At 49.9% G+C, this 57,671-nt stretch carries 55 protein-coding genes and 1 pseudogene (2 of these 56 running past the window's edge); 46 read left to right on the forward strand and 10 right to left on the reverse strand.

Going from position 1 to position 57,671, the window contains the following annotated elements; all coding sequences use genetic code 11:
• From CGZ75_RS22070 to CGZ75_RS22180, 23 genes are all read left to right on the forward strand, one after another.
• A protein-coding gene (locus CGZ75_RS22070) for a lasso peptide biosynthesis B2 protein (protein WP_245851041.1) crosses the window boundary here: on the forward strand, positions 1-175 show its final stretch. Its footprint begins 308 nt before the window's first position; 175 of the gene's 483 nt are visible here — the last part of the coding sequence; the start codon falls outside the window, past its left edge; it ends in the stop codon at positions 173-175.
• Entirely contained in the window at positions 168-1,328 is a 1,161-nt protein-coding gene (locus CGZ75_RS22075; protein WP_176444969.1) for a nucleotidyltransferase domain-containing protein, read from the forward strand. The genes CGZ75_RS22070 and CGZ75_RS22075 overlap by 8 nt, the downstream gene beginning before the upstream one ends.
• Before the next feature lie 12 nt (positions 1,329-1,340).
• Entirely contained in the window at positions 1,341-3,149 is a 1,809-nt protein-coding gene (locus CGZ75_RS22080) for an ABC transporter ATP-binding protein (RefSeq protein WP_089526414.1), read from the forward strand.
• A 150-nt stretch (positions 3,150-3,299) separates the two neighbouring features.
• A complete protein-coding gene (locus CGZ75_RS22085; RefSeq protein WP_245851073.1) occupies positions 3,300-4,049 on the forward strand; it encodes a YveK family protein in 750 nt (249 codons plus the stop codon).
• Complete coding sequence (locus CGZ75_RS22090) at positions 4,046-4,687, forward strand: CpsD/CapB family tyrosine-protein kinase (protein ID WP_089526416.1); 642 nt, start codon at positions 4,046-4,048, stop codon at positions 4,685-4,687. The genes CGZ75_RS22085 and CGZ75_RS22090 overlap by 4 nt, the downstream gene beginning before the upstream one ends.
• Positions 4,688-4,918: 231 nt before the next feature.
• Entirely contained in the window at positions 4,919-5,998 is a 1,080-nt protein-coding gene (locus CGZ75_RS22095; protein WP_176444971.1) for a glycosyltransferase family 4 protein, read from the forward strand.
• The gene (locus CGZ75_RS22100) at positions 5,995-7,431 is read left to right on the forward strand and encodes an O-antigen ligase family protein (protein WP_141136870.1); all 1,437 of its coding nucleotides are present in this window, start codon (positions 5,995-5,997) and stop codon (positions 7,429-7,431) included. The genes CGZ75_RS22095 and CGZ75_RS22100 overlap by 4 nt, the downstream gene beginning before the upstream one ends.
• Positions 7,428-8,528 carry a glycosyltransferase family 4 protein gene (locus tag CGZ75_RS22105; RefSeq protein WP_089526419.1) on the forward strand — a complete coding sequence of 367 codons (1,101 nt, stop codon included), beginning with the start codon at positions 7,428-7,430 and terminating at the stop codon, positions 8,526-8,528. The genes CGZ75_RS22100 and CGZ75_RS22105 overlap by 4 nt, the downstream gene beginning before the upstream one ends.
• Positions 8,529-8,582: 54 nt before the next feature.
• On the forward strand, positions 8,583-9,905 hold the full coding sequence (locus CGZ75_RS22110) for a lipopolysaccharide biosynthesis protein (protein WP_089526420.1): 1,323 nt from the start codon (positions 8,583-8,585) through the stop codon (positions 9,903-9,905).
• 25 nt (positions 9,906-9,930) lie between these two features.
• The gene (locus tag CGZ75_RS22115) at positions 9,931-10,875 is read left to right on the forward strand and encodes a glycosyltransferase family 2 protein (RefSeq protein WP_176444972.1); all 945 of its coding nucleotides are present in this window, start codon (positions 9,931-9,933) and stop codon (positions 10,873-10,875) included.
• Positions 10,872-12,017 carry a glycosyltransferase family 4 protein gene (locus CGZ75_RS22120; protein WP_089526422.1) on the forward strand — a complete coding sequence of 382 codons (1,146 nt, stop codon included), beginning with the start codon at positions 10,872-10,874 and terminating at the stop codon, positions 12,015-12,017. Before CGZ75_RS22115 ends, CGZ75_RS22120 begins: the two co-directional genes overlap by 4 nt.
• 13 nt (positions 12,018-12,030) lie before the next feature.
• Positions 12,031-12,714, forward strand: coding sequence for a CatB-related O-acetyltransferase (locus CGZ75_RS22125; protein ID WP_089526423.1), 684 nt, complete (start codon positions 12,031-12,033; stop codon positions 12,712-12,714).
• Positions 12,715-12,745: 31 nt separating this feature from the next.
• Positions 12,746-13,924, forward strand: a complete 1,179-nt coding sequence (locus CGZ75_RS22130) for a glycosyltransferase family 4 protein (protein WP_089526424.1) — start codon at positions 12,746-12,748, stop codon at positions 13,922-13,924.
• 2 nt (positions 13,925-13,926) lie between these two features.
• Positions 13,927-16,224, forward strand: coding sequence for a glycosyltransferase family 4 protein (locus tag CGZ75_RS22135; protein ID WP_176444973.1), 2,298 nt, complete (start codon positions 13,927-13,929; stop codon positions 16,222-16,224).
• Complete coding sequence (locus CGZ75_RS22140) at positions 16,217-17,296, forward strand: acyltransferase family protein (RefSeq protein WP_176444974.1); 1,080 nt, start codon at positions 16,217-16,219, stop codon at positions 17,294-17,296. The genes CGZ75_RS22135 and CGZ75_RS22140 overlap by 8 nt, the downstream gene beginning before the upstream one ends.
• A 112-nt stretch (positions 17,297-17,408) precedes the next feature.
• Positions 17,409-19,481 (forward strand): hypothetical protein, encoded by a 2,073-nt coding sequence (locus CGZ75_RS22145; RefSeq protein ID WP_089526427.1) that lies wholly within the window; start codon positions 17,409-17,411, stop codon positions 19,479-19,481.
• A gap of 95 nt (positions 19,482-19,576) precedes the next feature.
• Complete coding sequence (locus tag CGZ75_RS22150) at positions 19,577-20,530, forward strand: LCP family glycopolymer transferase (protein WP_342745705.1); 954 nt, start codon at positions 19,577-19,579, stop codon at positions 20,528-20,530.
• Positions 20,531-20,561: 31 nt separating this feature from the next.
• A complete protein-coding gene (locus tag CGZ75_RS22155) occupies positions 20,562-21,065 on the forward strand; it encodes a VanZ family protein (protein WP_089526428.1) in 504 nt (167 codons plus the stop codon).
• Positions 21,066-21,454: 389 nt separating this feature from the next.
• A complete protein-coding gene (locus CGZ75_RS22160) occupies positions 21,455-23,716 on the forward strand; it encodes an ABC transporter ATP-binding protein (RefSeq protein ID WP_089526429.1) in 2,262 nt (753 codons plus the stop codon).
• Positions 23,713-24,222, forward strand: a complete 510-nt coding sequence (locus CGZ75_RS22165) for a DUF1854 domain-containing protein (RefSeq protein WP_089526430.1) — start codon at positions 23,713-23,715, stop codon at positions 24,220-24,222. The genes CGZ75_RS22160 and CGZ75_RS22165 overlap by 4 nt, the downstream gene beginning before the upstream one ends.
• 299 nt (positions 24,223-24,521) lie before the next feature.
• Positions 24,522-24,749: a hypothetical protein gene (locus CGZ75_RS22170; protein WP_089526431.1), complete on the forward strand. Its 228-nt coding sequence runs from the start codon at positions 24,522-24,524 to the stop codon at positions 24,747-24,749.
• 588 nt (positions 24,750-25,337) lie between these two features.
• On the forward strand, positions 25,338-26,300 hold the full coding sequence (locus CGZ75_RS22175) for an ABC transporter ATP-binding protein (RefSeq protein WP_089526432.1): 963 nt from the start codon (positions 25,338-25,340) through the stop codon (positions 26,298-26,300).
• Positions 26,284-27,117: an ABC transporter permease gene (locus CGZ75_RS22180; protein ID WP_245851043.1), complete on the forward strand. Its 834-nt coding sequence runs from the start codon at positions 26,284-26,286 to the stop codon at positions 27,115-27,117. Before CGZ75_RS22175 ends, CGZ75_RS22180 begins: the two co-directional genes overlap by 17 nt.
• Before the next feature lie 89 nt (positions 27,118-27,206).
• Here CGZ75_RS22180 and CGZ75_RS22185 read toward each other — a convergent pair whose 3' ends face one another.
• On the reverse strand, positions 27,207-27,722 hold the full coding sequence (locus CGZ75_RS22185; protein ID WP_089526434.1) for a bactofilin family protein: 516 nt from the start codon (positions 27,720-27,722) through the stop codon (positions 27,207-27,209).
• Between the two features lie 189 nt (positions 27,723-27,911).
• On the opposite strand from CGZ75_RS22185, the gene cls reads away from it, so the two are divergent.
• Positions 27,912-29,339, forward strand: coding sequence for a cardiolipin synthase (gene cls, locus CGZ75_RS22190; RefSeq protein ID WP_089526435.1), 1,428 nt, complete (start codon positions 27,912-27,914; stop codon positions 29,337-29,339).
• A gap of 79 nt (positions 29,340-29,418) precedes the next feature.
• Here cls and ligD read toward each other — a convergent pair whose 3' ends face one another.
• The 3 genes from ligD to ku are packed head-to-tail and all read right to left on the reverse strand — an operon-like array spanning position 29,419 to position 32,401.
• Positions 29,419-30,315: a non-homologous end-joining DNA ligase gene (gene ligD / locus CGZ75_RS22195; RefSeq protein WP_089526436.1), complete on the reverse strand. Its 897-nt coding sequence runs from the start codon at positions 30,313-30,315 to the stop codon at positions 29,419-29,421.
• A gap of 16 nt (positions 30,316-30,331) precedes the next feature.
• Positions 30,332-31,465 carry an ATP-dependent DNA ligase gene (locus tag CGZ75_RS22200; RefSeq protein ID WP_089526437.1) on the reverse strand — a complete coding sequence of 378 codons (1,134 nt, stop codon included), beginning with the start codon at positions 31,463-31,465 and terminating at the stop codon, positions 30,332-30,334.
• Positions 31,466-32,401 carry a non-homologous end joining protein Ku gene (ku, locus tag CGZ75_RS22205; RefSeq protein ID WP_089526438.1) on the reverse strand — a complete coding sequence of 312 codons (936 nt, stop codon included), beginning with the start codon at positions 32,399-32,401 and terminating at the stop codon, positions 31,466-31,468.
• A 170-nt stretch (positions 32,402-32,571) separates the two neighbouring features.
• Between ku and CGZ75_RS26395 the strand changes: the two genes are divergently transcribed.
• Together CGZ75_RS26395 and CGZ75_RS22215 are read left to right on the forward strand one after the other, a co-directional pair.
• Positions 32,572-32,967: a hypothetical protein gene (locus CGZ75_RS26395; RefSeq protein ID WP_089526439.1), complete on the forward strand. Its 396-nt coding sequence runs from the start codon at positions 32,572-32,574 to the stop codon at positions 32,965-32,967.
• Positions 32,968-33,021: 54 nt separating this feature from the next.
• Entirely contained in the window at positions 33,022-33,219 is a 198-nt protein-coding gene (locus CGZ75_RS22215; RefSeq protein WP_089526440.1) for an H-type small acid-soluble spore protein, read from the forward strand.
• A 12-nt stretch (positions 33,220-33,231) separates the two neighbouring features.
• On the opposite strand, the gene CGZ75_RS22220 is transcribed toward CGZ75_RS22215, so the two are convergent.
• Positions 33,232-33,420, reverse strand: coding sequence for a hypothetical protein (locus CGZ75_RS22220; protein WP_089526441.1), 189 nt, complete (start codon positions 33,418-33,420; stop codon positions 33,232-33,234).
• A gap of 298 nt (positions 33,421-33,718) precedes the next feature.
• Between CGZ75_RS22220 and CGZ75_RS22225 the strand changes: the two genes are divergently transcribed.
• The 5 genes from CGZ75_RS22225 (at position 33,719) to tsaD (ending at position 38,031) form a co-directional block, all read left to right on the forward strand.
• Positions 33,719-34,594, forward strand: a complete 876-nt coding sequence (locus CGZ75_RS22225; protein ID WP_089526442.1) for a YitT family protein — start codon at positions 33,719-33,721, stop codon at positions 34,592-34,594.
• A 195-nt stretch (positions 34,595-34,789) separates the two neighbouring features.
• Entirely contained in the window at positions 34,790-35,284 is a 495-nt protein-coding gene (gene tsaE, locus CGZ75_RS22230) for a tRNA (adenosine(37)-N6)-threonylcarbamoyltransferase complex ATPase subunit type 1 TsaE (RefSeq protein ID WP_089526443.1), read from the forward strand.
• Entirely contained in the window at positions 35,281-36,471 is a 1,191-nt protein-coding gene (tsaB, locus tag CGZ75_RS26110; protein ID WP_245851045.1) for a tRNA (adenosine(37)-N6)-threonylcarbamoyltransferase complex dimerization subunit type 1 TsaB, read from the forward strand. Before tsaE ends, tsaB begins: the two co-directional genes overlap by 4 nt.
• On the forward strand, positions 36,458-36,979 hold the full coding sequence (gene rimI / locus CGZ75_RS22240) for a ribosomal protein S18-alanine N-acetyltransferase (protein WP_089526444.1): 522 nt from the start codon (positions 36,458-36,460) through the stop codon (positions 36,977-36,979). Before tsaB ends, rimI begins: the two co-directional genes overlap by 14 nt.
• Positions 36,976-38,031, forward strand: a complete 1,056-nt coding sequence (tsaD, locus tag CGZ75_RS22245) for a tRNA (adenosine(37)-N6)-threonylcarbamoyltransferase complex transferase subunit TsaD (RefSeq protein ID WP_089526445.1) — start codon at positions 36,976-36,978, stop codon at positions 38,029-38,031. The genes rimI and tsaD overlap by 4 nt, the downstream gene beginning before the upstream one ends.
• Positions 38,032-38,121: 90 nt before the next feature.
• On the opposite strand, the gene CGZ75_RS22250 is transcribed toward tsaD, so the two are convergent.
• The 3 genes from CGZ75_RS22250 to CGZ75_RS22260 all read right to left on the reverse strand — a co-directional run bounded on the left by CGZ75_RS22250 (position 38,122) and on the right by CGZ75_RS22260 (position 40,821).
• Positions 38,122-39,303, reverse strand: a complete 1,182-nt coding sequence (locus CGZ75_RS22250; protein ID WP_245851048.1) for a phosphodiester glycosidase family protein — start codon at positions 39,301-39,303, stop codon at positions 38,122-38,124.
• A complete protein-coding gene (locus CGZ75_RS22255) occupies positions 39,300-39,728 on the reverse strand; it encodes a hypothetical protein (protein ID WP_089526446.1) in 429 nt (142 codons plus the stop codon). Before CGZ75_RS22255 ends, CGZ75_RS22250 begins: the two co-directional genes overlap by 4 nt.
• A 784-nt stretch (positions 39,729-40,512) precedes the next feature.
• A complete protein-coding gene (locus CGZ75_RS22260) occupies positions 40,513-40,821 on the reverse strand; it encodes a hypothetical protein (RefSeq protein ID WP_089526447.1) in 309 nt (102 codons plus the stop codon).
• Positions 40,822-40,836: 15 nt separating this feature from the next.
• On the opposite strand from CGZ75_RS22260, the gene CGZ75_RS22265 reads away from it, so the two are divergent.
• Complete coding sequence (locus CGZ75_RS22265; protein ID WP_089526448.1) at positions 40,837-42,411, forward strand: 2-isopropylmalate synthase; 1,575 nt, start codon at positions 40,837-40,839, stop codon at positions 42,409-42,411.
• A gap of 853 nt (positions 42,412-43,264) precedes the next feature.
• Here the strand turns inward: CGZ75_RS22265 and CGZ75_RS22270 are convergent.
• Positions 43,265-45,253 carry an ABC-F family ATP-binding cassette domain-containing protein gene (locus tag CGZ75_RS22270; protein WP_089526449.1) on the reverse strand — a complete coding sequence of 663 codons (1,989 nt, stop codon included), beginning with the start codon at positions 45,251-45,253 and terminating at the stop codon, positions 43,265-43,267.
• Between the two features lie 139 nt (positions 45,254-45,392).
• Here CGZ75_RS22270 and CGZ75_RS22275 point away from each other — a divergent pair, with 139 nt between their 5' ends.
• The 10 genes and pseudogenes from CGZ75_RS22275 to CGZ75_RS25485 all read left to right on the forward strand — a co-directional run.
• Positions 45,393-46,004: a 5-formyltetrahydrofolate cyclo-ligase gene (locus tag CGZ75_RS22275; RefSeq protein WP_176444975.1), complete on the forward strand. Its 612-nt coding sequence runs from the start codon at positions 45,393-45,395 to the stop codon at positions 46,002-46,004.
• An 11-nt stretch (positions 46,005-46,015) separates the two neighbouring features.
• Complete coding sequence (gene moaC, locus CGZ75_RS22280) at positions 46,016-46,513, forward strand: cyclic pyranopterin monophosphate synthase MoaC (protein ID WP_089526451.1); 498 nt, start codon at positions 46,016-46,018, stop codon at positions 46,511-46,513.
• A 28-nt stretch (positions 46,514-46,541) separates the two neighbouring features.
• The gene (locus tag CGZ75_RS22285; protein ID WP_089526452.1) at positions 46,542-47,036 is read left to right on the forward strand and encodes a MogA/MoaB family molybdenum cofactor biosynthesis protein; all 495 of its coding nucleotides are present in this window, start codon (positions 46,542-46,544) and stop codon (positions 47,034-47,036) included.
• A complete protein-coding gene (locus CGZ75_RS22290) occupies positions 47,033-48,046 on the forward strand; it encodes a molybdopterin-binding protein (protein ID WP_089526453.1) in 1,014 nt (337 codons plus the stop codon). The genes CGZ75_RS22285 and CGZ75_RS22290 overlap by 4 nt, the downstream gene beginning before the upstream one ends.
• 64 nt (positions 48,047-48,110) lie before the next feature.
• Positions 48,111-48,368: a twin-arginine translocase TatA/TatE family subunit gene (locus tag CGZ75_RS22295; RefSeq protein ID WP_089526454.1), complete on the forward strand. Its 258-nt coding sequence runs from the start codon at positions 48,111-48,113 to the stop codon at positions 48,366-48,368.
• 53 nt (positions 48,369-48,421) lie between these two features.
• Positions 48,422-49,240 (forward strand): twin-arginine translocase subunit TatC, encoded by an 819-nt coding sequence (gene tatC, locus CGZ75_RS22300; RefSeq protein WP_176444976.1) that lies wholly within the window; start codon positions 48,422-48,424, stop codon positions 49,238-49,240.
• Between the two features lie 282 nt (positions 49,241-49,522).
• Positions 49,523-49,783 carry a hypothetical protein gene (locus CGZ75_RS22305; RefSeq protein WP_089526455.1) on the forward strand — a complete coding sequence of 87 codons (261 nt, stop codon included), beginning with the start codon at positions 49,523-49,525 and terminating at the stop codon, positions 49,781-49,783.
• 217 nt (positions 49,784-50,000) lie between these two features.
• Positions 50,001-50,282 carry a co-chaperone GroES gene (gene groES / locus CGZ75_RS22310; protein WP_089526456.1) on the forward strand — a complete coding sequence of 94 codons (282 nt, stop codon included), beginning with the start codon at positions 50,001-50,003 and terminating at the stop codon, positions 50,280-50,282.
• Positions 50,283-50,358: 76 nt separating this feature from the next.
• Positions 50,359-51,987 carry a chaperonin GroEL gene (gene groL / locus CGZ75_RS22315; RefSeq protein ID WP_089526457.1) on the forward strand — a complete coding sequence of 543 codons (1,629 nt, stop codon included), beginning with the start codon at positions 50,359-50,361 and terminating at the stop codon, positions 51,985-51,987.
• A gap of 510 nt (positions 51,988-52,497) precedes the next feature.
• Positions 52,498-52,707, forward strand: a pseudogene (locus tag CGZ75_RS25485) (cysteine synthase A); the annotation flags it as partial.
• A gap of 105 nt (positions 52,708-52,812) precedes the next feature.
• Here the strand turns inward: CGZ75_RS25485 and CGZ75_RS22325 are convergent.
• A complete protein-coding gene (locus CGZ75_RS22325; protein ID WP_089526558.1) occupies positions 52,813-53,982 on the reverse strand; it encodes a glucose-1-phosphate adenylyltransferase in 1,170 nt (389 codons plus the stop codon).
• Positions 53,983-54,218: 236 nt separating this feature from the next.
• Here CGZ75_RS22325 and CGZ75_RS22330 point away from each other — a divergent pair, with 236 nt between their 5' ends.
• From CGZ75_RS22330 to CGZ75_RS22345, 4 genes are all read left to right on the forward strand, one after another.
• Positions 54,219-54,545, forward strand: a complete 327-nt coding sequence (locus CGZ75_RS22330) for a YflT domain-containing protein (protein ID WP_089526459.1) — start codon at positions 54,219-54,221, stop codon at positions 54,543-54,545.
• A 316-nt stretch (positions 54,546-54,861) separates the two neighbouring features.
• A complete protein-coding gene (locus tag CGZ75_RS22335; RefSeq protein WP_089526460.1) occupies positions 54,862-55,908 on the forward strand; it encodes a CobW family GTP-binding protein in 1,047 nt (348 codons plus the stop codon).
• A gap of 100 nt (positions 55,909-56,008) precedes the next feature.
• A complete protein-coding gene (locus tag CGZ75_RS22340) occupies positions 56,009-56,602 on the forward strand; it encodes a hypothetical protein (protein ID WP_089526461.1) in 594 nt (197 codons plus the stop codon).
• 220 nt (positions 56,603-56,822) lie between these two features.
• On the forward strand, positions 56,823-57,671 hold the 5' portion of the coding sequence (locus tag CGZ75_RS22345; RefSeq protein WP_089526462.1) for a response regulator. It continues 2,856 nt past the right edge of the window; 849 of the gene's 3,705 nt are visible here — the first part of the coding sequence; the start codon lies at positions 56,823-56,825; its stop codon lies beyond the right edge, outside the window.

Below are 57,671 nucleotides of genomic sequence, written 5' to 3' on the forward strand. Positions count from 1 at the left end.
TCTCTACCTAGGTACTGGTAGAAATGAAGCTGGCCAGCTTGGAGCCCATGCTTGGCTGCGCTGCGGATCGGTTTATATCAGTGGTTCAGATGAAATGGACAACTATACAATTGTTGCGTGTTTTCATCGCAAGGTCAAACGCCATAAAGATAAAGAGGGCTGGTCGCATGGATAAGGAACAAAGCTTACTTTACGCCATTTTTAAGAGCTACTGTGCGGATGAGAAGCTTCAAGAAGTTCAATTGTATGAGCGAGTAGATTGGAATAGCTTTCTTCAGTTGGCAGGCCATCACAGAGTGCTGCCTCTGCTTCATCATTTTTTCAAGGCGGAAGCAGATCATTCAATTCCTGACTTTGTATTAAAAAGACTAAGGGAAGAACATCGAGATAATTTATTCAAGATGATGATGCTTGCAGGAGAATCAAGCCGAATCCATGATGAACTGGAGGTAAGCGGGGTTCGCAGTTTATTTCTTAAAGGGCCGACGCTGGCCTTTGAGCTATACGGGGATTTATCCCTAAGAAACTCTTCTGATCTGGATATTTTGATTGATTTAAAAGCTGTATCGGGCAATTTATTTACGCTGGACCGATTGATGGAACGTTTAGGCTATCAAACGGACGACTTCGAGCCGTCTTTGTTCAATGAATGGAAGTGGCGGCAGCATCATCGTACGTACTACAATTCACTTACAAAAACCTTTGTTGAAATTCATTGGCGACTCAGTCCCGGACCTCTTATGGAGCCGAGCTTTGAAGAATTGTGGCGGGAGAGGCGCAGAAGTAATTTGCCCTCTTGTTCGGTTTACTATCTAGGCTCAACCCACTTATTTTACTATTTGACGCTGCACGGAGCAAGACATGGGTGGTTTCGTCTTCGTTGGCTGCTCGATATGGATCGGCTGCTGCGAAGGAATGTAGATTGGGATGCCGTACGTAAGCTTCTGCGCCGGTTCCAGGCGCTGCATCTTGGTGATCAAACGCTATTGATGGCCTCCAGAATATTGAATACTCCTCTTCCAAGCGTTTTTCTACCGATTCGTCCTGGTTCAAAAGGGGATCAATTGACTTCGAGACCTTCATACTATTTAAAGGAAACCATTAATGTGTCCTCCACTCCCCAAGCTGGTTTTATCAGAGATCATAAGCGCTATTTGTTCTCAATGAAATCGCCTCTTCATAAATTCCTGTTCCTTCTCAGCTTGTTCCATCCATATCCACAAGATGAAAAAACGATGCCTTTGCCAAAACCTTTTCATTTTCTATATTTCCCATTAAGGCCATTTTTATGGATTTGGCGTAAAGCAAGGCAAGAGCCTTTGCTTTAGAGGAGGGAGCCTATGCGAGCCGTACTCTTTTTTCTTCGGAAAATATGGGCTTTTGCGGGATCGAAGCTGTATATGAATATTGCTGGCATGGTTGCAGTCAGCTTGCTTGAAGGAATCGGAATTTTACTGCTTGTGCCCATGCTGAAAGCGGGTGGCATTGGCGGTTTTCAGTCGGGGTCAACACCGCTGTCTCCATTATCTTCGCAGCTTTCTCCTGAAATGATCTTGCCTGTTATTCTTCTTATTTTTGTTTTAGTTATGCTGGGTCAGGTTTATTTCAAAAGGTTTGTAACGCTGCAAAATATGAGAATCAGTCAAGAATTCGATTTAATGATGAAAAAAGAAACGTACCAAAAGATTTTGGATGCGGAATGGTCCTTTTTTTTGAAAAAACGCAAATCGGATCTAATCAGTTCGATGACCAGCGAAATCGGCAGAGTAAATGGAGGAGTTACGCTTAGCCTTCAAGTACTCGTTTCAGTCATTTTTACTATGATTCAAATCGGAATCTCCTTCTGGTTGTCGGTACCACTGACAATAAGTATACTCATTAGCGGATCTCTCATTTTTTTATTTTCAAGGAAGTTTCTTCGTCGAGCAAGGGGGTTGGGTTCTCAATCCACACAATCTGCTCGAGCTCTGCTGGCAGGTGTATCGGATCAATTGAGCGGGGTAAAGGAAATTAAATCCAACCAACTCGAAGCATCAAGATTACAATGGCTGGATAAGGCAACACGCAAAATTCACCAGGAGCAGCTAGAATTTTTCCGTTTAAAAACTTCGACTCAGCTATTATTTCAAGTTTTTTCTGCCCTGTTAATTGCAGGCTTGGTTTATGCTTCGGTTCAGCTTTTTCATACGACCCTGGAGCAGCTTCTTCTAATCCTCGTCGTATTTTCTAGACTATGGCCCCGTTTCTCCGGCCTGCAATCCAGCTTAGAGCAGATTGCTTCCTATTATCCCGCATATGTAAGCCTGGAAGAGCTTCGCAACCAATGTGATGAAGCCAAGGAGTTGACGACTGAATTTGTTCGGGATAGTGGGCTTACATTCAATGACTCATTGGAATGTCGCAAAGTAAGCTATCGATATGAAAAGGATAGCCGTGCATATACATTGCAAGATATAAACATAAAAATACCAGTTAATTGTATGACTGCTATTATCGGCAAATCTGGTGCGGGAAAAAGTACGCTAGTTGATTTATTAATGGGTTTACTCCATCCAGATGAGGGGGAACTTCTGTTGGACGGCGTTTCTCTATCCCAAAAAGATCTAGTAAAAATGAGACAGCTAATTGGTTATGTTCCGCAGGATCCTTTTCTATTCAATGATTCATTGCGAGGAAACCTTCTGCTCGTGAAGCCGGATGCGTGTGAGGAAGAGTTATGGAAGGCGCTTGAGTTTGCTTCGGTGGATCAGTTCGTCCGAGCGTTGCCGGATGGGCTGGATACCCAAATCGGAGATCGAGGCATTCGATTATCAGGAGGGGAGAGACAAAGAATCGTTCTGGCTCGGGCAATGCTGCGAGCACCGGCGATTCTTGTCCTTGATGAGGCTACAAGTTCACTAGACACGGAAAATGAGACGAAGATCCAAGAGGCGATAGCGCGTCTGCAGGGTCACATAACCCTAATCATCATTGCACATAGGCTATCGACCATTCGCGAGGCCGATCAAGTACTTGTTGTTGATGAAGGGCGTATTGTTCAAAGTGGGAAGTTTGGAGAGCTTGAACGGGAGAAGAAAAGCTTGTTTAATCAGATGCTTCAGAATCAAGGATATGAGACAACACCGATTGCATACAAATCATCGATTTAATACACAGAGAGAGGACTCGGTACAACGTCAGTCCTTTTTTTGTTTTGTTGAGTTTCCGATTGACAAGTTACAATATGTATCATAAACTGAGGAAAGACAAAGATACAATCTGTATCATAATGGAATGGATCGGAGTGAATGGTCTTGGATATGGATATGAAAAGGTACGTGATTGCACTAAAAAAGCGGTTGTGGATGATTATTATTTTATTAAGTATCTCGACTGTGTCTGCATATTATTACACACAGCAGCTCACACCTAACTATTATTCCGCAAGCTCGAAGTTCATTGTCAATAATACAGTCGAAGTTTCTGGTGGGGAAGTAATTGATTTTTCATCCATTGGATCGAGTATAAGGCTCATCGACACGTATAAAGAAATTATTCTTACCCCCGCCATTATGGACAAGGTCGTCGTACAGTACCCTGATCTTGATCTCACAGCTAACCAGCTTCTATCCATGATTCGAGTAAGCTCTCTTAATGAGACGCAGGTAATGACTTTGACCGCTACCGATACGAATCACGGTAGAGCCGTCAAAGCTGTAAATGCGGTTGCGAAGGTGTTCCAAACGGAAATTCCTAAAATTATGAAGATTAATAATGTAACTATATTGACTAGCGCGCAGGAGAGAGAAAATCCGAGACCATTTGGTCAAAATATCAGCTCCAATGTCATGATTGCAGCAATTGCAGCATTATTGCTCTCCTGTGGTACGGTCATTTTAGTTGAGTATTTGGATTCGACCATTAAGCAGGAGGAAGATATCGTTCAAGCAACTGGGGCCGATGCTCTTGCCATCATTCCTAAATTATCTAAAAGGCAGCTGAACCTTCCGCATAAAAAGAAAGGGCATTCCGCCCACTCCACGATGAAAGCGGGAGAACAAGCGTTATGAGTATACAAACAGGCAGTCTCAGTCCAATGTTGGAATCCATTCAGGTACCTCTGTTGAATGACTTATGCCAATCCTTAAGGGCTACAATTGACTTTGCTGCCGCTCGGAGCAATATTCAATCAATCGCCATAACATCCCCCTCACCTCAGGAAGGCAAAACTACGATTATTGTTCAATTGGCAATTGCCTATGCTCTTGCTGGAAAAAAGGTTTTAATCGTTGACGCTAACCTGCGTCGTCCCAATCTTCATACTCTTTTTAATCAGCAGCGCCGTGAAGGATTGGCAGACTATCTGGGCTTAACGATCCCTTTGGACGACGTGATTAGACCTTCGGGAATTTCCAACCTCGACTTAGTGACTTCAGGCTCAATGGTCTCCCATTCAACGCAATTAATGTCTAGCGACAGATTATTGGATCTGTTTAGGGAAGCTAGCACTCGTTATGATCGCGTTTTGGCAGACACTTCATCGATGCTTGAACTCGCTGATGCACAGCTCGTTGCTTCTGCCTGTGACGGAGTGCTCTTAGTGGCTGAACATTCCAAAACCCGTCGAGATCAACTTCAAAAATCCTCCAAAATGATTATGCAGTTGGATAAGCCTTTGCTGGGAACCGTGTTGAACAAACAACGGTGATTGTTCTAAACATAGGTAAGGCCTGCTGCACCTCTACCACTGCAGGTACTCGGCAATGCTGTGGGTCCTTGTGACCTTAGACGACATTCGTCAAGGGTATTGCGTGAGGTGGGGTTGGATGCCCCAATACGTTGCAATCCCCGCAGCAATGCTGCGGGGATTGTTGTTAACTTCGAAATTCAATCTGTTCATTTATGAAAAAAGTTGAAAATAGGGAGGGACACTATGGAGATGGCACGTAAATTAAAGCTAGCCATTGTGGCTTTTGAACTTCCCTCTACCAAGGAACGTACAGGTGGAGTAAGCCATTTTAATCATCGGTTATGCAATATGCTGGTAGAAAAAGGTCATGAGGTAACCGTATATTCGGTTCGAGAAGCGGTTCCGGATGCTCAATACGAGGTTAAACTCGTTCCAGGCGCGATTGGAACAGGTCGATTCCATCGCTATTACAAGGCCCCATGGACTTCCAAATGTATTGATTTTGCTCCATATGACTTAGTTGTTTCAAGCGGAGACGATTGGGCAATGAAACGTGGAAGTGTTCCTTGGATTCGAATTATGCATGGTAGTGCCAGAAGAGAGTTGCAGTTCAACAAACGGATGCTTCGAAAGCTCAATCTGTCTTTCCTATACGTATTGGAGGTGCTATCGACGCTTCGCTCCGATATTACGTTGTTCAACTCCAATGATACTCGCAGATTATACCCGAATCGCCAGTTGGATCGAATTGAGCATCTGCCTGTTGATACTAGAGTTTTTTATCCCGGGCCCAAAAACCAGCAGCCTACGCTCATGTTTGTAGGGGCGCTCGATAGCCGCAAGCGAGGCGGATGGTTGAAGGAACTATTTACTCAGCAAATCAAGCCTGCAGTACCAGATGCTAAATTGATCATGGTGTGCAACGCGGGCGAGCCGGCAGATGGTATTGAATACATTGATATGCCATCTCAGCTTGAATTGGCGGAGTTATATCGCAGCTCTCATGTCTTTTGCATGCCATCAACCTATGAAGGTTTTGGTATTCCCTATTTGGAGGCAATGGCTAGTGGAACGCTTGTCGTAACTACACCAAACCCTGGTGCTATAGAGGTGCTTGGAAACGGTAAGTACGGACGTCTTGTTAATGATGTGGAGCTAGGCCAAGCGTTGATTAAGGCATTAACTAATCTGGGCAATCATGGGAACGAGACAGAACCTGCTCTCGAGTGGGCCAAAAGTCATGACTGGAGTGAAATGATAGAAAATTATATTCGTTACAGAGAAGTAGTAAAACCAGATCAACTGCTGTCGAATGGAGGAAAGGCGTGAGATTTTCAGGAGAGCTCCATCCTGGATTTAGACCATTGCTTTCATGCGTGCGAACTCTACTTATCCTCATCGTTGGTTCGCTAATTGCGGTATTCATCGGACGTTATGCCAGTGGCAATCCTGAGCTTCTTATGCAGGGATCCATTCTTGCAGCTGTGCTCATTCCCGGATTCATACTTGCCGCCAATGACTCCAACAGGTTAATTCCTTATGTGATTACGATTTGGTTGATTGGACCTGAATTGCGTCGTTTAAATGACTGGGTTCTCGGTGACTATAGCTCTTTGACGCTGCTGAGTTTAACACCTTTAATTACTACGTTACTGCTGCTGATACCTGTTGGAATAAAACGGGTCAGAATCGAGAATTCAGTGGCTAAGGTGCTGAACGCTTATTTGATTCCTTTCCTGTATGCTGCTGTTTTAGGTGTTTTATTGAATAAAACCGCTGGAATCTACAGCACAGGCAACTACTTTATACCTCTGCTTATTTTTGTTTATATGATAGTCAAAAGGCCAGATGATCAAGTGAAACAGAGCTGGCTGAAGACAATGGTAACGATGGCTGTACTGCTTTCTGTTTATGCCTGGATTCAATATCTCATTCTTCCGCCATGGGACTTGATGTGGATGGAGGGAGCAAAGATGGTTTCATTGGGCAAGCCAGAACCACTTGGTTTCCGGCCATTCTCTACGTTGAATTCAACAGGAACACTGTCCGTTTTTCTGGTTGCAGCCATCCTCGCAGGCATTTCTTCCCCGCAAGTCCGCAAACCATTTGGAATGATCGGTGTGATCATCATCATTTCAGCGCTTGGCATAACCCTTGTCCGTGCATCCTGGGTGGTCTTGCTCATTTGCTTGCTGGCTTACGTTTTATTATCCTCCAAGAAGAATAGGCTGAAATCGTTGGGGGGGATCTGTATCCTTTTTGCGGGCACCTATTTCGTCTTGCCTCTGCTTCCGGGCGGGGCAAGCATGATGGACCGAGTAGGTACTTTTGGTAGCCTGGGTGAGGATCATTCTGCCAATGCTAGATTGAGCATCGTTTTTAATACGATTCCTGAGTTGTTTACCCGCCCACTAGGCGGGGGCTTTGGCTCCATAGGCAAAAGCACAGACTTAAACGGTGGAGAAGGAGCATTCAATACCCTAAATTCAGTGGATAACGGTTATTTGGGTGTTTTTGCAGTGTTCGGGCTAGTAGGCGGATTGCTTTTTTTTAGGGCTCTTTTCATGCACTGGAAACTTATCTATAAGGGGGCTGTCCATAACACTTATCGAGTGTTAGGACTTGTTTTTCTGATTAATTTAATGGTTGCCTATGTTTTTGGAGGCGAGCTGGTCAGTATGTCGGCTCTTATCTTCTGGTTTTTCACTGGCATGGGTGTACAGCAAAGCGAAGAGCAACTTGGAAGGAGTCTTATGAATTGAAAGAAAATATTCTCGTTGTCAACCATGCTGCACAGACGGGAGGAGCCGAGCGAGTTCTACTCAACTGGCTAACGCAGGTGGCAAAAGATCGATTCCAAGTTAAGGTTGTACTACTGGCTGAAGGTCCGTTAGCGGACAGCATTAAGGAGCTTGGTTTCGACGTCCAGATTATTCCCTCCGGAAGAATTCGTCATCCACAGGCTCTTATGAAGACTATATCTTCTTTGCGCCATATGATTCGGCAGCACGAAATTCAAAAGGTAATCAGTTGGTCACCCAAGCCTCATATGTACGCCGGGTTAGCCGCTTGGCTGGAGAGCATTCCGGCGATGTGGTGGCAGCATGGTGTGCCAGCCAACACGATGTTTGATAAGGTGATTAGCCGTATACCTGCACAGGCGGTGTTATGTCCTTCCGAAATCGTATCTGCTGCACAAAGTAGAGTTAGAGCTAATCCTCGGACAGTTGTACGTTATCCTGGAATTGTTATGGAACAATTCCAGCTTAATCCGCAGGTCCGTGCTCTTACTAGAAGAGAGCTTGGAATTGAAAGTGACACTTATGTATTTGCCTTTATTGGTAGGTTGCAGAAATGGAAACGAGCTGATGTCGTAATTGAAGCCTTCTACTCCTCACTCAGGGACAGGAATGCTCATCTTCTGATTATTGGCGGTTCCCTCTTCGGTGTTGAGGAGGAGCTTGAAGAAGAGCTTAAAAAGATCACTCTAGAGCGAGGAATAGCCGACAACGTTCATTTTCTTGGTCATCAGAGCTCAATTGAGCCTTTTTTATGGGCTAGCGACGCGGTCGTTCATAGCTCGATCAATGAGCCCTTCGGCATGGTAGTAGTGGAAGCAATGGCTTCGGGAAGACTCGTGTTGGCCGTTAACAGCGGCGGTCCATCGGAAATTATAACTCACGAGGCGGATGGACTTCTATATGACGGAAGCTCAGCTCAGTTAGCCGGCTTAATGTCAGACGTATTAGATCGGCCTAATCATTATGCGAATGTCGCTAAAAACGGCATCAAAACCGTAAACGATCGCTTCTCGGCTTCGGTCATGGCCGGAGGAATTGAGAAAATTGTGTTGGCATAGAAAGCAATAAATAAGTGGCATGGGGTTTGTTGTGGAGAGGAAGCATGATTAAGCATGAAAAAGCTCTTTTTATCCAGCTTCGCTTTGAATATGGTTGTAATGGCTCTAAATTTGATGACTGGAATTATGATTGCTCGTTGGCTTGGTTCTTATGGCCGAGGGGAGTTTGCCGCCGCGATCAGATGGACTGCTCTCCTTGTTGGCCTCTCAACCTTAGGCTTGCCTGGAGCTGTCATTTATTTAGGGAAGCTTTATAAGGAGCGTCAACAGGAGCTACTGGGGTCCTACTTGATTGCTGGGGTCTTTTTCGGACTGACCGGGATGGGAATTGGTTGGTTGATTATGCCTTTATTGATGGAAGGGCAGCCAGCGGAGCTTGTCTTATATGCAAGAATAGCAATGATTTGTTTACCTTTTAGTGTAATGACCGACGGTTTGATCGGAACTCTGCAGAGCTTGAATTTATTTCGTAAAGTCATGCTTCTTCGGTTGATGAGCCCACTCGGTTCACTGCTTGTTATTTTGATTTTGCAGGTGTCTGGTCATCTTTCGGTGCGGAATTTAATTTTGTATCAGATTGTCATCTGGGGATTGTTTACTTTTATACTGACGATGTCATGGGTGTTTAGACAGGTTAAGCCCTCCTTGAAAAATCTTCATCTTAATCTTAGCGAGCTCATGCGAAATGGGATCAAAATCTATGGGGGATCTTTGGTAGCGGTTTTTGGAGGGAATTTTGATCAATTGATTTTATCCCTACTGCTTGCTCCCTATGCCCTTGGACTTTATACCGTTGCCGGCAGTATTGGCGGAATTTTGCCTTCTGTGCTTTTTGGAGCTCTGAATGTTTTTTTATGGCCGAAGCTTATGGATCTCAAGGGTGAGGAAAAAAAGAAGAAAACGGAACAGATGCATAGTATGATGCTTCTTCTATGTACTTTAGTCACTTTGGTCGCCTGTGCATGCGCTCCGGTTTTACTGCCATTACTCTACGGCAATGAATATAAGCCCGCGATCTGGATGGCCATTATCCTTTTAGCTGTCGCTCCAATTCGAATCTGCAGTCAATTGCTTCTTTATTATCTGAATACAGAAGGCAAATTCAATACCGTTACTCTATCCGAGCTTCTAAGCGTAGGAGGCGGCATGGGGATTATGCTGCTGCTCATGCCTTATCTAGGCGCTATTGCTGCTGCTATTGGAATTGCAGGAGGATCGGTTTTGAAGTGGATCGTATACATTGTCATTCTTCGTTCAAGGGGAGTAAATACCAAAAAACTCTTTACGCTACATAAACGGGATATAAGTTATATGGCAAGCACAATTAAATCGCTGCTCAATGCCCGGTGGGGCAAAGCTAGACAATTGGAAAATTAATATACTGAATAAAGGGGAGATCCAAATGGTTTCTATTTCTGTGGTTGTACCGTCCTATCGCAGAACAAAAGATCTTATCCAATGCCTCAAAGGATTGGATCAACAAAAAATTCCGCCGCTTGAGGTCATTGTTGTCTATCGCAGTAGCGACGAAATAACAGAAAATGCGGTAAAAAAGTGGATGGAAAGTCCAGCGCCATATGTAAAAAAGGCTACTGTTGTGAGCATGCCCGGCATGCTTGCGGCTATGAAAGCAGGTAGTTGTGCTGCTGAGGGAGAGGTGATCGCTTTCACTGACGACGATGCTGTTCCCCGACCGGAATGGATCGAAAGGCTGGCAGTCTGCTATCAGAATCCATTGGTAGGAGGTGCCGGAGGACGAGATATTCAACCCGGAATCAAGTCTTCCGGGCCTGACACGCAGGTTGGAATTTTGACCTGGTATGGCAAGCTGATCGGCAATCATCATATCGGTTCCGGGGCCGCTAGAAATGTAGATGTTCTAAAAGGCGTTAACATGTCCTTCCGATCGGATCTGCTGCAATTGCCTGAAGGCTTGAAGGGCAGTGGAGCTCAAGTGCATATTGAAGTACATATTTGCCTGCGAATCCGGAAGTTAGGATTTAAGCTCATCTATGACCCAAGAATAGAGGTCGATCACTATCCTGCGCCTCGGTTTGACGCGGATCAGCGAAATAAAATTGTTCCGGAAGCGGTAGTAAATGCCGCTCACAATCTTCAATATGGAATTCTCAACCAACGGGGGAATTTTATTCGTACTCCAATGCGACTTCTCTATGCCTCTCTCGTTGGAGACCGAAGCGTTCCGGGACTGGCTCGTTTCAGCTTTGCTCTTCTACGCAAGGAAAAAGCAATCGTTCGCTCATTTGTTCCCGCTCAAAAAGGGTTGTGGAAGGGATTGGTGCGTTATATGAAAAGCGGCAGTCCCAAGGAGGCAAGAGAAGTATGAGAGTGATGCAAATCATCGACCGATTCGCTCCTTTGGGTGGAACAGAACGATTTGTGTACGACCTTTCGAGGCAACTGACGGAGGGGGGACATACCGTGCGAATTGCAGCATGCGGTGTGGAAGACATGAAAAGCTGGGGAGAGTACGATCCAGATAGTGTTGTGCCTGGAAGAAATCTGGAAGATTGGAGATATGCTGCCCGGGAATTTGCACCAGATGTAATTTTATGGCAGGGTGGCAGAGAGACGCTTAACGCTGCATTTCATTTGTCTCAAAGTTATCCTATGGCTACCATTTTTCATTCTCCCGTTTGCCCTTCAGGTGCAAGGCTTTTCCGGGACAACAATGAAATATGCAGCAATACATTTGGAGCAAGCTGCATGGTCAATTGGTACACGCGCAAATGCGGAACAAACAAGGAGCCATGGCGTATGCTCCAAGGCATGCGGCTGACTTCCAAGATGATCAAGGTAGCGCTTAACTCCAGGGTGATTTATACGGTCAGCAACTCCTTGAAAGAAATACTCGTTCGAGATGGGTTGCCCGCTGATAAAATTCAGGTGATAGACAATACTTTAGGAGCTATATTCGAGCCGGTTGCTCCAATAGTTCCGAGAGGCTCAGGTGAAGCGCTGCACATATTGTTCTGTGGCAGGTTAGTGTATTACAAGGGAGTGCAGGACATGATTCAAGCGATTGATGTTCTGAATCGTCAAGGGATCAACATAATGGCAACTATTGTCGGTGAGGGATGGTACGAAAACAAGCTTAAAGTGCTTGTGGCAAAACTCGGGCTTGAATCCAAAATTATATTTGCCGGACGAGTTCCAGGCAAGGAAGTGGACAGCTGGTATGACAAGGCGGATGCCGTCGTGGTGCCTTCAATTTGGCCTGAGCCTGCAGGGCTCGTCGTTCCTGAGGCCAGAAGAAGAGGAAAGTCGGTTATCGTGTATGATGCAGGAGGCTTGGGAGAATGGAAGGGTTATTTAGATGGAATCCAAGTTGTGCCTCGTGGTGATGTGGAGGCTCTTGCTACCGCAATGGCTTTCGTTCGAAATACTAGTTCTAGCCTTCCACGAGAAGGCAAAGCCGAGAGGTTAAGTATTGTACAGGAACTGCAAAATGTTTGCCGACATGCTTAATGGAGGGATATAAATGGATATTTTGGGAAGGAGAAGAAAGATTGCTTTAGCCTTGCGGATGAATCGGTTACTAAGATTTATCGGGTACTGGGCCGTCCAAGGAAAGTCAGCTGAAATTCATTCCTCTGTCACAATTGAATCGGGAAGCCGAGTACAACCTGAAGTGAAGATCGGCAGAAATACCTACATAAGCTTTAATTCTCATATTCAATCCGGATCAATCGGGTCTTTTTGTTCAATATCCTGGAATGTAACAATAGGAGCTGATGAGCATCCTTTACATAGTGCTTCAAGGCATCCTTTTTGGTATTCACCGGATCATGCAGGGATTTCGGCGACAACAAGGCGCTGGCAACAAGATAAGGCTCCTCCACAAATCGGGAACGATGTTTGGATTGGAACCGGGGCAACTATATTAAGAGGCGCAGTCATCGGAGATGGAGCCGTAATTGCTGCAGGAGCTGTAGTAACAGGAGAAGTACGACCTTATGCAGTAGTAGGCGGTATACCAGCCAAAGAAATCAGAAGATTATTTGATGACCCGTTAATTGATGATCTATTAGCTTTGGAATGGTGGACTTGGGACGATAACATGCTAAAAGAGGCCGCTCAATGGTTTGAAGATCCTAAACTGCTTGTTGATCGGTATGGAAATAGGAAAAAGGGCAGTACTAGTGGCATTTCCACCAATCTATGATTTTAATCGTAGCAAAAAGGAGAAATTTGATATGAATATTTTAACAACTGGTATGGGATGGATCGATCATACTCCTGGGGGGCTTAATCGATATTTTGCTGATTATACCCTGGCTATGCAGCAGCAAGGACATAATATTCGGGCTTTAGTTACAGCAGGAGGAGAAAAAATTTCCGCTCCTCCTTATATGGAAGAGGTCCTAACACAGTCCGACAAGACGGGGACTTGGGATAGAGTGAGAGCTTTTCGAACAGCTGCGGCACAGACAAAAAAGCAGTGGAGACCTGATGTTTATAATCCCCACTTCGCCTTGTACGCTTCATTAATTGGCAGGGGGCAGCTTCCAGCAAACATACCGATTGTGACTCACTTTCACGGTCCATGGGCTAAAGAGTCGATGATTGAAGATAAAAGCAGTTTTTCCGCACAACAAATCAATTATCAAATAAAAAAAAAGGTGGAGTCGCTCGCCTATAACCGCTCTAATCGATTTATCGTACTGAGTGAATACTTCTCGTCGTTGCTCCAGCAGGACTATGGGATTCCCGGCAATATTGTACATATCGTTCCAGGTGCTGTAGACACAGAAAGATTCAAGCCTTCTTCTAATCGTCAACAACTACGTAAGGAACTCGGATTCCATGAAAATGACCGGGTTCTTTTTTGTGTCCGGAGATTAGTTCGGCGTATGGGGATCGACCGCTTGATCCATGCGATGTCCGAGATAAGCGCTCAGGTGCCGGAAGCAATTCTCATTATTGCCGGGGATGGCACAATGCGCGATGAGCTTAAAGCGTTGAGCGCTAAGCTCGAACTCACAGACAAAATCAGGTTTGTAGGTCGTGTTAGCAATGAAGAGCTTGTTCAATGGTATCAGGCGGCAGACGTTTCCGTTGTACCTACCGTGACACTAGAGGGCTTTGGTCTTGTAACGGTAGAAGCTCTTGCTTGCGGGACCCCGGTTGTTGGAACGCCTAACGGAGGAACAAAAGAGATTCTGCAACAATTTGATTCCAACCTGCTCTTTGATGACGATACGCCAGAGGCCATGTCTTCTCGAATTATTTCTCTGTTAAAGAGCGAAAAGGGATTGCCAGAACGCGAGCGATGCCGTTCCCATGTTATGGAACGCTATACCTGGGAGAAGATTGCAAACGGAGTCAGCGATGTGTTCCATCTTGCGGCAGAAGATTCGCTGAGGAGGGCTTAAGGATGAGAATTGGTTATTACAATCATACAAGCTCCATTAGTGGAGCGGAAATCAGCCTTCTGACAATGACAAGTCATCTGCATACAGCAGAGCCTGTCATTATCGGCCCGGAGGGAGAACTTGGTGTAAGGGCGCGAGAGTTCGGAATGGAGTATCTTGTGTTACCCGGTTACAGAGCTCGTTTGAGCAAAAATCCATTTTCCATAGCTAGGCATATGATCGGAATGGTCGTGGAGGGTTGGCGACTCGCTGCCTGTGTGAAAAAGCAAAACCTAGATATTGTTCACGCCAACTCAATTCGAGCTGGCATCATGGCTTCAATGTTCAGTTGGCTTCATCGCCGTCCTGTAATCTGGCATATTCGCGATCAGCCGCCCAGAGGAATAGTTGGAGCCGTTATCCGAAAGTTTGCTGCTCGCAAAGCGGACAAATTGATTTGCATTTCCGAGCAGATTCGTGAGTCTTTGGGCAAGGCTCTAGAGTACAAATCGACCGTTATTTACAATGGCGTCAAGGCTGATTTTGCCGATGATCAAGAGAAACAGCAGGCAAGACAAATGATTCGGGCTGAACTTGGAGCCGAGCAGGAAACGCTTGTCATAGCCATTATCGGACAGATTGCCCCTTGGAAGCGGCAAGAGGATGCGATAGCGGCTCTTCATTTACTGCAGAAGCAAAATCATTTCGCGGAACTTTGGATCGTAGGAGAAGCCAAGTTCAGAGAGGAAAATAAGCAATACGAGCAGCATTTAAGGCGTCTGGTAAAGGAACTCGGTTTGACTGGAAAAGTACGGTTTACTGGTTTTCGAAATGATATGAAGGAGATCTGCTGTGCAGCGGATCTTCTTTTTTTATGTTCTGATAACGAGCCCTTCGGCAGGGTGCTCATTGAGTCAATGGCTCAGAAAGTCCCGGTTATCGCCACTCGCGCCGGTGGAGTCCCGGAAATTGTCGAAGATGAAAACTGTGGTTTACTTTACGAGGTTGGAGATATTGTCGCTCTTGCGGCATGTGCAAGCCGTCTGCTATCGGACGAAAGTCTGAGAAAGGAGTACGGGCAGAAAGCTTTCGAAAGAGTCAAGGCGAGGTTTGTCATTCAAAATACCGTTATGCAAGTCGAGAATTTGTATGATCAATCTGGCCAGGACCGTCCGCTTCGGGTTGCTATTGTACATGATTATCTCAATCAGCGTGGAGGCGCTGAGAGGGTAGTGGGCGTACTGCATAAAATTTATCCTGAGGCTCCGATTTTCACGACTATCGCGGATCGCAATGAGCTTTTAGCTGAGCTTGCAGATGCTGATATTCGAACCACATGGATGCAACGGATTCCAGGCATTCTTAGTAAGTTCAAGCTATTTTTCTGGGTATACCCAGCTGCCGTAAAAAGCATGGATCTTCGTAAATATGACCTGATCATCAGTTCAAGCAGCGCTTATGCAAAGGGAATCCGGAAGCCAAAAGGAGCCGTCCATATCTGTTATTGCCACACTCCGATGCGGTTCGCCTGGAACTATGAAGAATATGTCGAGGGAATGATGATCCCTTCCTTTGTCAAGAGGCTGGCTAAAGTTTTTGTTCCATTCCTCAAAGGCTGGGATAAGCGAAATACAGCAGCGGTGGATGCACTCATTGCCAATTCCACTGTAGTAAGGGAACGGGTTAATACCTATTACGGCATGCATTCATCAGTGGTATACCCGCCTGTTGATCTGAGCCGATTCGGTCCGTATCAACCTGTTCAAGTAAAGGACTACTACCTGGTCGTTTCCAGGCTAGTCTCCTATAAGCGAATCGATCTAGCAGTTGCAGCTTGTACATTAACCAACCAAAACCTGATCGTTGTCGGCGGTGGCCCTGATCTGGATAGGCTTAAAAAGCTGGCTGGCCCGACGATAACTTTTGCGGGAAGGCTGAAGGACGATGAGGTGGAAGAGCTAATGCGAGGCTGCAAGGCGCTGCTGTTCCCGGGCATAGAGGATTTTGGGATTACTCCACTAGAAGCCAATGCCTGCGGTAGACCTGTCATTGCCTTTCAGGGAGGCGGGGCATTAGATACGATTATTGCCGGAAGGAATGGGCTCTTTTTTACAGAGCAGACTAAGGAGTCGCTGGCTCAAACGATGAGAGTTTTCGATCAATATGAATGGGATAGCACGGCCATTCACGCTCATGCTGAAGCGTTCGGAGAGGCAAGGTTTGAGCGAGAATTAAAAGAAATTGTTGTTCATGCAACAATGGAAAAGAATGCATCTTTGCCTCACTCTACTCTGGTTGGGAGGAACGTTGAACTTGATTAGAGAAATCAATTTTTTACGAGCGCTATCATGTCTATTTATTGTTATGATACATTGCGTAGAAAAAGCGAAAGTTAAATATGGTTTTTTTGACGATCTTGATGATTCGACTCAATTTTACGCTGATTTATTAATGTTGTTGCTCAAAGTGGGTACGGGTATCTTTGTATTTATTTCGGAATTTATTTTGGCTTATAAATATCCAGATAAGCTTCCAGAAGGCTTTTATTTAAAAAGAGTAAAGTTTTTGTTAATTCCATTATTTGTTATGTCCGTGGTCTTTGCCTATGTTGATACTCGCATAGGGGGGACAGGTTGGTTTCAAATGCTGAAGGAATTTATACTGAATTTATTTTTAGGAGGATTTCATGGTTATTTTATTCTGATTATTTTCCAATTCTACATTTTGCATGGGTTTTGGATTCGGTATGTAAAAAGGTATAAGCCTCTTCATGTGCTTTTATTGATGCTTTTAATAAATATATCATATCTCAGTCTATTTAATTTCGTACAGCCCCCTATCCAATCAGAGCGTATGAATCATCTGTGGTATGTAGGCTCATCTATTCCTTTATTCGGATGGTTATTTTATTTTGCTCTAGCCTATTATTGCGGATCAAATTATGAGTGGTTTATGAAGAAGCTGGCTGCGCTAAAATATTATATTCTCGGTATTTCAATCCTTGCTTTTTCATTATCGATGCTAATTCAAAAATATGATATTATCACCGTTCAAAGCTCCAAACGCGTTGATATGATTTTTCTTACTAGCTGTTCCATTATGTTGATGTTTTTATGGGCAAGAAAAATCAATTATTTTCCGAAATGGATGTCATTAGTTAGTAATTATTCCTTCGGAATATACTGGTTGCATCTATTTTTTATAGCCGTATTGTCAGAGTATATAAACTTTAAATCTAATTATAGTTACTTACTGTATATCCCGCTGATGTTTATCGTTTCAATTCTTTTCTCGATCATATCGACCGAGCTTTTACAGAAAATTCCCTTCGGAGTTTACGTTGTTGGGAAGACCAGACAGGAATCTAAAACCGCCAAAGGAAGTTCTTTTTAACAGAAATTGTTCATACTTTAAATTCGCCTGAACTGCAGCTTGATTTTCGAACCTCCTATTACATCCAAGAGTGCAACAGGAAAAAGTCTTATTAAGACGAGGAGGCCATTCAATGATTAGTATATTAAATTATAATGCCGATCCTACTGGAAGCGCCGACAGTTCTGATGCTTTGGCTGCGGCTATAAGAGGTAATGCATCGGTATTAATCCCTGAAGGCATCTATCGGATCGGGAAGAACATGATTATTCCGGAATCAAACCTGATCGCTTTTGAACATGGGGCAAGATTAAAGCCTATCGCAGGAGTAGTTATTACGTTCAACGGAAGCATAAGTGCGCACAAAACCGATTTTATATTTGATATCTCCGAGGGGGGAACTGTGCAAGGTGAGCCTAAAGAGGATGTGATTTATCCTCGATGGTTCGGCGCGAAGGTTGACAGCAAGACGGATGACACGGCGGCTTATCAGGCTGCTGGAATTATGTGCGGGAAATCAAGGCTGTTGTACATCGCTTCAGGCAGCTCGGTAATTCGGCGTCCCTTGACTCGTTTCGGCAGGGGGGCTTTTGGTATAGGCACATTTATTGACGGCAATCAGATGGGCTCTCGTATTATTTTTGATCCAATCGATAACAAGACCGACCTCCAGGCATGCTTTGACGTTTATTACGCAGGGGTCTTAGCTGTTTTTCGTGATTTTACGGTAGTTGGAACGGTACCCTACGCGAAGCGTTATTTGGAACGCTGGGTAAACAAAGAGCTGTTCGATCAACGAAAATATGAGATGTTTGCAGTTGGAAGCTGTGCTTTCCGTGTCTCGGGAGGAGCAACCCCTACTTTTCATAATATATCGACACGCGCCATAAAATGTGGTTTGCTGCTCGATAACAATGTGGGGCATATAACATGGAAAGGATGTACCTGGTCGGGGCTGATTGGCGTTTACTGCCGCAAAAATAATTACGATTATTATGGTGAACGAGGCAGTATGACTGGTGAATTTTGCGGTTTATTAATCGGGCTACAGGGTTTCAGTGGTACGATATCCAATCTTCATACAGGCTTTTCTCCTTATGGAGTATATCAATGCATGGATGGGACTCCTTCTGCATACAGCAATGGTTTAAGCGGGCAGGCTATTTTTTGGCAATTTGAGCAATGTGGAGAAGCTGCTATAGATCTGCTGCCGAACTCGCAAACGAGAGCCTGGTATATGAATGGAATCGGATTTTCCTGGTCGGTTATAGATTATAGCGATCAACCGGGGCGATGGCAAAGCGCTTTGCCAGACTCCTTGAAGCGGCCGGAGGAGAAGCAAGCTTATGCCGCTCGATTTGGAATTATTGGAGATAACGTAGCATTCGATTCCTTTTCAGCTATATTAACCAAATCCCCCAATCCCGGAGGAGTTGCCAGTGCATATATCGATACCGTCTCAGCGAGCACAAGCTTAGTGGGGCTGGGTACGTCTACGGTAATTAGGAGAAAAGTCACACCCCATTATATAAACCGCAATGTTCAGCAACTAATTAAGGATCGCTCTTCCAGGTCACAGAATAAGGTTGCCCCATCGAATTTACTTCTTGATAGCTCAATAGCTTCGAACTATACGGCCCAAAACAATGCCGTGATCAGCAAGGTATCCGATTCAACTTCTATTCCTGTCCCGGTATCCGATGAAATGAGGCAAGTATTGGGGATGCGCTTTTCCATTTTCAAGGTCGTTGGTGACGGGATAAAGGAACCGATAGTTAAACTGAAGTTTGCAGGATCTCCCGCACAACTTGATTTGTCACGCTATGTGACATTATCAGGATTCTTTTTGACCGATATCTCGCATAACGGTTTTTTGTACCGAGCTTCTGGCTCTCCAGGTATATTTTTATACAGCGATGCAATGAATCTTCCGGCACTTACGTGGACCCGGATCACAGGGGTGGATGGAAAATTCTCGGATGGCAAATACAATGAGATCGGATTTAGCTTCAAGGCAGGATCAGTATCTTATTTTGCCGGTCTCATGGCCGCATACGATACGGTCGGAACTTACTCCCCAAGCTTCGCTGCCTATTGTGATACGGATTTTGAGATTGGAGGAAGTCTTATTATAAGGGACACGGTCACTGGAGCCCGAATTCGATTGTCCGTGACCAATGGAGCAATCATTCAAACGCCTCTTTAAGAAGCTCTCAAAAAATGAAAAAAGCGGGTTTGCTAACTAGCAAAACTCGCTTTTTTGCGTTGTGCATCAACTAAATCAAAGGAGACTTAAGCCTCATGAGCATGAAACAGAAAAGAGTGCTTATCACCGTCCTGTCCATCCTTCTTGTGGTGGGATTAAGCATGGCCGGACTTGGCTGGTATGCCTATAACTCTATCAAGGCTACCGCCAATAAGGTCTATGAGCCGACGAAGCGCATAACCTATGTCAGCAAGGATACGGAAGTGACCTTACCCGAGGAAGAGGCGGTCGCCTCTGACAATCTACCTTTTACTGTCTTGCTGATGGGTGTGGATGAGCGAACGGGTGATGTGGGACGCACCGATACGATCATGCTGCTCGCGGTTAATCCAGTCAAGAACGATGCTCTTTTGCTCAGCATTCCCAGGGATACACGTACCACCTTAATCGGACGGGATGTGGAGGACAAAATCAACCACGCCTATGCCTTCGGAGGTGTGAATATGGCAGTACAGACGGTAGAGAGCCTCCTCGACTATCCGGTGGACTATTATGTGAAGGTCAACATGGAGGGCTTTGCCAAGGTTGTTGATCTGCTGGGTGGCGTTGAGGTTAACAATCCGTTCGCCTTCACCATTGACGGTCAAAGCTACGAGAAGGGGCCGCTTAAGCTGACCGGGGAGCGGGCTCTACTCTATTCCAGGATGCGTTATGACGATCCACGCGGGGATTTGGGGCGGCAGAACCGTCAGCGCGACATTATCCAGCAGGTGATGAAAAATGCGCTGACCGTTAGCAGTCTTACCAAAGCCAACAGCATGCTGGAGGAGATCGGCAGCAATGTGAAGACGGATATATCATTCGATACGATGAAGGATCTGCTCGTAAATTATCGCCCTAAAATCGAGAAAATCTCGCAGCAGGAGATCAAAGGCCGAGGAGCGCGGATTGGCGGCATCTACTACTATATGGTCGATCAAGCGGAGCGTAATCGCGTTCATGACCTGATCAAGGAGCATCAGCAGCAGACGAAGCCGGTAAAGAAATAAAACGATCTGCGAGAAAGGAAGAGCGGCGCTTATGAACAATTATACGGTAAGCTACGGCGGCAGATTGTCCGGCCGGCGCAGAGCGCTACTATGGGGCTGCCTGCTCTCTTGGATACTGCTTATTTTTGTCCTTTCGAGTCAGTCTTATCAGACTCAGAGCATCAAGCCCGCTCTGCAACGCCAGCTTAATACGGAGACGGTCAAGCGTTTGTTGCCCCCGATGTCGTTCCATTTCAAGGGTCAATTGTATATGTCGTCGTTCAATCCTTACGATGTTTTGGGGTTTTTAGTGAACAAGTCGGCCCACCTATTGATTTATGCTGTGCTTGCGGGAATTGCCTGGTCGTTGCTGCGCATGTATAAGGTAAGCAATGGACTGGCTGCTTTCATTGCACTGTCGCTAACGGTGTTAATCGCCTGCCTGGACGAGTATAACCAGCAATTCTATCTATCGAGCACCGCCAGCCCCGAGAATGTCCTGATCGATCTGATCGGCGGCAGTCTTGGGGTTATTGTTCTATCTAGGGTTAAATGAATCATCTTGACATGATACAAAATGTATCGTAAATTGGAAGAGGTTGGAGATTGGACTCTGTTTTTGTAGATGAAGCTTACAAGCTTACTAGCATAGATAAAGCGTGGTTTTTCAACAAAGTATTAAATAAAAAATAAAGTAATTTTCGAAAGAGGGGGAACTGTTCTAACAGTTCCCCCTCTCTTGACCCAGCATTGCGGCGAATTGTCACATTTTGATAATACATATTGTATCGTAACTGGATGGAATTTAAAAATGTGCCCGCCATCTATAACCACTTTTTCTGCGTTATACAGAATGGTGAGGGCTAGCTGTTTGTCAGGCATAGCTGTATCGGTCGGTCGCCGGTGAAGCAGCGTATGCAGGAAGCAGTTGGAAGGAGCGGCAGCATGGCAAGGGCTAAGGAAACGGATAATAGCCGCTCCGCGGAATATGGAATCCGCGAGGGTGAAGCGGCGGTGCTGAGGCAAAGGCTGGCCGGAGCCTGGCTCAGGCTGCCAGCGGACATTAACGAAGCTCGCCAGTTCCAGAGCTACGAGATTGTGTTCACCGACCGCGAGATGGCGGTGCTGGATGGACAGGGGCGGCTGCAGAGGCGCTATTCCAAAGGGATGATCGATGAGATCGAGCTGAGGGAAGGCATTGCAGGCGGCTCGCTCAATCTATTGACTCGCGACGGTATGCGCGAGGCGGCACGTTTCACGCTTCCGCATATGGAAGCGTACCGCGAGGCCATGCCGCGTATAACGGCATGGCTGGATGAACCGCTCCCGTTGCCGGGAGCGGGAGCGGTATTGGCGGCCGAGCCTACCGGCACGGCCGCAGGGCATCACGCCTGCCGTGTATGCGGCAGGCGGCTCTGGCATCGGCGGACCAAATGCCTCCGCTGCAGCAACAAGTACATGATGGTCCGCCGCATATTGGCTTATGCGCGTCCGCATCGCAAGCTGATGATTGCAAGCGGTGTGCTGTTGCTCGTCAGCATCGTTTTCGAGCTGCTGCCGACGTACCTGATGAAGCTGCTGATCGATAACTTCACGAGCGGCGGCGGCAGCCCATCGGTGCTAATGGGAATTATCATCGCGATGGCTTCCATCCATTTGGTCGGCACCGGGGTGTCGATGGCGCGCAGCTTTATCGGCCTGCGCTTCGGCGGCAAGCTGATGGGTGATATCCGCAAGCATGCCTTCGAGGCGATTATGCGACTTTCGATGAGTTATTTTGACCGGAGACAGGTTTCACAGTTCATCAGCCGTGTCCAAAATGACACCGAGGAACTAAAGCAATTCCTCACCGATGGCTTCATCCAGTTCCTCTCGCAAGTGCTCATGGCCGTAGGCGTGTTAGGGCTGTTATTCTACCTGAACGCTCCGCTGACATGGATGATTCTTATCCCTGTACCGTTTCTCGCCGGAGGATTCCTCTGGTTGTGGCCGCGTATTCGCATCATGTGGTACTCGCAATGGATGAGCATCATGAACGTGAACAACGTTATCGGCGAGGCGCTGCAAGGCATCCGTGTCATCAAAGCATTCGCACAGGAAAAACGGGAGAAGGAGCGGTTCGCCAAGGCCAATGACACCTTGGTTAAACGTATGATTTCCATGGGTAATCTATGGATGAGCGTGTCTCCGCTGTTCTCGCTCGTCATCGCGGCTTTTGGCCTGCTTGTATGGTATAGCGGCGGTAAGTCTGTGCTGCAGGGCGGGATGTCGCTCGGCACTCTGACCGCTTATGCTTCTTATTTGGTTATGTTTTTCGGCCCGTTACAGTACTTCGGGGCTTCACTGAATATGATCAACCGAGTTATGGGCTCTGCTGAGCGAATTTTCGAGCTGATGGATGCAGCAAGCGACACGCCGGATCGGGAAGATGCGGTGCAGCTGACGGCGGTTCGCGGTGAGATCCGGTTTAATGGCGTACGTTATGGCTATGACAAAAGTCGTGCTGTTCTCAAGGACATGGACTTGACGATCAAGCCTGGCGAAATGATCGGTTTGGTCGGCCCTTCCGGTGCGGGCAAGTCTACGCTCATTAATCTGGTTTGCCGTTTTTATGACCCGGATGGCGGTAGCATAACGCTGGATGGCATCGACCTGCGGGATATTGCTCAGGAGAGTCTTCGCTCCCGCATTGGCGTTGTGCTGCAAGAAACTTTTCTTTTTGACGGAACCATCGCGCAAAATATCGCCTACGGCAAAAAGGACGCCTCGCCCGAGGGAATCATCGAGGCTGCGCGTCTGGCCAACGCCCATGGATTCATCTGCGGGCTGCCGGAAGGGTACGAGACAGGGGTTGGTGAGCGCGGCCACCGTCTGTCAGGCGGGGAAAAGCAGCGCATCGCCATCGCTCGCGCCGTGCTGCTCGATCCGGAAATTCTCATCCTCGACGAGGCGACTGCTTCGGTAGATACGGAGACCGAGCGAGCGATTCAGGAAGCGCTAGCCCGCCTCGTGCGCGGCCGCACGACAATTGCAATTGCCCATCGGCTGTCAACGCTGCGCGACGCTGATAGGCTCATTGTGTTAGAGCAGGGGCGTATCGTCGAAACGGGCACACATGAGGAACTATACAGGAGCAAAAGAACCTATTATCGTCTCGTGGAATCACAGAAGCAGATGACGGATTCTCCTTCGGAGGTAGGGATATGAGTAATAATAGTAATCTTGTTTTTATGAACCGCATCCAATTATATGATGTTTTGCTCTATCATAGCCGCGAGGGTTATCTCAAGGCAGTGCTCGGCGGCGAGCAGATGGGCAGAGTTAAGCTGGTGAGATGTTTCCCCTATTCCATGCCAGATCGGCTAATTTCCATCCGTACTGCGGACACAGGCAAGGAGCTGCTGCTACTGCCGAGTCTTGATCATCTGCAGGAGGAAAGCCGCAGCGCGGCAATGCTGGAGCTGGAACGTGAATATATGATTCCACGTATCGAGCGCATCCTGTCCATTCGCAAAAAGGGACCCGAGTGGATCTGGTCCGTTGATACCGATTATGGTCCGAGTACGTTACATATGAGCATTCTGCATGAAGGAATTCATGAACTGGCCGACGGCCGCTGGATTGTTACTGACGATGATGGTCGGCGCTTCGAGCTTTCGAATGTCGACCGCATGGATAAACAAAGTCGTGAACAGTGGGGTAAAATCGGCTAAAACACATACAAAAGTCGGACCGATTTCGTCGGATCCGGCTTTTTAGATTTATCGCTAAATAAAGAAGGAATTCTCATTGATTAGTCGAAATTGTAAGCGTATACATAATTACTTGGTTGTACTCGACAAATTTCTAGGTCTTTTCTTAGGTTTAAGCTTGACGAATAGCGATATTTGTCATAAATTAAATCTATACGCGATACAAATTGTAACAAGAAGATAAAATCCCATTTCCGGAGCGATGATAATAGCCAAGATAATCGATTTTTATTCATAGATGATCCAAGGGGGAATCCTTTATGCGTTTTAGCGAGCACTTTCACTGTTTAGGCTGCGAGAAGCTGCTGCCTGAAAATGAAGCCTCGGTCCTTTTCCGTACGGGCTATTACCGAGTTTCTCATCCGCTTGGCTGCTGCCAGTTCTGCGATGGAGCCGGTTCCGGAGAGTCTACCGGCAAAGAACATTCCATTACATCGGCAAAAGACATTTCGCAATCACGCTTTGCCTATTATTCTATTTCTGCCTAGCATTGCGTCAATAATTAACTGCTCGGAATATTGTCTATACTTAAGAGGGTCATTACTTCGGATGTAGATACGATTCGTATCTACTGGATGCGGATAGGCGAGCGAGTATGGGATGCCATAATTCAAGTCTGAGGAGTGTTCAAGTTGGCAGCAACAGGTCAGTTATTCCATTGCGTACGTTGCGAGCAGATGTTGGGCTTGCAAGCGGCGGCAAAGTTGTTCCAGACCGGCTTCTATAGAAGTTCCCAGCTGATGGGCTGCTGCAGTTCCTGCAGTGGGATCGGTATGGGGGATGCGTCCTCCAAGGACAATAGTAGTAGCTTTGTAGATTCCGCGTGTACGGCTTGGTTTAGCAATCGGGTCAACAGCCTTCCTATGAGTTTTGCAATAACACCAAGCATTTAGCTGGAAAATGCCAACTGTTCGATCCGTCCCCAACACCCCAGCCTTTATTAAGGTTGGGGTGTTTTTTGGTTAAGCGGTTTCTAATGGGTTCAACCGGGAATATCCACCTCCACGGCTTCCTTAGGGGCTTCAAATAGGCTATAATGTTCTGGATATGAATGGAAAATTGTGAGGTGAAGTAAGCTGAGTCAGCCTATTGTGCAACTGAAACAAGTAACCAAACGAATTGGTAACAAGACAATCATCGACAACCTGACTCTTGATCTTCCTCAAGGTGAGGTGTTCGGCTTCCTCGGGCCTAACGGCTCGGGCAAAACAACGACGATCCGCATGATGGTCGGCTTAATGCGACTGACAGAGGGGGATATTGTCATCGGCGGGTCGAGTATCCGCACGGATTTTGAGAAAGCAATCCGCCAAGTGGGAGCGATCGTGGAAAACCCGGAGATGTACAAATATCTGAGCGGTTATCGTAACCTGATGCACTATGCACGTATGGTGCCGGGCATCAGCCGCAACCGGATCGACGAGGTCATCCGGCTTACAGGTTTGGATAAGCGGATCGAGGATAAGGTTAAAACCTACTCGCTCGGCATGAGGCAGAGGCTGGGTGTTGCCCAGGCGCTGCTGCATAAACCTTCCCTGCTTATTCTTGACGAGCCGACCAACGGTCTCGACCCGGCAGGTATTCGTGAGCTTCGGGATTATTTGCGAAGGTTAGCGGTGGAAGAAGGAACGACTGTATTCGTTTCCAGCCATCTGTTGTCAGAAATGGAACTGATGTGCGACCGGGTAGCAATCATCCAAGCCGGCAAGCTTATCGACATCCGCTCGCTTCGCCCTGGAGGCGTGGACAGTAATGGCATGGGTGAAGGTGTTCCTGGGCAGGTTCTTTTCGAGGTGGACCGCCCGGACGAGGCGGCTCGCCTGCTTCAGGAGGAGATCCGTACAGCGGACGGAGTGCCTGCTAAGCTCGATATCCGCAGCGCAGAAGGATCCATTCTGCTGGACGCGATGCGAGAGGACATTGCCGAGCTCAATGGGCTGCTTGTCCGCGGAGGCATCCGAGTGTATAGCATCCGCTCCGTGAGCAAGTCACTTGAAGATCAATTCCTGGAAGTAACAGGAGGTGAATCCGTTGTTTAATTTTGCCGCCCTCGTGGCTAATGAGAATATGAAAATTTATCGGCGGGTTCGCGTTTGGATCATGCTTGGCCTTCTGGTCGTACTGTCAGCAGCGATTTCGATTATCGCTTCAATAACGTCAAGCTCCCCGCTTACGATGTGGGGCATGATCCCAATTATTCTAATGATTTTGATGCCGCTGGCTAATATTTTTTGCATCATCATCGCGGCGGACAGCGTAGCAGGAGAGTTCACGCAAGGTACAATTAAGCTGCTGCTTATCCGCCCTTGGTCTCGCTCCAAGGTGCTTTTATCCAAGTATGTGTCGGTGCTGCTGTTCGTTCTGTTTAGTCTGGTTGTTGTTTATATATCGACTTTTCTAATCAATCTGCTTGTGTTTGGTTACGAAAGTGGTGTATTGGCACAGCAGACATTCCAGACGATGGACAAAGAAATGTCGGCTTGGTCTTACGTGAACCAATTTTTCCTAATGGAGTTCATTTCCTCCACGGTTACGGTGACTCTTGCATTCATGATTTCCGCCGCATTCCGCAGCAGCGGTTTGGCGATCGGACTTTCTCTGTTTATCGTCCTGATGGGAAGCTCGCTGTCGCAGCTTCTTGGTCTTGTAAATAAACCATGGGTAGACTATGTGATATTCCTGCATCTCGACCTGGCCCGTTATATCGGCGGAGCAAATCCCGACAGGGGCTTGATGTTTGCCGGTACTGAGAGTCCGATGACACTCGGCTTCTCGCTCGCCGTGCTTGCTGGTTACTACATTATCTTCATGGCGCTCTCCTGGTTTGTATTTACGAAACGGGATGTAGCGGCCTAAGCTCCACTAGGAATAGAACAAAAAACTCGCGAGCTGGACGATACTCCAGAGCGCGAGTTTTTTTGTTGGGTCAACGTTGTAAACTAGCTTCAACCCGCTTGGCGGCGCTCCTTTACGCTTCCTTCGCGCACCGGCTCTCGGGTTTCGCGCGAAGCGGCGGGGTCACCGGCGGAGCGGTTAAGTGGAGCAGATTGGCCTGATCCGCCTGAGACGCTGTCCGCTACTGAATTTGTAGCAACTGGCGGAGTAACGGTCTGTTGCGTGCGTTGCTCCATGCGGCAGCTGCCGCTCAAAATACCGCCATCCTGAACGAGCAGTGAAGAGGTTGTAGCTGTGCCGTGCAACTGCCCGCTGCTCATTATCGTGAGGCGGCCGGTCGTCACGACATCCCCGTACACTTTGCCGGTGATGGTGATGTCACGCGCGAAAATGTTGGAGCGCACTACGCCGCTTTCACCAATGATAACATCCGCCTTGCACTCGATGTCGCCTTGGTATTCACCTTCGATGCGCAGGCTGGCTTCACAGGTCATCTTTCCTTCGGCGTGCGTCCCTTGCCCGATCAGCGTATCGGCAACTGACCAGCGTTTGTTTTCCTTGAACATGCTCTAATCCCCCCTGGTGTAGGCTCGTGTTAAGTAGTATGTATTCGGCGGATAGCCGGTTCATGACGGAGGACAAGGAGTTGGACTATAATATGTTCTCTCTCCTGCTTGAAATCATAGTTCCTCGTTGATACTAAAGTAATGAAGCTTTTTCTACAAATGCTCGAATCCAATCTAAGTAGGTGTCCCATGTTCTGGCTGCTTATCGCACTCTTGATCTTCCTGTTCCAAATTATGACGATTCTCATTCTGGAGTACCGTAAGCCTGGCAAAACCGTTGCCTGGCTGCTCATTCTGTTCGTGCTGCCGATCATCGGCTTCGTTATGTACTACTTTCTCGCTCGGGAGTTTCAGACTCGGCGAACGGTCCGCCGGCGAGGAATGATCGCCCGCGAGGTGCAGCTTAAGGCGCTGCGCCAAAGCTCGCTTGTACACCGGCCCGGCGACATGGAAGGCTCAGAATTTGCGCATGAAGAGCGGCTATTCAATCTGCTGAGCAGCTTCTCGATGCTGCCGATTACAGGCTGCAATGAGACCGAGGTGCTGACGAATGGAGAAGCAACTTACCAATCGATTTTGGCCGCGCTGGAAGAAGCCAAACATCATATCCACCTTGACTACTACACGATCCGCCATGACGAGATCGGTTGCCGCTTCAAGGAAGTGCTGATCCGCAAAGCAAAAGAAGGAGTGGAGATCAGGCTCATTTATGACGGAATCGGAAGCCTCGAGCTCAAGAACGGATATGTTCAGGAGCTGAAGCAGGCCGGTGTGGAGGCGCATTGTTTTTTGACTCCGCGCATTGCTTTTTTCGACAAACGAGTTAATTACCGCAATCACCGGAAAATTGTTGTTGTGGACGGAACGGTCGGCTTCGTCGGTGGCATCAACATCGGGGACGAGTATTTGGGTAAAAACCCGAAGCTCGGCTTTTGGCGTGATACGCATATCAAGCTGAAGGGGGATTCGGTGTATTTTCTCCAGTTGGTGTTCATGCGGGATTGGTGGTTCACGGCTAGCAAAAGGCTAGATAAACGGGAGTATCTGCCCGAGCACGGATGCCTTGGTGCGGAGCAGGTTCAGATTGTAGCAAGCGGACCGGATTCCAGCTCAGAATCGATCCTTGAAGGTATCTTTTCGGCAATCAGCGCAGCTAAGCAGAAAGTTTATATCGCTACGCCGTATTTCATTCCCGACCCGAGTGTGTTGATGAGTCTGAGGACGGCGGCACTGAGCGGGGTTGATGTCAGAATTATTTTGCCGTATAACTCGGATTCCAGGCTTGTGCTCTACTCCTCGCTGTCCTATGTACAAGACCTTCTGGAGGCGGGGGTGCGAATTTACCGGTATCGAAAAGGCTTCATTCATGCCAAGGTAATGATTGTGGATCGCCTGATGGCATCGGTGGGGACGGCGAACATGGATATGCGCAGCTTTTTCAGCAACTTCGAGATCAATGCGCATCTGTTCAGCGCCAAGGCGATCCAGCGGCTGGAAGAGGATTATATGGCTGATCTGGATGAGTGTTTTGAGCTGAGCTTGCATGAATTTGAGAAGCGTCCTCTCCGGCAAAAGGCAGGGGAAGTCATCGCCCATATGCTGTCTCCGTTGTTATGAAATATGGGATGAAAAAAGCGCCCGGTGGGGCGCTTTTTTAGGGTTCCAAGAAGCTTCTGGACGTTTGCGGCCGGGTTCACTATTTGCGTCGAAGAAATTCCAGAATCGGCCGCAGCCGCTGCTTGGGCGCTTTCAACAGCAGATCGCCATGCTTCTGCAGCCGCTCCGCGATGTTAAGCAGATGGAAATCGCGGGGCTGTGCGCCCCCACGAATCTCGTCCCAAGTCAGGGGCGTGGATACGGTTGCGGCCCGTTTGGCGCGGGGCGTATAGGGAGCGGCGATTGTTTTGCCCTGATAATGTTGAAGGTAATCGAAGTAGATCAAATCGCCCCGGTTCTTCTTAAGCCGCTCCACGGTAAATAAATGAGGCAGCTTCTGCGTCATGTATTCCCCGATGAATTGCCCAATAGAGCGCAGCTCGTCAAAGCTAAGCCGGTCCTCTAAGGGCACAATAATCTGCACGCCGGTGGCGCCGCTTGTTTTGGGGATGGACTGAATGCCAAGCCCGGCGAGCTGCTCGCCGACATGGGCGGCTGCCTCCATGATGCGCGGCTCCTCCTCGAGAGATGGGTCGAGGTCGATAACCCATTCGGTTGGATGCTGCGGATCGGCGGCTAGCTCAAAGGAAGCGTGGAACTCCAGGCAAGCCAGATTGCCAAGCCAGATTAGTGTTGGAAGCGAGTCCAGTACAGCGTAGTCGATGCTCCCATCGCTGCGAGTACGGACGAAGGGCGGATGGGGTTCGGGGCAATTTTTTTGATAAAAAGATTTGTCGTGAACACCATGCGGATACCGGATAGTAGTTAGATGCCGGTCCCGGCAATGATGGATCAAGTACGGGGAGAGCTGAATTAGCTTCTCCAGGTACATCAGCTTAGTAATACCAACCTCGGGCCATAACGGCTTGGAGGGGTTCGTAATGATTAGCGTTTCGCCCTCGATGGTTAGGCTGCCCCTTTCCTGCTTGCTCGCCAAGCGATCTTCCCCCTCTCTAGCCCCTGCGGCCAAAAGAAGCCAGTTTGGGATGTCGCAGCTGCCCGGCCTCGGTGATCTCCAGTCCAGTAACCGTACAAGGAATAGGCTGCTCCAGCCAAACGATCCTTTCCCTCTTCAGGTCGGGATGGAGGGTAGGGAAGGGCAGCTTGCCATATTGGCTGCGCCCATCTGCAAAAGCATTCCCAGGAACGAGTTGGGATGTCAGAAGCGCCCTCATTTCACCCGTCAATCCAAGGGAAACGCTGCCGAAATATTGGCCATCCAAGCTCATGATCAGACTCACTGCCTGTCCCTCGCGAACTTTCAGGCCGACGATGTCGACGTCAACTAACAAGGCGGTTTTCGTTTTGAGCCAATCGCGGTGTTTCTTGGCTTCTCGGTAGGGAGAGGTCAGTCGTTTGCTAACGACTCCCTCCCAGCCAGCATTGCTCACCCAGCGCCAAAGTGCTTCACCATCGGAGTACAGCTCTGTAACGAGTAAACCGTTCGGTAGCAGTGGTGCGAGTCGCAATAATGTTTCATGCCGCTCCCGAAAAGGGAGCTGCCGCAGGTCGCGTCCATCAACAGCCAGTAGGTCAAATAGCACAAAGACAAGTCCTGGCGGTGATGGGAAAATACCATGGGCTACTTGAGACGAAGTACTGACGGATTCTGGGCGATTCGGTAGCCCGAAGGAGTCGTCAGCAGCTGGTGCTGAAGCGCCAGTGTTCCGCTGGCTCGCAGCAGCAGCGTCAGAACTCCGCCAAGGCGCGATGCCGGGGTCCGGGTGGCGAAGCTCCGTCATGGCAGAGCTGCCTCCATATCCCCGCGTCCTTTCTCGCTGCAGTACACGCTGAAAGCTGGGCCGCTCACCGGTCCAACTGATTAGCTCGCCGTCGAGGACACAGCGGCCAAGCGAGGAGGCGCAGCCTTGAAGCAATGCGACCAGCTCGGGATAGATGAGATTTTTAAGCAGGCCTTGCCGAGAGATCAACTGTACGCTTTTGTCCTCTCCGATTAGCGCCAGCAACCGCACACCGTCCCATTTGATCTGGTAACCCCATTCTTCCCCGGATGGCAGCTTGGCGGCGGTGATTGGAGCCATCGGTGCGACCATTCCTTCGGACATAGATGAGTCGTGGGTCCCCATTTAGGAAGCGCCTGCCCCTGCATCCTTTTTCTTTTTAGCGCGAGGTTTGACGGCTTTTTTAGGTGTCTTTTCTTCAGCTTCAGCGGTTGCTTCGGCTGGAATAGTGGTCGATTTCTTGCGTTTACGAGCAGGCGGAGAGGCATCTGTCACCGGAATGGCCATTGGTGTTTTGACCGACTCCAGGCTGGCCTGGAGGGCCGCCATCAGATCGAGCACATGGCCCGGCTCTTGACGCGGCGCGACTGTCACGTCTTCTCCGGCGATTTTGCCCTGAATCAGGTCATGCATAGCTGTGCGGTAATCATCGGTATATTTCTCCGGCTGGAATGGCGACGTTAACTGATCAATCAGCAGCTTGGCCATCGTCAATTCTTTATCATTCAGCTGCAAGGCACCGGGTAGATTCGGAACCTGTTGTACGGAGCGAATTTCATCCGGATAGTAGATCGTTTCCATCGCTAAACAGCCGCTGTGAAGCACGCGGATTGCCGCGAGACTGCTTTTGGAACGGATGGAAATTTTGGCGATACCGATTTTTCCGGACTGTTTCATCGCCTCCATCAGCAGGGAATAAGCGCTGCCGCCCGCTTGGTCTGGAGACAGATAGTAGGTTTTCTGAAAATAAATCGGATCAATCTCCTCCAGCGCCACAAAATCCAGAATCTGGATCGTTTTCGACTTTTCGCCGGCAGCCTGTTCCAGTTCATCCTTATCAAAGGTAACAAAGCGGCCTTTTTCATATTCATAACCCTTAATAATTTCGTTCCACTCCACCTTCTTGTCGCAGACGGGGCATTCTCTAACGTAGGCAATCGGACTGCCACACACGGAATGCAGCATGCGCAAGGAAATATCTTTGTCTTCTGTGGCGGAAAACATTTTGACGGGGACGTGCACGAGTCCGAAGCTGATCGCGCCTTTCCATACGGTATGCACGGTAGGTCATGCCTCCTAGCGCCGGTTCGCCGGCTAATGTTACTCTAAGTGTTCCTTTGCGCAGCCCATCCCATGCATGAAGGCGCCGGGCACCGGGCATATTGGTTTTAGGGCTGGAGGCAGCCGCTTACGCATGGCGCGGAGCTGGAGCGAAGGGAGGCTGAACTAGAATGAAAGAAGAAGAGATTCGCCGCAAGCTGGAGCAGGAGCTGGACAATCGGCATATGCTTGCCAGCAGTCGGGATGAGCAGAGCCTGGAAGCCTTGGACGTGGAAATGAGCACCGAACTGGATGGCTCGCTACAGCAAGGCGGAGCGCAAAGTGATACCGACGCCGGTGTTGGACATACGAACGATCATGGCGGACGTGTGGATTATGAAATGGATATCGACCGGATGGTCGGTGAGGGGCTTGGCGGTGGTCAAGTGACGATTCACAACGGTCATATTGGAGAGTCGACGACCGATACGATGAAGCTAGAGGAAGACATTGGTTTGCCAGTCGTACCGGAGAAGGATCCCTCGAAGGAATTGGGACGAATCAAAGGCCAACTGATGGCGGACTGAGGCTTGTTGGCCCAATAGAGTTTGGTGACTGAATTTGGAATGGAGGTTGTTTGAATGGACGTGAAACGCGCGATAGAGATTTATGATTCTTCGGAAATGGTAGCGGTACATCTAGGTGGGCATTCGGTTTGGATCGAAAATGTAGACGAGGCAAACGGCATGGCTACTGTACAGGTTGGCACAACGCCTCAAAACACGCAGACTGTATCCGTAGATCAGCTGCATGAGGGCAAGCCGGAACGGGAGAATTAATTTCCCACTTCATTATGCAAACCATAAAAAAGCGCCGTCGTCCTTGGCCTTACGGCACCAGGACCGGCGCTCTTCTTGTTTGTGATTAGGCTTGATCTGAGTCTGGGGTTTACGCATCCAGATCAGTCTTGTTGAATCCAGTTCATGCTGTTGCTGGGAAGCTTTCGACTTTGCGGAAGCTTTTTTTCTATTACGGGACATATCTATTCCTCCTCTGAACGCTGCCTAAGTAAAAAGCAATCGATTAACTAATCACTTTATACGAAATTCGGTCTACGGCGCAATCCCCAAAATAAATATAAAAGGGACGGAGACAAGTCATCTATCACAATTAATTCAAAAATGGAGATAATAGAAGAGAAATGAATATAACGAGCAATAAAGCGTGATAAAGTCGAGGAAAAAGAGTTTTTTTGGCTAAAATGAGCTAAAATGCTTTAATTTCGCGGTAATTTACTTTATAATTAAAGTATAGACAACTAGAGGGGGAGTGAGGGTTATGGCTACGGTGAAGGGACAGCATTTGAAGTTGCCCCTGTACGAAGTGATTAAGAGGGGAATCTTTCTGACAATCGGCGCGGTGCTGATGGCGGTCGGACTGGAGATTTTTCTCGTTCCGAACAACATCATTGACGGCGGTATTACCGGCATATCGATCATGCTTTCTTACATTACAGACGTTCCGCTCGGCCTTTTTCTCTTTGTGCTCAACCTGCCGTTTCTGTTCCTAGGCTACAAGCAGATCGGCAAAACATTCGCTTTCTCCACGTTATACGGGATCGCGGTCATGTCGCTGACGACATTTTTGCTACATAATGTTGATCCGGTGACAATTGATGAATTCCTTGCTTCCATCTTCGGCGGCATCGTGCTTGGCACGGGCGTTGGTATGGCTATCCGTTTTGGCGGGTCGCTGGACGGCACGGAAATTGTCGCGATTTTATTCGCCAAGAAGATGCCGTTTTCCGTTGGTGAAATCGTCATGTTCGTTAACCTATTCATTCTATCCAGCGCAGGATTCCTGTTCTCGTGGGATCGGGCCATGTACTCGCTGATCGCGTATTACATAGCCTACAAGATGATCGACATCGTGCTTGAGGGCTTTGACGAGTCCAAGGCAGCATGGATCATTAGCGACGAATATCGGGATATCGGTGAGGCAATCATGAGCCGTCTCGGTCGCGGCGTTACCTATCTTAACGGAGAGGGCGGCTTTACTGGCGGCGAGAAAAAGGTCATTTTTGTTGTCATCACCAGGCTTGAGGAAGCCAAGCTCAAATCAATCGTGTCCGACATGGACTCGGCAGCGTTTCTGGCCGTTGGCAACATCCATGACGTGAAGGGCGGCCGCTTCAAAAAGCGGGACATCCATTAACGAAGATTACATCCGTTCAAGGCTGAGAAGCTGGTATAGCTTCGATCCGGGGAAGTCCCTGGGTCGGAGCTTTTTTTTCTCTCTTCTACTATCAGCCGATCCGGCTTTGGTTGCGGCAGGGAGGGGCGGCCGATATAATGGGAACAAGATTCCGTGATCGGATGCAGTATGTCAGAGGGCAGGGTGAAATAGATGATGGATGAAACAGCCGAGACGCAGTGGAGCGCCCGCAGCGAAGCGGATACGGTAAGACTTGCCGGTTTGCTGGCCTCGCGTGCGGAGCCGGGTACAGTAATTGCGCTGGACGGCGATCTGGGGGCGGGTAAAACCCGATTCTCGCAGGCGTTCGCCGCGGGGCTTGGTGTGCAGGGAACCGTTAACAGCCCGACCTTTACGATTATAAAAGAATATGAAAGCGGCAGGCTGCCGCTTTATCATATGGATGTATACAGATTGTCTCTGCCAGAAGCAGATGAGCTTGGACTGGACGATTATTTCTATGGTCCTGGCGTGTCACTGGTGGAATGGGCAAGCCTCATTCCCGAGCTGTTGCCGGAGGAGCGACTGGAGATTCATTTGACACATCTGGGCGATGAGCAGCGCCTCATTGTGATTCGCGGCAAGGGACCACGTTATGCGGCTTGGTGCCGGGAGCTTGCCGACCTGGTGGAAGGAGGCGGCGAAGCATGAGCGAACACGTAGAGAAGGAAGTCCCCCCTTCCGAACCAGTCGACTTCTCATCTGCTGGTTTCGGCCTAGCTAAACAGCCTATGCAAAAGGGAGCCGTGTCTGCCCAGTCGGACAGCGGTGAGCTTGAGAAGCTGCAAGATGCAGCTATTCGACCCGACCGCGAAGCGTTGGTGTTGGCAATCGACTCATCTACGCCGATGCTGGCGGCGGCGCTTGTGCGCGGGAATGAGCTGCTCGGCAGCGTACAGTCACTGGCAGAGCGCAACCACTCTGCACATGCCGTACCGGCCGTCCAGCGATTGCTGAAGGCTGCCGGCATTGACGGTTCGCAATTGGCGGGTATTGCCGCAGGACGAGGCCCCGGTTCATATACCGGGGTGCGTATCGCAGCATCCATCGCCAAAACTCTCGCCTGGACATGGGGCGTGCCGCTGCTTGGCGTCTCCTCGCTGGAGAGCTTGGCCGTCGGTGCATGGTCGGCCGCCAACTCGGCAGACGCCGATGGCGCTGGAGCTCCGGTTGTTGAGTATGCCGGAGAGCAGCATATGGGGAAAGAGCATACTGTACCGACAGGTTCCGGCTGGGTTGTTCCGCTGCTGGACGCTCGTCGCGGCCAGGTGTACACGGCTCTGTTTGTCGCGGGGGCCGCTGAGCTGCCCGCAGCTCACGGTTACGCCGTTGAGGGGGGCGCTGCCGCTGCCGCTGATAGCCGTACCGCATCTGCCTCTGCTGAGCAAGCCAAGCCTGCCGCATCGGCAGCTGCTCCAGCAAGCGATGCCTCCACTGCAGGCGGTGAATGGCTGCCGCTGGACGCCTCATGGAGCCGACTTGAGACCGATGGGCTGCGCCCCATGGAGACATGGGCAAGTCAGCTGGCGGATAGGTTGAGCTCGATGGATGCGGCCCGGCGGCCAGCGTTCATTCTTTTCACAGGAGATCTGGACAAGCATGAGCAAGGAATCCAACAGTTGGAGTCATTGGCACAGGAAAAGTTGCAGGGGACGGCTGTTCTCAGGGTGCCCCACACGATAGATGGGCGTTCCGTCGCTTGGCTGGGGAGACGGCGTCTAGCCGGAGGTGAAGCAGATGATCCGCACGGATTTATTCCTAACTACACGCAGTTGGCTGAGGCGGAAGCTAAACTACTGGAAAAGCCCCGGGAGGAGAAGAACGATGGCGGACTTTGACCTTTTGCAGGAACAGTCAGAGAATCGTGGAGACGGCGGTCTCCTATTCCGGTCCATGAGGTTGGATGACATCCCCTCCATCATCGCCATTGAACATGAAGCTTTCACCTCTCCATGGACTTCGGACGCTTTTGTCAACGAGCTGACTCACAATCATTTCGCGCGGTACATGGTGATGGAGCTTCACGGTGAGATTATCGGATACGGCGGAATGTGGCTCATTATGGATGAGGCGCATGTGACCAATATCGCTGTTAACAGCGAATTTCGGGGGCGCAAGCTCGGTTCGCGGCTGCTCTCCGAGCTGCAAAAGCTCGCCCAATTCCTTGGTGCATCACGCATGACGCTTGAGGTGCGCGTGACCAATGAGGTGGCGCAGTCGCTGTACCGCAAATTTGGCTTTGAGCCGTCCGGCATCCGTCCCGGTTACTATTCAGACAACAACGAAGATGCGCTGATCATGTGGGCAGAGCTGGATCGTAGCGGAGCGAAGGGAAGGGCGCAATGAAGGTAGATGAGAGCGCGGCTTTGATTCTCGCAATCGAGACGAGCTGTGATGAGACATCCGCTGCGGTTATCCGTGGCGGCAAGGAAATTTTGAGCAACATTGTATCAAGTCAGATTGAGACGCATCGCCTGTTCGGCGGCGTCGTGCCGGAGATTGCCTCGCGCAAGCATGTAGAAGTTATCACGCTCATCATCGAGCAGGCGCTCCAGGAAGCCGGCGTGCAGCCGCGTGATCTGTCCGCTGTGGCGGTTACGCAAGGGCCGGGGCTCGTTGGTGCGCTACTGGTCGGTATTGTGTCGGGCATGAGTCTGGCAATGGCGCTAAATATTCCGCTGATCGGGACGCATCATATAGCGGGGCATATTTACGCCAATGCACTAGTGAATGAGATCCAGTACCCTTGTCTTGCGCTAGTCGTGTCTGGCGGTCATACAGAGCTGGTGCTGTTGGAGGAAGAGGGCGTGTTTCGCATCATTGGGCGCACGAGGGATGACGCGGTTGGCGAAGCCTATGACAAAGTTGCGAGGGCACTTCATTTCCCTTATCCTGGTGGTCCTCATGTGGACCGAACTGCGGCTGAGGCAGAAACGGCCGTGCAGCTGCCGCGCTCCTGGCTGGAGCCGGATTCATACGACTTCAGCTTCAGCGGTCTTAAGTCGGCGGTGCTTTCTGCCATTAACCAGTCCCGGATGAAAAATCAGCCGCTGGACGTGCCGGCACTTGCCCGTGGTTTCCAGGAGTCGGTTATCGACGTCGTCACTGGCAAAGCAATGCGCGCTGCGCGGCAATACGGCGTCCGCCAGCTGCTGTTATGCGGCGGTGTGGCGGCTAACCGCGGGCTGCGCGCGCGGTTGACAGAGCTATGCGAGGCCGAGCGGCTACCGCTGCTCATCCCGCCGCATTCGCTCTGCACGGACAACGCCGCGATGATCGGCGCGGCCGCCCATCTCAAGTGGAAACAGGGCCAATTCGACGAATTGGACCTGAAGGCTGACCCAGGCCTGTCTCTGGAGGCCTGGTCTGTTAAGCCGGTTCCAGCAGGGGGCAATTAGCTTAGCCGTACACTCCAAATAAACAAAGTCCCGCAAGCAGTCCCATCCGAGGATGAGATGTTTGCGGGACTTTTTTGGTTTTGAAATCAATCAAGAGAAGAACAAAAAGTTCGTCGCAACCGGGCGAAGCCGATTGTCGGAAGGTTGATTGACGACGCGGCCGTCAAAAACGAGCGTGGAAGAGCCGCCGCCATCGAGATTGTAGCCATCAACCGCTTTGAAACGGGACAGCAGAAGCTGCATCTCTGCGAGCGTTGCGCCGGAGCTGCCGCTCTCATCATAGCCATCGGCAACGATGAAAAGGAGCTGATCATCCTTGTAATTGGCAACGACGGTACGCGGCGCGCGAGCGGGGCTGATTTGCCACTTGGGCGGGATCGGCTGGACAATACCATCCTGCATCAGGACAGGAACGAAGGAGACGCCGAATTTCGGCTGCTCTCGGTCGAGCTGTTCCCGACTCGTATACTTGCCCCCAATCAGTTCTCCATTCTCACTCAACCCGACGAAAAACAGATCCTTGTAAGAAGGCTCGAAGCCATTCACATATTTGCCGCCCATAACGGTTGTGCTAAGCGGATAACGGCGGCCGTTGCCGTCATCCGCAAAGCCCCCGGCGTTCACTCCGACGACCGCATCATAGCGCTTGACGGCTGCTAGTGTCGTTTCGGCTTTACCAGGTTTGTCGCCCCCGATAACAAGCTTCATGGCATCCTTGTCTTTGAGGCGGATCTTCAGCGCGTAGGCGGTAAAGTTCTGGGCCTTAATCGGGAAAAGCTGCGCTGTCAGCCGATCCGACTGGATCGTGCGGGACGGACTGCCAAGCGGCATCATGATGCGTCGGTCATAAATCATCAGCGGGCGCTGGCTCTGAGTGCGAGCCGATTGCACGATGGAGCTCATGCGCTGGCCGGTCTGGCTATACAGCTCCGCTGCATGTTTGATCGAGTCTGCCGTTTGGCCGGCGACAACCGTCGCCTGCTCCAAAGAACCGCTGATTGCGGTCACGGGAGAGGGAGCTGGAGCTGGAGCATCTCCAGGCTGGCCTGTGCTCACGGAATCGCCTGCAGGAAGTCGTACTTCCGGCGAGCTTAATATGAGAAACATTAGCGCTCCGAGAAACGGAGCGGTGGCCATCAACATCCAACGATTGAGGATGCGCACATCAAAAGGACGTTTAGATCTAGGGCGGGCTTGTCCATCTGTTTGATGCTTCTCCCCGCCCTGTGGATTCTTATTCCCAGAAGGGAAGACGCTTAATTCTTGGTTCATTTAAGCACTTCCAGATTCTTCTTCAGCTCGTCCAACTGCTTCTGGACATCATTCAGCTGCGTAAACAGCTTATTGCTGTTGTCCGTTTTGCTGCTGGCATTGTCACGGTTGAAGGCTAACAGCTCATTGAGGCTGTCGACCTTGCCTTGAAGCTCGGTCATATCGCTCGAGTAGCCGCTCTCTAACTTCTGGAGCTTGGCGTCGTACGCGGACTGCATTTGCGCAATCTGCTTGTTCGTCTGCTGCTGAATCTGAAGGGCAAGCTGCTGCTGGATATGCTGCGTATAAAACCATGCTCCGGCGACGCCGGCAGCGATAATGATGACCCAGGCGATAAGAAACGGCAGAGGAGAACGCTTGACGGCGCGGCGTGGTACGGACGAATCCGCGGATGACGGATAGACGGCATGGGAATCGGTATTCATGTTGATTTTTCACCTCTCTATTACGGTGTTTCAGCTCTAGCTTAGACGATGGAATGCTGGAATAAGTTGCGTTAGCTTCCTGTGAAGACCCTATTCTACCATACCGTTCCCGTACATTCATCTCTGCTGGATGACTTGACAGGGTAAAGCGCTTGTCGTATAGTCTTTTTCAACAGTTGGATGGATCAGTGGATCTCGCAAAACGCAAGGAACAGGAACAGTAGGTTAATCCGGGTATTTGGCTCTATGGAGCCAGTAGAGAGCTGCGGGGTGGTGCAACGCAGCCGAAGGATTGCTGAAGCTCGCCTGGGAGCGGATCGCTTGAACCGTTGCAGTGCAGTAGGATGCCCGGCCGAAGCGTCGGAATCTGTATGCAAGCGAAGCAACGGATAGAGCGGTACGGATGGCCCCGTTACGGCCGCATAGCTTGTTGTCGCAGTTCGAATTGCGGTCAGCAGCTGTGGTTAAGGGGGCGTTTCTTTGCAGGGACGTCAACGAGAGTGGTACCGCGCGGGCAACAGCCTGTCGTCTCTTGATTGAGACGGCAGGCTGTTTTTTTGTTGCTATTATTCCGCTCCGGACGGAATAATAGCAAGCCGGCTCCCATGAAAAATCCATCCGCTGAGGCTCGAAGCACATCCCAAGAACGACTGAATATATATAAATCACACGCTAGGATCAGGAGCAGTAGAGCCCGTCTGGTAACCAGAGAGCTGCGGGAAGGTGCAACGCAGTCAAGGACGAACTCGAACTCGCCTGGGAGCGGAGTGGGGGAAAGCAGGTGTCATCCTGCCAGTACTCCGCTACGGTTGTCCGCCGTCATCGGGATTTCTACCTGTATTTTGCCCTCATTCAGCAGCAGAGGCAGGGAGATAAAGCGGGTCCGGCGTCGCACGGAGTCTGGCAGCGGCTGATCAACCGTTTGCTGGAATCGGTACGGCCAAAGGGCAACAAGAGTGGTACCGCGGCAAGCGTAAGCCTGTCGTCTCTTGCAGAGGAGAATTCCAATTCCTTTGCGAGCAGACGGCAGGCTTTTTGTTTGGCCGCTAAAGTCAATCGAAACCAATTGAAATGACGTTAACAAATAATCCATTTGGAGGAACCTAAGATGACTCAATCGAATCAACCGCGGACAATTCAGATTTTCGACACGACGCTGCGTGACGGAGAGCAGTCACCTGGAGCGGCAATCGCGCCAGAGCGCAAAATCATTATCGCCAGGCAGCTGGCCCGGCTGGGTATCGATGTCATCGAACCGGGCTTCGCGGTATCGAGCCCTGGCGAGTTTGCCGCAATCAGGCAGATTTCCCGCGAGCTGCAGGGAGTAGAAATTGTCGGCTTCGCCCGCGCGGTGAAGGGCGACATTGACGCGGCTGTAAAAGCTACGCAAGATGCGGCGCGGCGCAGATTGCATATTTTTATCAGCTCCTCCGATATTCATCTGCAGTATCAGCTGCGTATGAGCCGTGCTGAGGTCATCGCACGTACCCGCGAAGTTCTCGCTTACGGCAAACAGTTTGTGCAAGAAATCGAGTTCTCGGCGATGGACGCAACCCGTTCTGATCTCGATTTTCTGACGGAGCTGACTGAGGTGGCGATTTCTGAGGGGGCGACAATCATTAATCTGCCGGATACGCTCGGTTATGCGCTGCCTGAGGAAATTTCGCATATGTTTACTTCGGTGCGTCGAAGGGCGCGAGGCGGAGACACGGTCCGCTACAGCGCCCACTGTCATGACGATCTTGGCTTGGCTGCAGCGAACAGTTTGGCGGCGGTTCGCGCCGGCGCATCGCAAGTAGAGGTCACGGTCAACGGCATTGGAGAGAGGGCCGGCAACTGCTCGCTTGAGGAACTGGTGATGATTTTGGATACGCGAGCCTCGGCGATCGGTGTGAAAACCAACATTAATCAGTCGGAAATTTTCGAGACGTCACGGTTGGTCAGCCGCATGATGCATTTCCCCGTCGCGTTCAATAAGCCGATTGTCGGCCGCAATGCGTTCCAGCATGAGTCCGGCATTCATCAGGACGGGTTGCTTAAAAACCGCAGCACGTATGAAATTATGGACCCTGAGGCGATGGGCATTCCCCGCAGCATGATCGTACTTGGCAAGCATTCTGGTCGTCATGCTATCAAGCATCGTCTTGCGGAGTTCGGCATCGAGCTGGAAGGGGAGCAACTGGACGCGGTGTACGCTGCATTCAAGATCAAGGCCGACTCACAGAAAATGGTAACCGACGAGCAACTGATCCGCATCGCCGGTGAGCAGACGGAAACTCAGCCCGACCCCTATGTGCTGACGGATCTGCAGGTAATGTCGGGCAGCCGCAGCGTTCGCTCAGCAACAGTGACGCTGCGCGATTGTTCCGGCAGGGAGGCTGTTTATGCAGCAGCTGGTGCAGGTCCGCTCGAAGCGGTCATCAGCTGTATTCGCCAAGGCATCCCGGATGCATCGGAGCTTGAGGACCTGGAGCTGCACTCGCTGACCACTGGTGAGGATGCGCATGGCGAGGCGGTTGTATCGGTGTTAATGAACGGTGAACGTTATCGTGGAACGTCTGTTCACGCCGATATTGTATTCGCCGCCGCGGAGGCTTATGTAGCCGCATGTAATGCGGCGATTTTAAGCAGTCGTGTGCATAAATCGAATAACAAATCTGTGGATAATGTGGATAACATCTAGGGATAACATTCGTTTCCAGTTTAAGAAGCTGAAAAAGCTGTTCTTGCAGGGTCGTTTAATATCGTTAATCTTTTGAAAAAACTGAAAATTATGCACCGCTTGTTGATAACCCTGTGTATAACTAAAGAATGACATCTCTAAGTTCGGCTTATATAAAATGGACGAAGGCCCTCTGTCGGCTGTTAACAGCTGCGACGGAAGGCCTTCTTTTGTGTGTTTGACTTCGCTAACTTGCGATGTCTCTGGGATGAGGCTGGTTTGCTCTTGCTCTAAGCTTTGAGGTCGAGCGCAGTTGACGCGCTTTAGAGTTTGGCGGGAGATCAGCCTTATATGATTGACCCTTGCTTGATTGGACGGCGACTTCAGGTCGCTGCCGTCAAGCAGGATATTCCTGCTTCTTTTCCATAACCTACAGACTTAACATGTCCTGCTGGGTGTTGCCCTGCATGTGTCTTGCTCTTGCGCATTCAGCGCGGCAAGACGGCATTCTAAAACAACGGAAGCCCTACCTCTCTTCCGTCCTTACGGCTCCGAAGACCGCGCCAGTGTGAATCAGAATCTCTCCAGGCTAATCAATTGGAATCAAGTAACGGCGGAACCGGGGGAAAAAAGCTCGGTTCCTGAAAGAAGGGGAATAGGTGGGTTAATCAATAACGAATATTATATCTTAAAATCAAGGGGGAAGTCAAGAGCTTCTGCTTAACAAGTCAAAATGCTCTATAAAAAGAGGGCATGAACAGCAAAACACAGCGTAAAGAGGGCGTCCCCTCGTCATCTATATGGATGACTGGGGACGCCCTCTTAAACTGACGTATTCATGGACCTAAGGAATGCAAAGCTAGCTCGCGCTCGGTCAGCCCAGCAGCCCTTCCCACTCCGAATAAACTGCTTCAAGCTGGCCCTTCACCGCTGTCAGCTCCTCTTGCACGGTCTGTACCTGGACGTAGTCCTGGTACACTTCTGGATCGGCAAGCCGCAGCTCCAGCTCGGTCGCCTGAGCTTCCAGTCGGGCGATATCCGCCTCCAGCTGTTCTACCCGGCGCTGGCGCGCGCGCTCATCCCGCCTGGCTTGCTTATCGGCCTCATAGGAGCTGGCTCCTCCTGTGGGCTTGTCGGCAGCAGCTTGTCGGTCGGCTGTAAGTGCTGAACCTGCCGACCCAGCACCTGGCTTGGCCGCCGCTGCGCCGCGCGATGCTTCGCGGGCCTCGAGGCGCAGCTCCTCGAGCTCTTTCTTTTTCTCGATCATATCATCGTAGTTGCCCAAATAATCGACCGTGCCCACTGGCGTCAACTCGATCATCCGCTCGGCGATCTTGTTAAGGAAGTAACGGTCATGAGAGATGAACAACAATGTGCCTTCGTAATCAAGCAACGCCGACTCCAGCACCTCTTTGCTGTACAAATCCAGATGGTTGGTAGGCTCGTCAAGAATCAGGACGTTCGCTTGCAATAACATGAGCTTGGCCAGAGCGACCCGGGCTTTCTCGCCGCCACTTAGGGAGCTGACGCGCTTTTTGACATCATCCCCGCTAAATAGGAAATTGCCAAGCACGGTACGGATACGAGCTTCCTCTACTCCAGGAAAAGCTCCCCAAACTTCCTCCAGCACCGTATTGTTGCCAGACAGCTCGCTCTGTTCTTGATCGTAATAACCAAGCTTGACATGCGTTCCCCAGTGAATCGTGCCGGTAAGAGTCTCTTGCTTGCCGATCAGCGCTTTGAGCAACGTAGATTTGCCGATTCCATTCGGCCCAATGAGTGCTGCAGTATCGCCTCGCTCCAGCCGCAGCGCTGTTTCTCGGAAGACTGGCTCTGAATTGTCGCTGTAACCGACGGATAGATTGCTGACATCCAGCACGTCACGGCCGGTCGTACGTTCAATCTCGAAGCGAAAATGAGCACGTTTTAAATCCCCTTGCGGGCGATCCATTCGATCCATCCGATCAAGCGCTTTGCGGCGGCTCTGCGCGCGCTTCGTCGTCGAGGCGCGAACGATGTTGCGGCGAACGAATTCCTCCATACGGGTAATTTCGTCCTGCTGTTTCTCGAATTGTTTCATCGCGGACTCGAACTCGGCTTCCTTCAGCTCCACGAACCGGCTGTAATTGCCGGAATATCGCTTCGCCTGATGACGTTCGATCTCGATAATGGTGCCAACGGTCGCATCCAAAAAATAGCGGTCATGAGACACGACCAGAATCGCGCCGGAGTAGCTGCGGAGGTAATCCTCCAGCCAGGTCAGCGTGGCGATATCCAGATGGTTGGTCGGCTCATCAAGCATGAGCAAATCGGGTGCTTGAAGCAGGATACGAGCCAGCGCCAATCGGGTTTTTTGGCCGCCGCTCAGCGTGCTGACCGAGGTATTCGGATCGGTCTCGCCAAAGCCCATGCCGTGCAGAACGCTTTTGATCCGGGTATTGATCTCGAAGCCGCCTTGGTCGCGGAACCAGTCCGAGCGCCGGGCATAACGCTCCAGCGTATCTTGATAGCGCTTCTCGTCCTCATGCAGAGCGGGATCAGCGATCTCATGTTCTAAGCGTCGAAGCTCCTGTTCGGTCTCAATTAGCGCGGAGAAGACCGCCCTCATTTCCTCGATGATGCTGCGGTCGGACTGCAATCCGCTGTTCTGCGCGAGGTAGCCGATTTTTGTTTCTTTGGAACGATGGATGACTCCGCCGTCATGCGACATGAGCCCCGCAAGGATCTGCAAAAGCGTGGACTTGCCAGCGCCATTGACGCCGACCAGTCCAACCCGCTCACGCTCCTGAATTTGAAAGCTTATGGTAGAGAGTATAGTTGTGATTCCATGGCTTTTAGAAAGATCATTAACTTGCAGCAGCATAAAATTCGAATGTTCCTTTCAATAAAACTTCTAATATAGATGTAGAATACCTTAATCCGCAGCTATTATCGACCCTTATTGGCGAAACAAACCGCTCAGTGGTAAACTATAGACAATTATGGCAGGATTGGTGACACTTATGAGCGAATCAAGTCCAGCAGGCCAAAAGAAAATGCTGCGGCAAAGGTTGCTTGGGGAGAGAGACGCCATGCCTCCCGAGCTACGAAACCGCGCTTCATTAGAAGCTTGCCGCTATGCATCCCAGTGGATCACCGCCCAGGGCATCGACTGCCTGATGGCGTATGTCAGCTTCCGCTCGGAGCTGGACACCTCGCAACTTCTGATTCAATGCTGGTCCGAAGGACGGAAAGTGCTGCTACCGCGTGTGCGCAGGGAGGATGGTTCCATGGAGCTTTACTCGGTCCGTTCACGCGATGAGCTGGTCTCGGGAGCCTATGGCATTCTAGAACCTGACCCTGTGCTAGCGGAGCCGGCTGGGAGCTCCATGCCGCAGGCGGTTTTTGTGCCAGGTGCAGCCTTCGATCGCAGGGGCGGTCGACTTGGCTACGGTGGCGGTTATTATGACCGTTTCCGTGAGGCGTCAATGGTTCGTCCAGGAGATACACCACTTTGGATCGGCCTGGGCTTCAGCTCGCAGCTCGTCCCTGAAGTTCCGATGGAGCCCCATGATGCTGCGCTGGACGGGATGGTGACCGAGCTTGGCCTGAACTGGACGCAATCGCATGTTTAGGGGGAATCGGGATGACAGAGCGCAGACCAGCTACTGAGGATACACTCAGCCATTTTAATGAGCAGGGACGAGCTCGTATGGTTGATATTTCGGCTAAGGAAGCGTCGGCGCGTACCGCAGTCGCCCGCACAAAAATTGTGATGGCGGAAAGTACACTGCAGCGCATCAAGTCCGGTGGCATCGCCAAAGGTGATGTGCTCGCCGTTTCCCAGGTTGCGGGCATTATGGCGGCGAAAAATACATCGGCTTGGATTCCAATGTGTCATCCGTTGCCACTTACAGGAGTGGATATCTCCTTTGCCGACAATGGTAGGAACGAGCTTTACATAGAGGCTGCGGTTAAGACAAAGGGGCTGACTGGCGTCGAGATGGAGGCGCTCACAGCAGTTTCAGCGGCGGCTCTGACGGTATACGACATGTGCAAGGCCATGCAGAAGGATATGGTTATCGGGCCGACCGAGCTTGTATCCAAGACAGGCGGCAAAAATGGGGACTATAGCCGGACATAGCGGGGCACAGGGACGGGAGGAACGCGAGATGCGTTGGAAGGTAGCGATTCTCACAGCGAGTGACAAGGGCTCGAGAGGCGAGCGGGAGGATACGAGTGCTCAGGTGATCCGGGAACTCGTCGAGGAGGAGCTTGGAGGCAATATCGTCGATTATCGCATTGTGCCGGATGAGCAAGATGAGATCATGGCGGCTTTGATCGAAATGACGGATTATTATCAGGCCGATCTAGTGTTGACGACAGGCGGAACGGGGCTTGGACCCCGCGATATTACGCCAGAAGCTACGCTTAAGGTTATCGAGCGGCAGGTGCCTGGAATCTCTGAAATCATGCGCAGTGCTACGATGTCTCGTACTCGGCGTGCTATGCTCTCGCGCGGTGTCAGCGGGATTAGGGGCCGCACGCTCATTATTAACTTGCCTGGCAATCCCAAGGGCGTACACGAATGTTTGATGGCCGTCATCGACCAACTGCCTCATGCGCTCTCCATCGTGTCCGGGAGGGAAGGGGAGCATGGCGCATGACCATGCGTACCCAACTGAAGGAGGTCCCCGTGCAGGAGGCGCTTGGCATGAGGCTGGCGCATGATCTGACGCGGATCGTACCAGGAAGCTTCAAGGGCCGCTTGTTCACTAAAGGACATATCGTAGGCCAAGAGGATATTCCAGCGTTGCTGGATATCGGTAAAGCTCATATCTATGTGATGGAGCTTGCGGAGGGCGAACTGCATGAGGATGATGCTGCACTTCGCATGGCGGCTGCCCATAGAGGCGACAATGTAACTATGGGGCAGCCGCATGAGGGCAAGGTTGCGCTTAAGGCTTCTATACAGGGGCTTGCCAAAATCGACCCGTTGTATGTGGAAGAGGTTAATCGGCTCGGTGAGATTGCCTTGGCGACGATTCGGGGCGATCGGCTTGTGGAAGCGGGCGGCCAGCTGGCCGCTACCCGCGTCATCCCGCTCGTTGTATCGGAGGAGAAAGTGGTCCGTGTCGAGCAGATTGCCGCTCGGTTCAGAGAACGTTATGGTCGGGCACCGATTGAGGTGAAACCGCTTAAGCCGATGCGGGCCGGGTTGATTACAACCGGCAGCGAAGTTTTCAGCGGGCGCATCGAGGATCGCTTCGGGCCTGCGGTGCGGACCAAGCTGGAGTCACTGGGATCATCCGTCGCGGAGCAGGCGCTCGTGCCGGATGATCGAGGCGAGATCGTCCGCAAGATGCTTGAGTATAAGGCCAAGGAATATGATATGATACTGCTTACAGGAGGTATGTCCGTAGATCCTGACGATCGGACACCTGGCGCGATACATGCTGCGGGAACGGATATCGTCAGTTATGGGACGCCTATGCTTCCGGGTTCGATGCTTCTAGTCGGTTATCTGGACGGAACGCCTGTATTCGGACTTCCCGGCTGCGTCATGCATGATCCCTTTACTTCCTTTGATGTTCTGCTTCCTCGCGTACTTGCGGGGGAGACCATCCACAAGGAGGATATAACCGCTATGGGCTACGGCGGCCTGCACGGCTGCTGACTAAGCTCGCAGCGGATCAACAGAAGAATAGGCTCAGGCCGATTCTCGAGGAGGAAACAGATTTATGCTTGGTTCAATTGGTGCTACCGGATTTTTGCTGCTTGCCGTCATCGCGCTGCTGCTGTTCGGACCGAACAAGCTGCCTGAGCTCGGCCGAGCTTTTGGCCGTACCCTTAAGGAGTTCAAGGCCGGCGCCCGTGATCTGATGGACGATGATGATAATCAGAAGCGCGCAGACTCCGCTTCCCGGATCGAAGTGTCCGGCGACAATAACGCTCAGCCGGAAGCGAGCCGCGCTGAAGCTCGCCGGTTGCCGGAGTAATGAGCAGCCGGCCTGTCGGCATCTTGTACTTCGTCCTATAAGGAGGATCACGTATGGCCAGCCGCCCTGGGGATGGGGCATCCCGCCAGCACAAGCTGCTGAGCGAGGAGGGCCTCATGTCCCTCATAGAGCATTTGGGAGAGCTGCGCAAGCGGATTTTCATCGTATTGCTGGTACTGATCGCAGGCCTTGCGCTCGGTCTTTTTTTTGCCAAGCCGATGTATGAGTATTTAACCAACACGGAGCAGGCTAGAGAGATCGGGGGGTTCCACACCTTCTCGCTCTGGGACGGTATCGGTATTTACATGAAGTTCGCTTTTATCATCGCGCTTATTTTCGTCGTTCCTCTCGCTTTTTACCAGCTGTGGGCATTCGTGAAACCTGCCCTGCGTCCGCACGAGCAGAAGGCGGCTTTGCGTTATGTGCCTTACGCGCTGTTAATGCTGCTTCTCGGCATTTCGTTTTCCTATTTCATTGTGTTCCCGATGGCGTTCTCGTTCACGTCGGAAATCTCGCGAAGCCTCGGACTGGAAGAAACCTACGGAATCGTGCAGTATCTCACCTTCTTGGTGAATATCGTCGTTCCGATTTCCTTACTGTTTGAGATGCCGCTTCTGCTGATGTTTTTGACAGCTATTCGCATCCTTACGCCCGCGGGACTTCGCAAAATGAGGCGTGTCGCCTATTTTGTTATGGTGTGCATCGGTGTGACAGTCACTCCGCCGGATGTCGTCTCTGACATTCTGGTCGCGATTCCGCTCATACTGCTTTATGAGTTCGGTATCATTATGTGTGTGCGCATTCATCGCAAGCAGTTGCAAAGGGATGCTGAATTCGAACGTCAGTACGAGGCTGCGGCCTTGAGCGATTAATAGGATGAAGAGCCCCGCCGGCGTGCGGGGCTTTTCGTTTGATGTAGGTCAGTCAGCCCCTTTAGGCTGGCTTTTTTTATTTTCATAAAATCGACGAAATTGAGGTATCATAAAGCTTGAAGAAGCTCTTGTCAAGACAAGTAGAAGTCATTGTTCAAGGGATTTAGATGCATTCGTGACATAAATTTGTTCAAAATGTGAAAAAAGTTTGAACATATAATTCGGATTGTGGTATACTATAAGTATGAAACCACTTACAATATTGAACGGGATGTGACAAGCATGGCGAAAATGATGTCCGTAAAACCGGTACAACAAACGAAAAATGCAGTCGACCGTCTCTTCCAATTCATGAATATGATGGCCTGGGCTTGCTTGATTATCGGAGTTGTAACTTCTCTTTGGAATATTACTCATTTCAGTGATACGAACCTGACGCTTATGGTCGGAATGGGATTCCTGATTGGTAGCGTGTTTATTTACACCTCTGGTGCCGCCCTGCATCTTGTTTCTCAGAAATTGGAGCATATGGACGAAGATTGAGAAATCGTAAGGTCTAGTTCCAGGAAGCTGCAGCCCCGTCTGCAGCTTCTTTTTTTTGCCTCCAATGACTACAACTATTTAGATGAAGATATTCCAAACGTCTTGGCCCCTACTTGAAATTCGCTTCAAGTTTGAGTATGATGAAAAAGGTTATTAGCACTAACCAGTCACGAGTGCTAATAAAATGACAAATTTCGATTAAGGAGGCTATTTTTTCATGATCAGACCTTTGGGTGAACGTGTATTGATCGAACCGATCGCGAAAGAAGAAACAACTTCCAGCGGTATCGTTCTGCCAGATACGGCAAAAGAAAAGCCGCAGGAAGGCAAAGTGGTAGCGGTAGGTAGCGGAGCACTGAAGGACGGCGTACGCGTCGAGCTGGAAGTGAAAGTAGGCGACCGTGTTCTCTTCTCCAAATATGCGGGAACTGAGATCAAGTATGAAGGCAAAGAGTACTTGATTATGAAAGAAAGCGACATCCACGCGATCTTCGGCTAAGCTACAACAGCTTGCCAGTGCCTATACATCGGCTTTCATACTTAGACAAATAAACCATATCGGGAGGTAACGAACGATGGCTAAAGAAATCAGATTTAGCGAAGACGCGCGCCGCGGCATGCTGCGCGGTGTTGACGCGCTTGCCAATGCAGTTAAAGTAACGCTCGGACCAAAGGGCCGCAACGTGGTACTGGAGAAAAAATTCGGTAGCCCGCTCATCACTAATGACGGCGTGACCATCGCTAAGGAAATCGAGCTTGAAGACCCGTTCGAAAATGCCGGCGCACAGCTGGTTAAAGAAGTAGCAACAAAAACGAACGACGTAGCCGGCGACGGCACGACGACCGCTACGGTTCTGGCACAAGCGATCATCCGCGAAGGCCTCAAAAACGTAACGGCGGGTGCAAACCCGATCGTTCTTCGCAAAGGCATCGAGAAAGCTGTCCGCGCTGCTGTGGAAGAGCTGAAAAACATCTCCAAGCCAATCGAAGGCAAACATTCCATTGCTCAAGTTGCAGCTATTTCCTCCGGCGACGAAGAAGTAGGCCAACTGATTGCTGAAGCTATGGAAAAAGTCGGCAACGACGGCGTTATCACGGTTGAGGAGTCCAAAGGTTTCTACACGGAGCTTGAAGTGGTTGAAGGCATGCAGTTCGACCGCGGTTATGTATCTCCTTACATGATCACGGACACGGACAAAATGGAAGCTGTCCTCGACAGCCCATACATCCTGATCACGGACAAAAAAATCTCCAACATTCAGGAGATCCTGCCTGTTCTGGAGAAAGTTGTTCAATCGGGCAAACAGCTGCTGATCATCGCTGAAGACGTTGAAGGCGAAGCTCAAGCTACGCTGATCGTTAACCGTCTGCGCGGCACGTTCACTTGCGTAGCTGTCAAAGCTCCTGGCTTCGGCGACCGTCGTAAAGCTATGCTCGGCGACATCGCTGCTCTGACTGGCGGCCAAGTGATTACCGAAGAGCTCGGTCTGGACCTTAAGTCCACGACTATTGAGCAACTCGGCTCTGCGCGTCAAATCCGCGTAACTAAAGAAAACACGATTATCGTTGACGGCGCTGGCGACAAAACCGACATCGAAGTTCGTGTGAAGCAAATCCGCACGCAGCTGGAAGACACTACTTCCGACTTCGACCGCGAGAAGCTGCAAGAGCGCCTGGCTAAGCTGTCCGGCGGCGTAGCCGTTATCAAAGTCGGCGCTGCTACTGAAACGGAACTCAAAGAGCGCAAACTGCGCATTGAGGACGCCCTTAACTCCACGCGTGCTGCTGTGGAAGAAGGCATCGTTTCCGGCGGTGGTACGGCACTCGTGAACGTTTACGGTGCTGTAGCGGCTCTGAATGTAACCGGCGAAGAAAAAACCGGCGTGAACATCATCCTGCGTGCTCTGGAAGAGCCAGTTCGCACGATCGCGAATAACGCAGGTGTTGAAGGTTCCGTTATCGTTGAGCGCCTCAAAAAAGAAGCTATCGGCATCGGCTACAACGCTGCTACTGGCGACTGGGTTAACATGTTTGAAGCTGGAATCGTTGACCCTACCAAGGTTACTCGTTCCGCGCTGCAAAACGCTGCATCCGTTGCGGCAGTCGTTCTGACGACCGAAGCGGTTATTGTCGACAAACCTGAAAATGACAAACCAGGTATGCCTGATATGGGCGGCATGGGCGGAATGGGCGGCATGATGTAATTGCCGGGCCATAAAGCCTGATATAGCAAGGAAAACGGGACCTTTCGGGGTCCCGTTTTTACGTAAAAATTCACGAGACCGAATGAAAGCTAATCGCTGAAGATTGCTGCAAATTGCCCCAGATCGCAGCAGAATGCTTAATAAAGTAGTATACTGTTGAAAGAAGTTGTGTATAATAAAGGTAACAGGAATTAAAAAAGAGAGAGCGCGCCAACGCTCTCTCCCCGCACAAACTTGGATGGAAATCCTCCAGTAAATTGCCTTTTCAGAGAATAACCCGTTAACCAGGCGCTAACTTGGACGGGTTATTTTCGTTTTAAGTAGGTGAGCAGAGCGAGGAGAAACAATCCTAGCATGGTCACTTTCTGAAGCGAAAATGTCATAGGCATCACCTCCAAACTGGAGGCTAGCTTTTCCGTCCAAGTGTTGTGCTTGGTTAATTATAGCAACTCTTTCAGTCCTCGTATACTAGCGAGGTTTTTATTTTTCCAGAAAAGAGGAATCTGAACGATAGAGATGGACGAGTCGAGCGGCAGCGTCAAGGATCTGGCCGCCGCGAGCCTAATTGTCGAGGCGGAAAAATCGGCCGACTGCAGCCCGGAGGCACAATTATTGAGCCGACTAGCGGCAATACTGACAGAGGAGCTTGCTGCTATAATTCCAGGGAGCTTTATTCCCCAGCAGTTCGAGAATCCGGCCAATCCAGATGCGCATCGGGAAGCCCGGCGAATGGGTGCCGACCATTGAAAAGCCTGGCTCTCCACAAGGAGGCCAGGCTTTTGGTGTTTGCGCTATAGAAGTGGCAGGCGAAATATCTTTAAGAGCTTAAGATCCTGTCCGCACTTCTTCCAACGAGACGGCCGGACGAACGCGGCGCATTGGAGAGCGGCTGTAACGGAATTCTCCGGCTCCGAGCACGGTAAGTGTTTCGCCGTTGCCTTCAATGGTAGAGCCGTCCGCAACGTACGCGCCTTCCCCGACGATTGCGCGATGAATGTGGACATTACGTCCGATACGGGCGCCTGGCATGATAATGCTATCTGTTATGGTGCTGTTTTCTCCAACCTGAACGCTATGGAAGAGAATCGAACTTTCTACAGTACCTTGAATTCGGCATCCACGCTGCACGATGGAGTTGTTCACTTCACCGCACTCTTCAACGTAGATGGCTGGACTCATTGGCAGGGATGGCGTAAACAACGGCCACTCTGGACGGTTGAGGTCGATAACACCGTTCAGGAGATCCATATTAGCCTCCCATAAGCTATCCGGGTTGCCGACATCTTTCCAGTAGCCTTGGAAAGGAAAAGCGACTACGTTTTGCCCTAAGCCTAGCAATTGCGGAATAATGTCTTTGCCGAAATCATGCGATGAATGGGCGAGCTGAGCATCCTGCAGCAGAGCTGCTTTCAGATCTGCCCAGCGGAATATATATACCCCCATCGAAGCAAGATTGCTCTTTGGTTCAGCAGGTTTTTCAACGAATTCGGTCACTTGGTATCGTTCGTCAGTGTTCATGATGCCAAAGCGGGAAGCTTCGGCCCAAGGAACCTCTTTCACTGCGATCGTTGCAACAGAGCCGCGTTGTTTATGGAAGGTGAGCATTTCCGTATAGTCCATTTGATAAATATGATCGCCGGATACGATTAGAACATGCTCCGGGTTATGTTCATCGATGAAGTCAATATGTTGGTAGATGGCGTCGGCTGTACCGACATAACCATTCTTTTCGTCCTCGGAAGAGAGAAGGGCAATCTCAGCGTTGTCCCAAGCTTTTCCGTCTCCTATATGTTGTGTAATCGAATGTTTCATATATTGGCTGAGCACGCCGATTTTCGAAATTCCAGAATTGACGCAATTGCTCAGTGGAAAATCAATGATGCGATAGCGGCCACCGAAGTGAACGGCTGGTTTGGCGAGTCGATTGGTTAGTGGGGCAAGGCGTTTGCCTTCTCCTCCTGCAAGAAGCATTGCCAGACAGTTGTTGGAATGAATCATTATTGGTGTAACCTCCATTTTTTCGCTCGGAATGTCGGAATATCGTGTCTATAAATAACTAAACGGCTGGACAAGCTTTGAAACCGAGGGTGAAAAGAGCAGGCTTACCTGCCGAGCGTTTCAAGGATGAATGATCGGGTTGAGGAATCTTCAAAACGGCAAGGCTTGTTTCAGGAGCGCGAAGACAAGGGTAGAGTTAGGTATGCTACGAACACAAACTGGAGGGATGAACAATGAAACCGAGTATTCAAGTTTTGGAAAATGGTACTGACGCTATGTCTGCAGTTAGGGAGCTCAGCCGTCGCGGATACAATAAAGATGAAATCTTTGTGCTAGCGCATGACAAGGACCAAACGGATCGGCTCGCGGAAAACTCGGAGGCCAATAAGATTGGGATGTCCGAAGAGGGTATGTTCGATTCCATGGCTAATATGTTCCGATCGAGGGGCGACGAGCTGCGCTCGAAGCTGGAATCCGTCGGCTTAACAAACCTTGAAGCGGAACGTTATGAGGAAGTTCTCGACCAAGGCAAAATTCTTGTTATTGCAAAAACTCGTTGACCCATTTCATTTAAAGTTCCCGGAGCGTCCTCCCAGGATGCCTCCGGGAATTTTTTTGTGGCGGCTGCCTCTCTTAGTTAAAGTCAAATCCATCGCTAACGCTCCTCTCTATGCCGATTATGGAATCAAAGTTATTCTTATGTCGGTTGTCCCCTCCCTTATGAAGAATAGTTCCCTATCGAGGATATATTTCCCTTTTTCTGTTAGTACTTTTTTAAGGGGCTGGTTCTTCAGGTATACGGAAGCTTCGTCTAAAGGTATACTTGACGGTGCATCATTCCAACAACGCCGCTTGAAGGTACAGGAGGAAATTAATATGGTTCGGAGAAAAGCCGGGCATTCTATTCCAGTCGTTGTACTGGGAGGCTTTTTGGGGAGCGGTAAAACAACGCTTCTGGCAAGTCTGCTAACCTTTTATAAGAAAAATGGAATAAAACCAGCGGTCATTATGAACGAGCTCGGAGATGTCGGGCTGGATGAAATACCATCCCAATTGGACGTACCGGTAAGAGAGCTGCTCAGTGGTTGTATCTGCTGTACGATGAAGGCGGATCTGGCCGGGGAGCTAATGATGCTTACTAACCAGCAGCCCGATGTAATTCTGGTGGAAGCGACTGGTGCGGCCAATCCGCTGGAGCTGATCGAGAATGTCATGGAAGCATCTATGCTTAGCCCGGTTCATCTTGGGGCAGCCATTACGGTTGTTGACGGTGCCGGGTTGTTGCAGCTGCGAAAAGGAAGTCGGCGCACGTATCGTTTGCTTGAAGACGGCATTCGCTGCGCTACGCATCTAGTGCTGAACAAACGTGATCGGCTTTATCCCGAGGAAATGGTGGAGCTGCAGCAGCTTTTGCGAGAGCTCAATCCCCACGCCTCGCTGATCAGCACGGAACGATCCTCAGTGGAGGATAGCTGGATCAGCAGCCTAACCAGCGGCAGTGGTAAAGCGGTGACTCCGGAGGAAGTAAGCGCACAGAACCGTATCATGCCAGACCAGGCCTGCGATTGCGGTTTGGATCATAGTCATGATGAGCACCATGAGCACAAGCATGAGCATCATGAACATCATGAACATCATGAACATCTGATGGCAGTCTCTTATTACCCGGATCAACCGTTTGATAGCGACTTGTTCGAGCAGATGCTTCGTTCTTTGCCAGATCATATTTACCGTGTCAAAGGACTCGTTACCTTTTCGGATACGTCCAGCCGATACCAGATTCAATACGCATTCAAGGAAACGGATTTTATGCCGGTGATGCCCGCTCCCGAAGTGCCGGATGTGCTGATTTTTATCGGAGAGCATTTCTCTCGTGAGGAGCTGTTGCGGTCCTTGGCGGGGCTGGGCGGAAACCTGAATTAAGTTTATTCTCCTTACTCTCCTTTTTTGTTTCGTAACCGGGTGCAAGTGGTAATTGAGGACATAGAAGAGCCTCATGATCGGACAAAAAGGAGGAAGGCGTATGAAAAAGGTTATTGGACTGGCTGTTGCTGCTTGTTTGCTCATGGTTGTTGTAATGATTGGTATTCTGCACCCGGCATATGCTCCGTCACCTGCCCTTGTCCTGGGCAATGAGGAAATCCAAGGGGCTGCCGTCCAGCCAGTGCCTTTTGCAGAAATCGCCTATATAGATGAAGCTCCTCCTGCTGAAGCTGCTGGAAATCCAGTTGCGATGGATTTCAGCAAAGTTAATGGCGTAAGCCTCGATGATGGCAAAGAGCAGGTCGTTACGAATATCGGCATTCCCGATTCATCCAGCAAGGATGAGTTATTTGAAGAACAGACGGTATGGAGCTACGCTGATATGAAGGTAGGCTTCATTGAAAATAAGGTTGATTATGTGAGCATTCCTAAGGATGCTAAAGTGGTTGAGCTCCATGGAACGAAGCTACCGATTACGGTTGAGGGCTGGACCGAGAAATTTGGCGAGCCGATGTTTAAAGCTGAGGATGGAGTCGGGTATGTCGATCCGCGCGGCTTTGCAGCCAAGCTTTTCTTCAAGGAAGGAACGAATCAGGTCGTCTCCGTCGATTTCTTCTGGGCTGATCAGCAATGAGTGTTAACCTTTTTTCCGGCAACCTGTTTCATGGTTCAATTGAAAGGTTAATCAAACGGAGAAGTATATAAGTCGGTCGCAGCCCTAAGGGGCGGCGGCCACTTCGTGCGTGTGCGGAATCTGCAACCCATATATTGAGCAGTGCAATAGGGTGACTCTGCTGACCGTCCTATGTACAATAATAGAGATACCATCATAGAGGGGATACGTGAAGGGCTCCATGAAAATACGGACAAAAGTTCAAATCGGCTTTGCCTTGCTTCTAGCTATCATCATTTTCCTTAGCGTTGCAGGTATACGAAACCTTTTTAATATGAGCGATCAGCTCAATGCCATCTATGAAGACAGGTATACAAAGGTTTCCTTAGCAACGGATATGAGGGGAAATACAAATAATGTAGCCAAATTTATGGTCAATGTCCTGACGGTGCCAACTGCGGCAACGGTCGAAAAGAACCGGGAAAATATCAATAAAAACCGACAATCGGTACTTGATGGGATACGGGATCTTGAAGCTATTTCCGTGAGTGATGCGGAAGTACAGTTGGTGAATGAGATTAACAACGATGCTGCAGCCTTCTTCGCTTATGTCGATCAAGCGCTCGTTCTCGTCAGCTCGGGCAAGGGCAGTGAGGCGGTTGCACTACGCGAGGCTGAAGGGCTCGGTTATCAGGAGGCTCTTGTCAGCAAGACGGATCAGCTATCCACTTATCATAAGCGAGCGTTGACCCAACTCGTTGATCAGACCCGTGCAGACAATGAGGCAACAACAAATATTATGATCGCTCTCACACTTGCCGGCGTTCTTGCGGGTGCTATTATTATGGCCTGGAACACAAAGGGGTTGAACTATGGCTTCCGTGGGTTATCCCAGATGATCGCGGGTTTTGCTCAAGGCTCGTCGACGACGGAATCAAGGCGGATGGCAGACGCCCAGGAAGGCGAGTTCAAGGAAATTGTAGATGCTTTTTTGGAACTGGCGGATGATCTGGACGAAAAAACGCAAGCTGAGCAAGTTTATAACCTGAATATGCAGGAACAAACCTGGCTTAAAACCAATTTGGCCAAC

The organism is Paenibacillus herberti, from assembly GCF_002233675.1.
GTDB lineage: Bacteria > Bacillota > Bacilli > Paenibacillales > Paenibacillaceae > Paenibacillus_O > Paenibacillus_O herberti.

Excerpts from the sequence above, each read along its gene's own strand:
- CGZ75_RS22075 (WP_176444969.1), top strand. The coding sequence starts at position 168 with ATGGATAAGGAACAAAGCTTACTTTACGCCATTTTTAAGAGCTACTGT.
- CGZ75_RS22080 (WP_089526414.1), top strand. The coding sequence starts at position 1,341 with ATGCGAGCCGTACTCTTTTTTCTTCGGAAAATATGGGCTTTTGCGGGA.
- CGZ75_RS22085 (WP_245851073.1), top strand. The coding sequence starts at position 3,300 with ATGGATATGAAAAGGTACGTGATTGCACTAAAAAAGCGGTTGTGGATG.
- CGZ75_RS22090 (WP_089526416.1), top strand. The coding sequence starts at position 4,046 with ATGAGTATACAAACAGGCAGTCTCAGTCCAATGTTGGAATCCATTCAG.
- CGZ75_RS22095 (WP_176444971.1), top strand. The coding sequence starts at position 4,919 with ATGGCACGTAAATTAAAGCTAGCCATTGTGGCTTTTGAACTTCCCTCT.
- CGZ75_RS22110 (WP_089526420.1), top strand. The coding sequence starts at position 8,583 with ATGAAAAAGCTCTTTTTATCCAGCTTCGCTTTGAATATGGTTGTAATG.
- CGZ75_RS22115 (WP_176444972.1), top strand. The coding sequence starts at position 9,931 with ATGGTTTCTATTTCTGTGGTTGTACCGTCCTATCGCAGAACAAAAGAT.
- CGZ75_RS22120 (WP_089526422.1), top strand. The coding sequence starts at position 10,872 with ATGAGAGTGATGCAAATCATCGACCGATTCGCTCCTTTGGGTGGAACA.
- CGZ75_RS22125 (WP_089526423.1), top strand. The coding sequence starts at position 12,031 with ATGGATATTTTGGGAAGGAGAAGAAAGATTGCTTTAGCCTTGCGGATG.
- CGZ75_RS22130 (WP_089526424.1), top strand. The coding sequence starts at position 12,746 with ATGAATATTTTAACAACTGGTATGGGATGGATCGATCATACTCCTGGG.
- CGZ75_RS22135 (WP_176444973.1), top strand. The coding sequence starts at position 13,927 with ATGAGAATTGGTTATTACAATCATACAAGCTCCATTAGTGGAGCGGAA.
- CGZ75_RS22145 (WP_089526427.1), top strand. The coding sequence starts at position 17,409 with ATGATTAGTATATTAAATTATAATGCCGATCCTACTGGAAGCGCCGAC.
- CGZ75_RS22150 (WP_342745705.1), top strand. The coding sequence starts at position 19,577 with ATGAGCATGAAACAGAAAAGAGTGCTTATCACCGTCCTGTCCATCCTT.
- CGZ75_RS22155 (WP_089526428.1), top strand. The coding sequence starts at position 20,562 with ATGAACAATTATACGGTAAGCTACGGCGGCAGATTGTCCGGCCGGCGC.
- CGZ75_RS22160 (WP_089526429.1), top strand. The coding sequence starts at position 21,455 with ATGGCAAGGGCTAAGGAAACGGATAATAGCCGCTCCGCGGAATATGGA.
- CGZ75_RS22165 (WP_089526430.1), top strand. The coding sequence starts at position 23,713 with ATGAGTAATAATAGTAATCTTGTTTTTATGAACCGCATCCAATTATAT.
- CGZ75_RS22170 (WP_089526431.1), top strand. The coding sequence starts at position 24,522 with ATGCGTTTTAGCGAGCACTTTCACTGTTTAGGCTGCGAGAAGCTGCTG.
- CGZ75_RS22185 (WP_089526434.1), bottom strand. The coding sequence starts at position 27,722 with ATGTTCAAGGAAAACAAACGCTGGTCAGTTGCCGATACGCTGATCGGG.
- cls (WP_089526435.1), top strand. The coding sequence starts at position 27,912 with ATGTTCTGGCTGCTTATCGCACTCTTGATCTTCCTGTTCCAAATTATG.
- CGZ75_RS22200 (WP_089526437.1), bottom strand. The coding sequence starts at position 31,465 with ATGGGGACCCACGACTCATCTATGTCCGAAGGAATGGTCGCACCGATG.
- CGZ75_RS26395 (WP_089526439.1), top strand. The coding sequence starts at position 32,572 with ATGAAAGAAGAAGAGATTCGCCGCAAGCTGGAGCAGGAGCTGGACAAT.
- CGZ75_RS22215 (WP_089526440.1), top strand. The coding sequence starts at position 33,022 with ATGGACGTGAAACGCGCGATAGAGATTTATGATTCTTCGGAAATGGTA.
- CGZ75_RS22220 (WP_089526441.1), bottom strand. The coding sequence starts at position 33,420 with ATGTCCCGTAATAGAAAAAAAGCTTCCGCAAAGTCGAAAGCTTCCCAG.
- CGZ75_RS22225 (WP_089526442.1), top strand. The coding sequence starts at position 33,719 with ATGGCTACGGTGAAGGGACAGCATTTGAAGTTGCCCCTGTACGAAGTG.
- tsaE (WP_089526443.1), top strand. The coding sequence starts at position 34,790 with ATGGATGAAACAGCCGAGACGCAGTGGAGCGCCCGCAGCGAAGCGGAT.
- tsaB (WP_245851045.1), top strand. The coding sequence starts at position 35,281 with ATGAGCGAACACGTAGAGAAGGAAGTCCCCCCTTCCGAACCAGTCGAC.
- rimI (WP_089526444.1), top strand. The coding sequence starts at position 36,458 with ATGGCGGACTTTGACCTTTTGCAGGAACAGTCAGAGAATCGTGGAGAC.
- tsaD (WP_089526445.1), top strand. The coding sequence starts at position 36,976 with ATGAAGGTAGATGAGAGCGCGGCTTTGATTCTCGCAATCGAGACGAGC.
- CGZ75_RS22250 (WP_245851048.1), bottom strand. The coding sequence starts at position 39,303 with ATGAACCAAGAATTAAGCGTCTTCCCTTCTGGGAATAAGAATCCACAG.
- CGZ75_RS22255 (WP_089526446.1), bottom strand. The coding sequence starts at position 39,728 with ATGAATACCGATTCCCATGCCGTCTATCCGTCATCCGCGGATTCGTCC.
- CGZ75_RS22260 (WP_089526447.1), bottom strand. The coding sequence starts at position 40,821 with ATGGATTATTTGTTAACGTCATTTCAATTGGTTTCGATTGACTTTAGC.
- CGZ75_RS22265 (WP_089526448.1), top strand. The coding sequence starts at position 40,837 with ATGACTCAATCGAATCAACCGCGGACAATTCAGATTTTCGACACGACG.
- CGZ75_RS22270 (WP_089526449.1), bottom strand. The coding sequence starts at position 45,253 with ATGCTGCTGCAAGTTAATGATCTTTCTAAAAGCCATGGAATCACAACT.
- CGZ75_RS22275 (WP_176444975.1), top strand. The coding sequence starts at position 45,393 with ATGAGCGAATCAAGTCCAGCAGGCCAAAAGAAAATGCTGCGGCAAAGG.
- moaC (WP_089526451.1), top strand. The coding sequence starts at position 46,016 with ATGACAGAGCGCAGACCAGCTACTGAGGATACACTCAGCCATTTTAAT.
- CGZ75_RS22285 (WP_089526452.1), top strand. The coding sequence starts at position 46,542 with ATGCGTTGGAAGGTAGCGATTCTCACAGCGAGTGACAAGGGCTCGAGA.
- CGZ75_RS22290 (WP_089526453.1), top strand. The coding sequence starts at position 47,033 with ATGACCATGCGTACCCAACTGAAGGAGGTCCCCGTGCAGGAGGCGCTT.
- CGZ75_RS22295 (WP_089526454.1), top strand. The coding sequence starts at position 48,111 with ATGCTTGGTTCAATTGGTGCTACCGGATTTTTGCTGCTTGCCGTCATC.
- tatC (WP_176444976.1), top strand. The coding sequence starts at position 48,422 with ATGGCCAGCCGCCCTGGGGATGGGGCATCCCGCCAGCACAAGCTGCTG.
- CGZ75_RS22305 (WP_089526455.1), top strand. The coding sequence starts at position 49,523 with ATGGCGAAAATGATGTCCGTAAAACCGGTACAACAAACGAAAAATGCA.
- groES (WP_089526456.1), top strand. The coding sequence starts at position 50,001 with ATGATCAGACCTTTGGGTGAACGTGTATTGATCGAACCGATCGCGAAA.
- groL (WP_089526457.1), top strand. The coding sequence starts at position 50,359 with ATGGCTAAAGAAATCAGATTTAGCGAAGACGCGCGCCGCGGCATGCTG.
- CGZ75_RS22330 (WP_089526459.1), top strand. The coding sequence starts at position 54,219 with ATGAAACCGAGTATTCAAGTTTTGGAAAATGGTACTGACGCTATGTCT.
- CGZ75_RS22335 (WP_089526460.1), top strand. The coding sequence starts at position 54,862 with ATGGTTCGGAGAAAAGCCGGGCATTCTATTCCAGTCGTTGTACTGGGA.
- CGZ75_RS22340 (WP_089526461.1), top strand. The coding sequence starts at position 56,009 with ATGAAAAAGGTTATTGGACTGGCTGTTGCTGCTTGTTTGCTCATGGTT.